This window comes from Massilia sp. UYP34, assembly GCF_056279385.1.
On record NZ_JBWBRF010000006.1, the window covers coordinates 115,344 to 170,566 of the forward strand.

52 protein-coding genes and 1 pseudogene (2 of these 53 cut by a window edge) are annotated in these 55,223 nt (G+C 66.9%); 26 read left to right on the forward strand and 27 right to left on the reverse strand.

Features of this window, described 5'->3' with window-relative positions; genetic code table 11:
- Positions 1–427 carry the beginning of a hypothetical protein gene (locus ACZ9AQ_RS12380; RefSeq protein WP_429205288.1) on the reverse strand. It extends 452 nt beyond the left edge of the window, so the window shows 427 of its 879 coding nt (coding positions 1–427); it begins with the start codon at positions 425–427; its stop codon lies beyond the left edge, outside the window.
- 127 nt (positions 428–554) lie between these two features.
- Between ACZ9AQ_RS12380 and ACZ9AQ_RS12385 the strand changes: the two genes are divergently transcribed.
- Entirely contained in the window at positions 555–1,412 is an 858-nt protein-coding gene (locus ACZ9AQ_RS12385; RefSeq protein ID WP_429205287.1) for a hypothetical protein, read from the forward strand.
- Between the two features lie 49 nt (positions 1,413–1,461).
- Here the strand turns inward: ACZ9AQ_RS12385 and ACZ9AQ_RS12390 are convergent, their stop codons facing one another.
- Both ACZ9AQ_RS12390 and ACZ9AQ_RS12395 read right to left on the reverse strand, forming a co-directional pair.
- Positions 1,462–3,063: a methyl-accepting chemotaxis protein gene (locus ACZ9AQ_RS12390; protein WP_429205286.1), complete on the reverse strand. Its 1,602-nt coding sequence runs from the start codon at positions 3,061–3,063 to the stop codon at positions 1,462–1,464.
- Between the two features lie 126 nt (positions 3,064–3,189).
- Positions 3,190–4,227, reverse strand: a complete 1,038-nt coding sequence (locus ACZ9AQ_RS12395; protein ID WP_429205285.1) for an asparaginase — start codon at positions 4,225–4,227, stop codon at positions 3,190–3,192.
- Positions 4,228–4,804: 577 nt separating this feature from the next.
- On the opposite strand from ACZ9AQ_RS12395, the gene ACZ9AQ_RS12400 reads away from it, so the two are divergent.
- A complete protein-coding gene (locus ACZ9AQ_RS12400; protein ID WP_429205283.1) occupies positions 4,805–5,203 on the forward strand; it encodes a hypothetical protein in 399 nt (132 codons plus the stop codon).
- A 35-nt stretch (positions 5,204–5,238) separates the two neighbouring features.
- On the forward strand, positions 5,239–5,634 hold the full coding sequence (locus ACZ9AQ_RS12405) for a hypothetical protein (protein ID WP_429205281.1): 396 nt from the start codon (positions 5,239–5,241) through the stop codon (positions 5,632–5,634).
- On the opposite strand, the gene ACZ9AQ_RS12410 is transcribed toward ACZ9AQ_RS12405, so the two are convergent.
- Positions 5,620–6,486, reverse strand: coding sequence for a pirin family protein (locus tag ACZ9AQ_RS12410; RefSeq protein ID WP_429205279.1), 867 nt, complete (start codon positions 6,484–6,486; stop codon positions 5,620–5,622). The two genes, ACZ9AQ_RS12405 and ACZ9AQ_RS12410, sit on opposite strands and share 15 nt — an antisense overlap.
- 128 nt (positions 6,487–6,614) lie before the next feature.
- Between ACZ9AQ_RS12410 and ACZ9AQ_RS12415 the strand changes: the two genes are divergently transcribed.
- The 6 genes from ACZ9AQ_RS12415 (at position 6,615) to ACZ9AQ_RS12440 (ending at position 16,136) form a co-directional block, all read left to right on the forward strand.
- Positions 6,615–8,198, forward strand: coding sequence for a dipeptidase (locus ACZ9AQ_RS12415; RefSeq protein ID WP_429205277.1), 1,584 nt, complete (start codon positions 6,615–6,617; stop codon positions 8,196–8,198).
- Positions 8,199–8,409: 211 nt separating this feature from the next.
- Complete coding sequence (locus ACZ9AQ_RS12420) at positions 8,410–10,671, forward strand: ATP-binding protein (RefSeq protein WP_429205276.1); 2,262 nt, start codon at positions 8,410–8,412, stop codon at positions 10,669–10,671.
- Between the two features lie 360 nt (positions 10,672–11,031).
- Complete coding sequence (gene galT / locus ACZ9AQ_RS12425; protein WP_429205275.1) at positions 11,032–12,126, forward strand: galactose-1-phosphate uridylyltransferase; 1,095 nt, start codon at positions 11,032–11,034, stop codon at positions 12,124–12,126.
- Complete coding sequence (locus tag ACZ9AQ_RS12430) at positions 12,123–13,226, forward strand: M24 family metallopeptidase (RefSeq protein WP_429205274.1); 1,104 nt, start codon at positions 12,123–12,125, stop codon at positions 13,224–13,226. Before galT ends, ACZ9AQ_RS12430 begins: the two co-directional genes overlap by 4 nt.
- Complete coding sequence (galK, locus tag ACZ9AQ_RS12435) at positions 13,223–14,338, forward strand: galactokinase (RefSeq protein WP_429205273.1); 1,116 nt, start codon at positions 13,223–13,225, stop codon at positions 14,336–14,338. The genes ACZ9AQ_RS12430 and galK overlap by 4 nt, the downstream gene beginning before the upstream one ends.
- On the forward strand, positions 14,325–16,136 hold the full coding sequence (locus ACZ9AQ_RS12440; protein ID WP_429205272.1) for a glycoside hydrolase family 2 protein: 1,812 nt from the start codon (positions 14,325–14,327) through the stop codon (positions 16,134–16,136). Before galK ends, ACZ9AQ_RS12440 begins: the two co-directional genes overlap by 14 nt.
- A 213-nt stretch (positions 16,137–16,349) precedes the next feature.
- Here the strand turns inward: ACZ9AQ_RS12440 and ACZ9AQ_RS12445 are convergent, their stop codons facing one another.
- From ACZ9AQ_RS12445 to ACZ9AQ_RS12475, 7 genes are all read right to left on the reverse strand, one after another.
- Positions 16,350–16,916 carry a hypothetical protein gene (locus ACZ9AQ_RS12445; RefSeq protein ID WP_429205271.1) on the reverse strand — a complete coding sequence of 189 codons (567 nt, stop codon included), beginning with the start codon at positions 16,914–16,916 and terminating at the stop codon, positions 16,350–16,352.
- Between the two features lie 160 nt (positions 16,917–17,076).
- The gene (locus tag ACZ9AQ_RS12450) at positions 17,077–17,490 is read right to left on the reverse strand and encodes a VanZ family protein (RefSeq protein WP_429205270.1); all 414 of its coding nucleotides are present in this window, start codon (positions 17,488–17,490) and stop codon (positions 17,077–17,079) included.
- A 92-nt stretch (positions 17,491–17,582) separates the two neighbouring features.
- Positions 17,583–17,885: a hypothetical protein gene (locus ACZ9AQ_RS12455; RefSeq protein ID WP_429205269.1), complete on the reverse strand. Its 303-nt coding sequence runs from the start codon at positions 17,883–17,885 to the stop codon at positions 17,583–17,585.
- Positions 17,886–18,501: 616 nt separating this feature from the next.
- Positions 18,502–19,269 carry an SDR family NAD(P)-dependent oxidoreductase gene (locus ACZ9AQ_RS12460; RefSeq protein WP_429205268.1) on the reverse strand — a complete coding sequence of 256 codons (768 nt, stop codon included), beginning with the start codon at positions 19,267–19,269 and terminating at the stop codon, positions 18,502–18,504.
- A gap of 180 nt (positions 19,270–19,449) precedes the next feature.
- Positions 19,450–19,962, reverse strand: coding sequence for a TPM domain-containing protein (locus ACZ9AQ_RS12465; RefSeq protein ID WP_429205266.1), 513 nt, complete (start codon positions 19,960–19,962; stop codon positions 19,450–19,452).
- Positions 19,962–20,798, reverse strand: a complete 837-nt coding sequence (locus tag ACZ9AQ_RS12470) for a TPM domain-containing protein (RefSeq protein ID WP_429205265.1) — start codon at positions 20,796–20,798, stop codon at positions 19,962–19,964. The genes ACZ9AQ_RS12465 and ACZ9AQ_RS12470 overlap by 1 nt, the downstream gene beginning before the upstream one ends.
- Positions 20,799–20,804: 6 nt before the next feature.
- Positions 20,805–21,416 (reverse strand): LemA family protein, encoded by a 612-nt coding sequence (locus ACZ9AQ_RS12475; protein ID WP_429205264.1) that lies wholly within the window; start codon positions 21,414–21,416, stop codon positions 20,805–20,807.
- Between the two features lie 149 nt (positions 21,417–21,565).
- On the opposite strand from ACZ9AQ_RS12475, the gene pyrF reads away from it, so the two are divergent.
- A complete protein-coding gene (gene pyrF / locus ACZ9AQ_RS12480) occupies positions 21,566–22,390 on the forward strand; it encodes an orotidine-5'-phosphate decarboxylase (RefSeq protein ID WP_429205262.1) in 825 nt (274 codons plus the stop codon).
- A gap of 151 nt (positions 22,391–22,541) precedes the next feature.
- Here pyrF and sbcB read toward each other — a convergent pair whose 3' ends face one another.
- Positions 22,542–23,987: an exodeoxyribonuclease I gene (gene sbcB / locus ACZ9AQ_RS12485; protein WP_429205261.1), complete on the reverse strand. Its 1,446-nt coding sequence runs from the start codon at positions 23,985–23,987 to the stop codon at positions 22,542–22,544.
- A 97-nt stretch (positions 23,988–24,084) separates the two neighbouring features.
- A complete protein-coding gene (locus ACZ9AQ_RS12490; RefSeq protein ID WP_429205259.1) occupies positions 24,085–25,047 on the reverse strand; it encodes a GGDEF domain-containing protein in 963 nt (320 codons plus the stop codon).
- A 113-nt stretch (positions 25,048–25,160) separates the two neighbouring features.
- On the opposite strand from ACZ9AQ_RS12490, the gene ACZ9AQ_RS12495 reads away from it, so the two are divergent.
- Positions 25,161–26,018, forward strand: a complete 858-nt coding sequence (locus tag ACZ9AQ_RS12495; protein ID WP_429205258.1) for a helical backbone metal receptor — start codon at positions 25,161–25,163, stop codon at positions 26,016–26,018.
- Positions 26,019–26,116: 98 nt separating this feature from the next.
- Here the strand turns inward: ACZ9AQ_RS12495 and ACZ9AQ_RS12500 are convergent, their stop codons facing one another.
- The 3 genes from ACZ9AQ_RS12500 to ACZ9AQ_RS12510 all read right to left on the reverse strand — a co-directional run bounded on the left by ACZ9AQ_RS12500 (position 26,117) and on the right by ACZ9AQ_RS12510 (position 29,300).
- Entirely contained in the window at positions 26,117–26,494 is a 378-nt protein-coding gene (locus ACZ9AQ_RS12500) for an HPF/RaiA family ribosome-associated protein (protein WP_429205257.1), read from the reverse strand.
- A 416-nt stretch (positions 26,495–26,910) separates the two neighbouring features.
- Positions 26,911–28,155 carry an MFS transporter gene (locus ACZ9AQ_RS12505; protein WP_429205256.1) on the reverse strand — a complete coding sequence of 415 codons (1,245 nt, stop codon included), beginning with the start codon at positions 28,153–28,155 and terminating at the stop codon, positions 26,911–26,913.
- A 116-nt stretch (positions 28,156–28,271) separates the two neighbouring features.
- Complete coding sequence (locus tag ACZ9AQ_RS12510; protein ID WP_429205254.1) at positions 28,272–29,300, reverse strand: CDP-6-deoxy-delta-3,4-glucoseen reductase; 1,029 nt, start codon at positions 29,298–29,300, stop codon at positions 28,272–28,274.
- Positions 29,301–29,472: 172 nt separating this feature from the next.
- Between ACZ9AQ_RS12510 and ACZ9AQ_RS12515 the strand changes: the two genes are divergently transcribed.
- Positions 29,473–30,360, forward strand: a complete 888-nt coding sequence (locus ACZ9AQ_RS12515) for an NAD-dependent epimerase/dehydratase family protein (RefSeq protein WP_429205253.1) — start codon at positions 29,473–29,475, stop codon at positions 30,358–30,360.
- 25 nt (positions 30,361–30,385) lie between these two features.
- Here ACZ9AQ_RS12515 and ACZ9AQ_RS12520 read toward each other — a convergent pair whose 3' ends face one another.
- Positions 30,386–31,201, reverse strand: a complete 816-nt coding sequence (locus ACZ9AQ_RS12520; protein WP_429205251.1) for a glycine-rich domain-containing protein — start codon at positions 31,199–31,201, stop codon at positions 30,386–30,388.
- A gap of 247 nt (positions 31,202–31,448) precedes the next feature.
- Entirely contained in the window at positions 31,449–32,051 is a 603-nt protein-coding gene (locus ACZ9AQ_RS12525; RefSeq protein WP_429205300.1) for a sensor histidine kinase, read from the reverse strand.
- Here ACZ9AQ_RS12525 and ACZ9AQ_RS12530 point away from each other — a divergent pair.
- Together ACZ9AQ_RS12530 and ACZ9AQ_RS12535 are read left to right on the forward strand one after the other, a co-directional pair.
- The gene (locus ACZ9AQ_RS12530) at positions 31,992–32,120 is read left to right on the forward strand and encodes a hypothetical protein (protein WP_429205305.1); all 129 of its coding nucleotides are present in this window, start codon (positions 31,992–31,994) and stop codon (positions 32,118–32,120) included. The genes ACZ9AQ_RS12525 and ACZ9AQ_RS12530 overlap by 60 nt on opposite strands.
- Positions 32,095–32,718 (forward strand): hypothetical protein, encoded by a 624-nt coding sequence (locus ACZ9AQ_RS12535; protein ID WP_429205303.1) that lies wholly within the window; start codon positions 32,095–32,097, stop codon positions 32,716–32,718. The genes ACZ9AQ_RS12530 and ACZ9AQ_RS12535 overlap by 26 nt, the downstream gene beginning before the upstream one ends.
- Here ACZ9AQ_RS12535 and ACZ9AQ_RS12540 read toward each other — a convergent pair.
- Positions 32,620–33,018: pseudogene (locus ACZ9AQ_RS12540) on the reverse strand (CHASE domain-containing protein); the annotation flags it as partial. The gene ACZ9AQ_RS12535 and the pseudogene ACZ9AQ_RS12540 sit on opposite strands and share 99 nt — an antisense overlap.
- Between ACZ9AQ_RS12540 and ACZ9AQ_RS12545 the strand changes: the two are divergent.
- On the forward strand, positions 32,902–33,291 hold the full coding sequence (locus ACZ9AQ_RS12545) for a hypothetical protein (RefSeq protein WP_429205302.1): 390 nt from the start codon (positions 32,902–32,904) through the stop codon (positions 33,289–33,291). The pseudogene ACZ9AQ_RS12540 and the gene ACZ9AQ_RS12545 sit on opposite strands and share 117 nt — an antisense overlap.
- A 655-nt stretch (positions 33,292–33,946) precedes the next feature.
- On the opposite strand, the gene ACZ9AQ_RS12550 is transcribed toward ACZ9AQ_RS12545, so the two are convergent.
- Together ACZ9AQ_RS12550 and ACZ9AQ_RS12555 are read right to left on the reverse strand one after the other, a co-directional pair.
- Positions 33,947–36,010 (reverse strand): PKD domain-containing protein, encoded by a 2,064-nt coding sequence (locus tag ACZ9AQ_RS12550; RefSeq protein WP_429205250.1) that lies wholly within the window; start codon positions 36,008–36,010, stop codon positions 33,947–33,949.
- Between the two features lie 402 nt (positions 36,011–36,412).
- Positions 36,413–38,167: a glutamine--tRNA ligase/YqeY domain fusion protein gene (locus ACZ9AQ_RS12555; RefSeq protein ID WP_429205248.1), complete on the reverse strand. Its 1,755-nt coding sequence runs from the start codon at positions 38,165–38,167 to the stop codon at positions 36,413–36,415.
- 165 nt (positions 38,168–38,332) lie between these two features.
- Between ACZ9AQ_RS12555 and ACZ9AQ_RS12560 the strand changes: the two genes are divergently transcribed.
- From ACZ9AQ_RS12560 to ACZ9AQ_RS12580, 5 genes are all read left to right on the forward strand, one after another.
- Positions 38,333–38,626, forward strand: coding sequence for a DnaJ domain-containing protein (locus ACZ9AQ_RS12560; protein ID WP_429205247.1), 294 nt, complete (start codon positions 38,333–38,335; stop codon positions 38,624–38,626).
- 73 nt (positions 38,627–38,699) lie between these two features.
- Positions 38,700–39,212 (forward strand): hypothetical protein, encoded by a 513-nt coding sequence (locus ACZ9AQ_RS12565; RefSeq protein ID WP_429205245.1) that lies wholly within the window; start codon positions 38,700–38,702, stop codon positions 39,210–39,212.
- Complete coding sequence (locus ACZ9AQ_RS12570; protein WP_429205244.1) at positions 39,202–39,987, forward strand: hypothetical protein; 786 nt, start codon at positions 39,202–39,204, stop codon at positions 39,985–39,987. The genes ACZ9AQ_RS12565 and ACZ9AQ_RS12570 overlap by 11 nt, the downstream gene beginning before the upstream one ends.
- A gap of 17 nt (positions 39,988–40,004) precedes the next feature.
- Positions 40,005–40,883 (forward strand): hypothetical protein, encoded by an 879-nt coding sequence (locus tag ACZ9AQ_RS12575; RefSeq protein WP_429205242.1) that lies wholly within the window; start codon positions 40,005–40,007, stop codon positions 40,881–40,883.
- 16 nt (positions 40,884–40,899) lie between these two features.
- Positions 40,900–42,114: an MFS transporter gene (locus ACZ9AQ_RS12580; RefSeq protein ID WP_429205240.1), complete on the forward strand. Its 1,215-nt coding sequence runs from the start codon at positions 40,900–40,902 to the stop codon at positions 42,112–42,114.
- Positions 42,115–42,161: 47 nt separating this feature from the next.
- Here ACZ9AQ_RS12580 and ACZ9AQ_RS12585 read toward each other — a convergent pair whose 3' ends face one another.
- Both ACZ9AQ_RS12585 and infA read right to left on the reverse strand, forming a co-directional pair.
- Positions 42,162–42,395, reverse strand: a complete 234-nt coding sequence (locus ACZ9AQ_RS12585; RefSeq protein WP_429205239.1) for a hypothetical protein — start codon at positions 42,393–42,395, stop codon at positions 42,162–42,164.
- 178 nt (positions 42,396–42,573) lie between these two features.
- Positions 42,574–42,843: a translation initiation factor IF-1 gene (gene infA / locus ACZ9AQ_RS12590; RefSeq protein WP_429205238.1), complete on the reverse strand. Its 270-nt coding sequence runs from the start codon at positions 42,841–42,843 to the stop codon at positions 42,574–42,576.
- Positions 42,844–43,433: 590 nt separating this feature from the next.
- Here infA and ACZ9AQ_RS12595 point away from each other — a divergent pair.
- Together ACZ9AQ_RS12595 and ACZ9AQ_RS12600 are read left to right on the forward strand one after the other, a co-directional pair.
- Complete coding sequence (locus tag ACZ9AQ_RS12595; RefSeq protein WP_429205236.1) at positions 43,434–44,027, forward strand: sigma-70 family RNA polymerase sigma factor; 594 nt, start codon at positions 43,434–43,436, stop codon at positions 44,025–44,027.
- Positions 44,024–44,716, forward strand: a complete 693-nt coding sequence (locus ACZ9AQ_RS12600; RefSeq protein ID WP_429205234.1) for an anti-sigma factor — start codon at positions 44,024–44,026, stop codon at positions 44,714–44,716. Before ACZ9AQ_RS12595 ends, ACZ9AQ_RS12600 begins: the two co-directional genes overlap by 4 nt.
- Before the next feature lie 57 nt (positions 44,717–44,773).
- Here ACZ9AQ_RS12600 and ACZ9AQ_RS12605 read toward each other — a convergent pair whose 3' ends face one another.
- Entirely contained in the window at positions 44,774–46,420 is a 1,647-nt protein-coding gene (locus ACZ9AQ_RS12605) for a DUF4394 domain-containing protein (RefSeq protein WP_429205233.1), read from the reverse strand.
- Between the two features lie 225 nt (positions 46,421–46,645).
- On the opposite strand from ACZ9AQ_RS12605, the gene ACZ9AQ_RS12610 reads away from it, so the two are divergent.
- Entirely contained in the window at positions 46,646–48,076 is a 1,431-nt protein-coding gene (locus tag ACZ9AQ_RS12610; RefSeq protein ID WP_429205232.1) for an alpha/beta fold hydrolase, read from the forward strand.
- 230 nt (positions 48,077–48,306) lie between these two features.
- A complete protein-coding gene (locus tag ACZ9AQ_RS12615) occupies positions 48,307–48,630 on the forward strand; it encodes a hypothetical protein (protein ID WP_429205231.1) in 324 nt (107 codons plus the stop codon).
- A 1-nt stretch (position 48,631) separates the two neighbouring features.
- Here ACZ9AQ_RS12615 and ACZ9AQ_RS12620 read toward each other — a convergent pair whose 3' ends face one another.
- The 3 genes from ACZ9AQ_RS12620 to ACZ9AQ_RS12630 all read right to left on the reverse strand — a co-directional run bounded on the left by ACZ9AQ_RS12620 (position 48,632) and on the right by ACZ9AQ_RS12630 (position 53,239).
- On the reverse strand, positions 48,632–49,885 hold the full coding sequence (locus ACZ9AQ_RS12620; protein ID WP_429205229.1) for a CaiB/BaiF CoA transferase family protein: 1,254 nt from the start codon (positions 49,883–49,885) through the stop codon (positions 48,632–48,634).
- 333 nt (positions 49,886–50,218) lie between these two features.
- Positions 50,219–50,782, reverse strand: coding sequence for a hypothetical protein (locus ACZ9AQ_RS12625; RefSeq protein WP_429205228.1), 564 nt, complete (start codon positions 50,780–50,782; stop codon positions 50,219–50,221).
- A gap of 138 nt (positions 50,783–50,920) precedes the next feature.
- A complete protein-coding gene (locus ACZ9AQ_RS12630; protein ID WP_429205227.1) occupies positions 50,921–53,239 on the reverse strand; it encodes a sugar nucleotide-binding protein in 2,319 nt (772 codons plus the stop codon).
- A gap of 302 nt (positions 53,240–53,541) precedes the next feature.
- Between ACZ9AQ_RS12630 and trpS the strand changes: the two genes are divergently transcribed.
- Positions 53,542–54,573 carry a tryptophan--tRNA ligase gene (gene trpS / locus ACZ9AQ_RS12635; RefSeq protein WP_429205226.1) on the forward strand — a complete coding sequence of 344 codons (1,032 nt, stop codon included), beginning with the start codon at positions 53,542–53,544 and terminating at the stop codon, positions 54,571–54,573.
- A 118-nt stretch (positions 54,574–54,691) separates the two neighbouring features.
- Positions 54,692–55,223 carry the 5' portion of a serine endopeptidase gene (locus ACZ9AQ_RS12640; protein WP_429205224.1) on the forward strand. Its footprint extends 518 nt past the window's final position, so the window shows 532 of its 1,050 coding nt (coding positions 1–532); it begins with the start codon at positions 54,692–54,694; its stop codon lies off the right edge, out of view.

The window sequence follows — 55,223 nt, forward strand, 5'->3', positions numbered from 1 at the left end:
CCGGGTGGCGCAGGATGGCGCCGATCTGGACCACCCCGGCGTCAGGGCCGAACAGGGTGGCGCAGCTGGCGATGCCGAGCCAACGTTGCACCCCGATCGCATCGAGCAGGGCCACGAAGTTGGGCCGGATCGCGCCGCTGAAGGCGCCGGCCCGGCGCGCCGCCACCAGCACGTCGTCGGTGGAAGCGCCCGCGGCCATCCGGCGCTGCGCCTCGCGCATCGCATTCTTCCACTGCACGAAGCCGGGCGAGATGCCGACCACCGCCACGCGCGCGGCGCGGTTCACCGACTCGAACGGCACGTAATAGCTGCGGTAACGCCCATCATTTGCCAACAGGAAATTCTCCGGGATGTCGGCCGGTGCGGCGATGCCGGACAGATCCAGCGCGCGGATCGCCTCCGCATAACGGTCGAAAAGAATATCCATGGAATTGGGAGGCAAAGGTCGACAAGCTCGACATTCTGCCAGCGTTTTGTGTCGCATCAATGTACGCGAAGTTTGATACGCTAGTGACATCGACGCACATTGCGCCAGATCCAATAGGAGAAGGGCCATGACTCAAGTCGCATTGATTGCCGTGCATGGCATGGGGGAAACGCTGCCCGCGTATGCGGACGGCCTGGTGGCGCGGCTGCGCGCCCGCCTGGGCGGCCTGGCGGGCCACGTGACGATGCGCTCGGTCTATTATCAGGGCATTCTGCACGACAACCAGCGCCAGGTCTGGGAGCGCACCGCCGCCGCCGGCAAGCGGCGCTACGACGCCCTGCGCAAATTCGTGCTGTACGGCCTGGGCGACGCCGCCGGACTGGAAAACCGCAAGGAAATCCCCGGTTCGGTCTATGAGCTGGCCCAGGGAGAGATCGCGGCCGCCTTGCTGTCGGCCCATGCGGCGCGTCCCGCGATGCCGGTGGTGTTCGTCGCCCAGTCGCTGGGCGGGCAGGTGCTGTCGAGCTATCTGTACGACGCCCAGAAGGCGGCCGCCGGCCGTCCGGTCGGCGCCGGCATCTGGCGCAATATCGACGCCTGGGCGTCCGGCGTGCTGGGCCGGTCATTGACCGCGAGCGAGCGCCTGTTCCTGGGCGGCGGTACCTGCGCCGGCCTGGTCACCACCGGCTGCAATATCCCGATCTTCGTTGCCGCGCACAAGGAGATGGACATCATCCCGATCGCGCCGCCCACCTCGCTGTTCAAGTGGATCAATTTCTACGATCCGGACGACGTGCTCGGCTGGCCGCTGCAGCCGTTGTCGCAGGGCTACCGCATGCTGGTGGAGGACCGCGCGATCAATGCCAGCGGCGGCGTGGCGAGCCTGCTGGCGCGCAGCTGGAATCCGCTGTCGCACGAGAGCTACTGGGAGGACGCCGCGGTGCTCGATGCAATCGCCGCCATGCTGCGTCGGCTGGCGGCCTGATTGCCCAGGCCGCCTACATCGCCTACATCGCCTACATCGCCTACATCGCCTACATCGCCAGCGCCGGCGTCTTGCGCAGCGCCAGGCGCGACTGGGCAGGCGCGTCGCCATTGCCCAGGCTGAAGCCGGCCGCCACGGTGGCCAGGCGCGTCGCCTGTTCCTGCATGCTGGCTGCCGCCGCGGCGGCCTGTTCCACCAGCGCCGCGTTCTGCTGCGTCACCTGGTCCATCTGCGTGATCGCCTCGTTCACCTGATGGATGCCGGCGCGCTGTTCCTGGGTGGCCGACGTGATTTCGGACATCATGTCGGTCACGCGCGCCACGCTGGTCACCACGTCGTGCATGGTGGTGCCAGCCTGCTGCACCAGGGTGGTGCCGGCATTCACCTGGGTCATCGAGTCGCCGATCAGGCCCTTGATTTCCTTGGCCGCGCTGGCCGAGCGCTGCGCCAGGTTGCGCACCTCGCTCGCCACCACGGCGAAGCCGCGGCCCTGTTCGCCGGCGCGCGCCGCTTCGACCGCCGCATTCAGGGCCAGGATATTGGTCTGGAAGGCAATGCCGTCGATCACGCCGATGATGTCGACGATCTTGCGCGCCGAGGCGTCGATGGAACCCATCGTGTCGACCACCTGGCCGACAATGGCGCCGCCGCGTACCGCCACCTCGGACGCCGCCTGCGCCAGGCCATTGGCCTGCACCGCATTGTCGGCGTTCTGGCGCACGGTCGCCGTCAGTTCTTCCATCGAGGCCGCCGTCTCTTCGAGCGAGCTGGCCTGCTGCTCGGTGCGGCTCGACAGGTCGAGGTTGCCGGCCGCGATCTCGCTCGACGCGGTGGAGATGGCGGTGGTGCCATGCTGGACCTCGGCCACGACCCGGTGCAGGGCGCCGTTCATGGTTTCCAGCGCCCGCATCAGGTCGCCCACTTCGTCTTTCGAGTAGGTGGCGAAGGTATTGCCGAGGTTGCCCGCGGCCACGGTTTGCGCGACCTCGAGGGCCGAACCCAGGGGCCTGGTGATGCTGCGCGTGATCATGATCGCGGCGACCGAGCCCAGCGCCGTTGCCAGCACGGCCAGCAGGACGACCAGGCGCGTGCTGCGCTCGTTGGCGGCCGCGATCTCGACCGCGGTCTGGTCGATCGCCTGGCGCTGCATGTGGAGCAGGCCCTGCAACTTGGTGCCGTAGGCAGCGGCTGCAGGCGAGAAAACTTCTCCATACGCGCGCTCGGCGCCATCGGCGTCGCCCGTGGTCCGCGCGTTCATCACCAGTTCCTTGGCATTCTGGTAGGTCTTGCGCAGCGCGACGATCTCGCCCAGCGCCTGCTTTTCTTCCGGCGAGTCGAGCAGCGCCTCGACCTTCTTGAGGATGCCGGTGCTTTCGGCCACGCTGTCCTTGATCTGCTTGGCGAACACGTCCGACAAGGTGCTGTCGGCGCTGCGCGCGATCAGCGAGGTGCGGACGATCGCCGAATGCACCAGGAGATACCAGTCCGCTACCAGGCGTTCCTTGGTCAAGGGCTTTTGCATCATCTGGCGGGTGGCTTCGGCACTGCTGTGCGTGGTGTACACCGCAAATGCGGTGCCGGCCAGGGAGAGAACGAGAATCGTGGCGAACGCGAGCGTCAGGCGCGGGCCGATGCGAAGATTTTTAAACACAATGTCAATAACCCGTAGAAACGGAAGATTCCGTAGGGAAAGTATCACCTGTTTAAGTCTGAAATGATATCTCCGGTATGCCAGCTGTTGTAAGTACGCATCGCGCCTTGCCCGGCGAATGCAGGCCTATATGCCCCGCATCCCCGCCGCCTCCAGCGTGAACAGGGGACGAATGTCGCCCGCGACCATGCCGCGCGCATTCTTGATGGCGGGCTGGCGGTAGCGCTCGAGCGCGGCCTTGCGCTTCGCGTCGAGCAGGCCAAGCTGGTCGAGCACGGCGTACACGGCCGGATGCAGCGCGCGGCTGTTGCCGTCCGCAATCTTGATCGCGATACCGATCCCGGCCGAGCGCACGCCGATCGCCTGCACCGCGTCAGCGCCGATCTTGGCCACCCAGTCGCCGCCGCCGGCCGTCATCCAGTGCAGGTCGGTACGCTCCTGGCCCGAGACCATGTCGGGCCGCGCCGTCATGGCCTCGCCCAGGATGCCCATTGCGCCGCCCAGCTGCGGATCGTTGTTTCCATGCGCCAGGCGCGCATACAGGTGCGCCAGGCGTGACAGCGGCAGCGCATAGTTCGGCGCCGAGCAGCCATCGATCACGGTCGGCATGGCGTCAACAGGCACGCCGGCGGTGTCGGCCAACGCGGCGCGGATCGCCTGCTGCAGCGGGTGGCCGCGCTCGACGTAGCCGGCGCTCGGCACGTCGTACAGGCGGCACCAGGCCAAAAAGCCGCTGTGCTTGCCGGAACAGTTGTGGTGCAGCGGCGTCCACTGCGCATCCTGCGGCGGCTGCGTTCCCGTGAACTCGTAGTGCAGCGGCTGCGCGCAGCCGCATTCGAGGTGGCCGGGTTCGAGGCCGATCTTGTCCAGGATCGCGCGCACGCCCGCGAGGTGGATGTCCTCGCCCGAATGGCTGGCGCACAGCAGCGCCACTTCGTCCTGCGTGAGACCAAAGCGCGCCGGGCCGTCGGACAGGATGAAGGGCAGGGCCTGGAAGGGTTTGAGCGCGGAACGGGTGAAGGTCGGATAGTCCGGGTCGCCCGCCGACCACAACAGCCGGCCGCGGGTGTCGACCACGGCGACCGAACCCCAGTGGACGTTCTCGATCACATTGCCGGAGTCGGGATAGCCGCGCGTGGTCGCGACAAGAGGAATCGCTTGCATGGGTTGGGTCTGGTTGGTTGTCGATGGCCCTAATGTACGGCATCTGCACGCAATCCAGACACACGCTTGACACGCTCGTCGCCGAAGCCGGCATCCGGTCGGGGGCGATGACCGGCTCGGATCGACGCGCGTTTCCTGCATCGAATTCAGGCTGAACGTCCCCCTTGTCTGCACCGGAAATTTTGCCGTGTTCGCCGCCATGTCGGCCGCCGTGTTCGCCGGCCCGGCGGCTGCGCCGGGCCACGCCATCGGCCTTGAAAACGGCCGCGAAAATGGCATCGACAGCGGCCCGAAAACAGGCATGCAGACGGGGTGCAGACGGGGTGCAGACGTGCCCGATCCGGGGGGCATATGCACCTCCCGTTCACTTCGCGTTTTGAGCATTTCGTCGCGCGTTTCGGCGCTTCGTCCCACTGCCGCTTGAGCGTGCGCGAAGTCTGGCTAGACTGGTCCCATCGCCAGACGAACAGCAGCCCTGGCGACGACGAAACACGTGGACCACGCGGCCTCTTCATGAGCGATCGAGCGCTTGCCGCGCAGGCCCTTCTCTCGCATTCCACCTGAAAGGAAAGACATCATGCGCATCAAGCACATCGCCATGTTCGCCATCACCGCCGCCACCGCTTCCCTGTCGCTGTCCAGCCTTGCCGCCCCGCAGGGCGCCGGCAAGGAAGTGGTGGAAGTGCGCAGCTCCTATCAACAAGTGCGCATGCCGCCGTTCGCCTACGACCGCGTGCAGGGCGAATATGCGCTTGAGGACGGCCGCGTCCTGCAGGTCAGCGGCAAGGTCGAGGGCGGCAAGCGCACGCTGTACGCCGACCTGGGCGAGGGTCCGGTCGAACTCATCCACGTCGGCAAGAAGCGCTTCGTCGCGGTGGGCAAGGACCTGAACATGCGCTTCGAGGGCGAGCGCGCGGCGCACACCGTCTACGTACGCGAAGCCGGCAACCGCGCGCTGGCCGCGACCCAGCGCTGATCCGCGTGCGCACCCAACCTGACAGGAGGAGCACCATGCGCATCCGGCATATCGCCCTGTTGGCCGCGGCAGCCCTGGCGGCGATTCCCGCGTTCGCCGCCGCGCTCGCCGCCGCGCCGGCCGCTGCCGAAGGCGCCGCCGCTGGCACCCAGGCAGTCCAGGAGAAGAAGGCCTGGCTCGATCCATTGATGAGCAAGCGCATGCAGGGCGTCTACCGGCTCGACGATGGCCGCACCCTGCATGTGAGCGAACGCCGCCGCAAGCTGTATGCGGACCTCGGCGCCGGGCCGGTCGAGATCGTCCACACCGGCGGCGACCGCTTCGAAGCGGTGGGCGGCGACCTGAGACTGAACTTCGAAGGCGGCCCGTTCCCCTACGCCGTGGTGCTCGAGACCGGCCCCGACCGCCGGGTGGCCTCAAGCGGGCGTTGAACCGAAGCGCCCGGCCTGGTAATCGGCGATCGCCTGCACGATCTCTTCGCGGGTGGTCATGACGAAGGGGCCGTGCGCCACCACCGGTTCGCGGATCGGTTCGGCATGGCCGAACAGCAGCAGCGAATCGGCTTCGGCCCGGATGTGCAGGGCGTCGCCGTCGTCATCGAGTTCCACGAGCTGGCAAGCGTCGACGGGATCGCCGTGCTCGCCCACGCCGATGCGTCCACGCACCACGTACAGCAGCACGTTGCGTCCCTGCAGACCGGCTACCCTCAATCGTCCTCCGGCCTGCATCGCGACCGTGCTCATGAACACGCCGGTCAGCGACTGCACCGGACCGGTGCTGCCGTCCCACTGGCCGGCGACCAGGTGCAGCGTCACCTTGCCGCCGTCGAGCGACAGGGCGGGGATCTGGTCGCGCTGCAGGCCGGTATAGGCGGGCGCGCTCATCTTCAGGCGCGACGGAAGGTTCACCCACAGCTGCAGGATCTCGAGCGGGCCGCCGTGTTCCATGAAGTCGCGCGGCGACACCTCGGCGTGCACGATGCCGCTGCCGGCCGTCATCCACTGGACGCCGCCGGCGTGGATCACGCTCTCATGGCCGGCGCTGTCGCGGTGCGCGAGCATGCCGTCGACGATGAACGTGACCGTCTCGAAGCCGCGGTGCGGATGCGGCCCGAACGGCAGGCCGCGGTTGTGCGGGCCGTAGACCTGCGGGCCGTGGTGGTTCAGGAACAGGAAAGGATCGATCTGATCGAGCCGGTCCGAGGGCACGGGACGCTGCGTCAGCAGGTCGCCGATGTCGTCGCGCAGGGCGGGGTGCAGGCGGCGGATGGTCTTGTCGGTCATGGTGCGTTTTCTCTTGGTGCGGAGCGTGTAACGATACGCGCAAAACCGGGATCGGGCGCGCACATGCCTGTGCTAGACTCCTCGCGCCTTTGCAATCCTGCGCCGTATTCCCGGAGACCCTGCGCCGTATGTACAAGAAAGCCTTGATCGTCAGCCTGGTGCTGGCGTGGACCACCGCCACCGCCACCGCCACCGCCACCGCCACTGCCGCCGCACTCGCGGCGCCTCCCGCGTCCTCCGCGCCTGTCGCATCCTCCGCGTCGGCGACGACGCCGAGCGACATTGCCGTCAGCGCTGCCAAGTATGCGGTCCAGACCTACCGCAACGACGTGGTCGACACCCTGGCCAGGCTGGTGAGCTTCAATACGGTGGCCGATGCGCGCTACCCGTCCGACCAGAACCCGGTCCACATCGCGTTCAAGGCCGCCTTGAAAGAAGAGGCCGAGCGCCTCGGGCTCGATGTCCAGGACCATGGCTGGACCGTCATCATCGGTCTCGGCGAGGGCAGCGAGCGCCTCGGCATCGTGACCCATGGCGACGTGCAGCCGGTCGACCCGGCCAAATGGAAGAAGTCGCCCTTCGTGCTCGACCGCACCAGCGAGCCGGGCAAGCTGATCGCGCGCGGCGCCGAGGACGACAAGGGACCGATCGCCACCGCGCTGTATGCGATGAAGACGATCCGCGACCGCCAGATCCCCTTGAGCAAGCGCATCGAGCTGTACGTGTACATGGGCGAGGAATCGGACTGGGGACCCTTGACCGAATTCCTCAAGACCCACGTGCCGCCGCAAATGAGCATCACGCTCGACGCCGAATATCCGGTGGTGACGGCGGAGAAGGGCGGCGGCACCGTGGCCGTGACGATCCCGAAGGCCGGCGCCGCGGTTCCTGCGCTTGGCGAAGCCCACATTGCCGACTTCATGGGCGGCTCCTTCAATACCCAGATTCCCGAAGACGCCGAGGCGCTGGTGGCCAACGCCACGCCGGAGGTCGAGCGGCAGATCCGCGCGCGCGCCGCCGCCCAGGACGACATGCGCTACACCTTCGAGCGCCAGGGCGCGAACCTGAAGGTGGTCGCGAAAGGCGTGTCGGCCCACTCGTCCAAGCCGCAGGAAGGCGTGAACGCGGTCAGCATGCTGGCCGACGCGCTCGCGGTGCGCGGCTGGCCGAACACGGTGGCCGGCGGCGTGGTGAACTACCTGAACGACCTGGTGGGCACCGGTTATTACGGCGAGAAGTTCGGCAAGATCGCCTACCGCGACGGCTTCATGGGGCCGATGACCTTCAAGCCGACCGTGATCCGCCAGCTGGACGAGGGCATCGAGGTCGCGATCAATGTGCGCCGGCCGCGCGGCAAGACGAACGAGCAGCTCACCTCCGAGATCAACGCCGCCCTGGCCGACTGGCAGGCGCGCCGGCTGCCGCTGGCGAACATCAAGGTCGGCGTGCGCGAGCCGTGGGTTCTCGAGCATGCGCCGCAGGTGCCGACCCTGCTGTCAACCTTTTCCTATTTCACCGGCATGAAGGATGCCGGGCCGGTGGCGATCGGCGGCGGCACCAATTCGCGCCTGTTCCCGAACGCGGTCAGCTTCGGCCCGTCGATGCCGGGCCAGAAGTACACCGGGCACTCGGAACACGAGTTCATCACCACCAGGCAGCTGCTGCTCAACCTGCAGATGTACACGGCGGCGCTGGTCGACCTGGCCAGGTAAACAGCACAACGCGGTGATGTCAATGGCAAAGACTTGCCCTTGCGGCTTGGAAAAATTGCCCATCGTCTAAAATTTCTGTGGCGTAAAAATTCGGTTCGATGGCGCGATAGAATGCGGCATCGTGCCTGACTTTCGACTTCTCGTATCCGACCGTGTGGCTTGAGTATCGAGTGGAAGCGGGGTTCCGCAACATCTCGAATAGTTGATACACATGAGCCAGATGATTTCGCAAGCCACCCTGGCCCAGTGCGAGAACGAACCGATCCACATCCCGGGTGCGATTCAGCCGTTCGGCGTCCTGGTCAGCATCGACGTTCCCACGCTGAAGGTCACCAACGCCAGCGTCAACTGCGCCGGGGTCTTCGGCATCGACGCCCCTGCGCTGGTCAACCGTTCGCTGGCGGAGCATCTGTCGGCGCCCGGGCTGGCCGCGCTGCTGGCATACATCAGCGCCGACGATCTGGTCGAAGCGGCCCCGCTCGATATTGCGATTCTCGACCTCGCCACGCAACGCGAGCGGGAATGGGAACTGACTGCCCACCTGCGGCATGGCGTGCTGATTCTCGAGATCGAGGCGCTGGCGCCGCTGGAGACGCTGTCGCCTTCGCTGCAACGTTCGATCCGCAGCGCCGTCCACGTGGTGTTCGCGGCGAGCAGTCTGCTCGACCTGTGCCGGCGCACCGCCGACCAGGTGCGAATGATCACCGGCTTCGATCGCGTGATGATCTACCGCTTCACGGAGGACTGGCACGGTGACGTCGTGGCCGAAGCCAGGTCCGAACAGGCGCAATCGTATCTGAACCAGTATTTTCCGGCCTCGGACATTCCGGCGCAGGCAAGGCGGATCTTCCTCGAAAACTGGCTGCGCATGATTCCGGATGTCGGCTATGCGCCGGTGCCCATCTACCCCGGCCGCGATCCGGCCACGGGCGACGCCCTCGATCTCGGCCTGGCGGCGCTGCGCAGCGTGTCCCCGTTGCACCTCGAGTACCTGCGCAATATGGGTGTCGGCGCCACGCTCACGCTGCCGCTGATCGATGGCGGCAAGCTGTGGGGCCTGATCGCCTGCCACCATCCCACCCCCAACAACCTGGGCTCCGACCGCCGCCTGGGCGCCAAGATGATCGCGCAGATCGTGTCGTCGCAACTGGTGCTGAAAGAGTCGATGGAAGACCAGCGCTACCGGGGCGAGCTGAAACGCATCCATGCGAAGCTGATCGCGCGTACTGAGGAAGAGGACGATCTCGTCCTGGGGCTGGTCAAGCGCAGCCAGGACATGCTGGACCTGGCCGGCGGCAGCAGCGCCGCGATCTATTACGACGGCAGCTGGACCACGATCGGGCAGACACCGGATGTCGTGCAGCTCGAACTGCTCGTCGAATGGGTGTCGACCGAGCATGCCAATGAGCAGATCTACGCGACCAATCAGCTGGGCAATCTCTTCGCACCGGCACGGCAATACAAGGACATCGCCAGCGGCCTGCTGGCGATGTCGATCCTGAAGGCCGACCAGAACTACATATTCTGGTTCCGTCCCGAAGTCGTCACGACCGTGGTGTGGGCCGGCGCGCCGGACAAGCGCGTGCAGGTCGAGGACGGCGTCGTCCGGCTGCATCCGCGTCTTTCCTTCGATGCGTGGAAGCAGGTGGTCGATGGCGTGGCCACGCCCTGGAAACGCGCCGAGGTCGAGGCGGTGTCGGACTTCCGGGTCAGCGTGCTCGCCTACGGCCTGCGGCGCGCCTTCCGGCAGGAACAGGCGGCCAGGGAGCTGGCCGAACGCGCCAGCATCGAAAAGGAAAGCATGGTCCACATGGTGTCGCACGACATCCGCAACCCGCTGAGCGTGCTGAAGATGACCTTGCAGATCATGCAGATGGACCAGGCGCTTTCGCCGGCCATGCTGGGGCAACTGGTCGCGCGTGGCTTGCGCGCGACCGACTCGATCGAGCGCCTGGTGACATCGGTCCTGGATTTCGCCAAGAAAGGGCACGCCGCGATGGCCCCTGGCCTGCAGGTGGAAAACGTGAACGCGCTGATCCGCGAAGCGATCGACCTGGTGCTGCCGCTGGCGAGGAAGGCCGAGGTCGGCGTCGCCGCGGCGGTCGAACCCGGCAAACTCATGATCGCCTGCAAGCGGGCGCGCGTGGAGCAGGTGCTGGGTAACCTGATCAGCAATTCGCTCAAGTTCACGCCGGCGGGAGGGCGCATCGCCGTCTCCGCCCGCCACGGCGACGGCGAGGTGGTCATCTCGGTCGCCGACACCGGCATCGGCATCGCACCGGCGCTGTTGCCCCGCATTTTCAATCGCTTCACCCAAGGCCGCGTCGATTCGGAAAAGGGGGCGGGCCTGGGCCTGTCGATCGTCAAGGGCATCGTCGAACAGGAAGGTGGTCGCCTCTGGGTCGACAGCACCGTCGGCGTCGGGTCGACCTTCTACTTCACACTGCCTCTGCGCCAAGAGGAATATGCCTGACAGCAAAATACGCTGAGTTCGCCCTGGCAGGGTATGTCAGCGTTTTTCTTGGCATCTGGTGTAATTACTTCCAATTTTGGTGTAGGTATGCGCCTACAAGACTCTGCGATGAGCGCGCCAGCTCATGCGCTGTCCCTTATGAATCCGCGTCTTAGCCGTTGGCTGTCTCACCCCTGGGACAGCGCCGTATTGTTTCCCGGAAACTGAGTTTGTACGGCTTCGAAAGTGTGGCGAAATCAGCATGTTAGGATCGCCTTCTCGTGCCGCGAGCACGCCGATGCATTGGCATCCGGCGTGAACGCTTGCGCCCGGGGTGACCCAATGCTTGACCGAACGCTTGACCGAACCTGAACCGTTGCCATGCATAGTAGAGAACTCAAGAAACCGGACGGACGTAACCTCACCCTGTACAGCAATGTGCCGATCCCGGACGGCATCGTTGCGCCCAGCCCGTTCCCGGAGCCGCAGCACGCCAATCCGCATCTGCGCTGGCATCCGCTGCGCGGCGAATGGGTGACCTATGCCGCTTTCCGCCAGAACCGCACCTACCAGCCGCCACCGCAATACAACCCGCTGGCGCCGACCGTGGACCAGGAACATCCGACCGAAATGCCGGCCGGCGACTATGAGATCGCCGTGTTCGACAACCGCTTTCCCTCGCTGGCGCTGGAGTCGCACGATCCGCCATTGGTGACGGTGCCGACCGCGCCCGCCAACGGCCATTGCGAGGTGGTGGTGTTCACGCAGGATCCGCATGCGGCGCTGGCCCGCCTGCCGCTGTCGCGCATCGAGCTGCTGCTGAAGGTCTGGGGCGACCGCACCACGCGCATTGGCCACGAGCCGGCGATCCATTACGTGCTGCCGTTCGAGAACCGCGGCGCCGAGGTCGGCGTGACCCTGCACCATCCGCATGGCCAGATCTATGCCTATCCCTTCGTGCCGGCGGTGCCGGCGCGCATGCTGGCGCAGGAGCGCGAATACTATCTGCAGCACGGCGCCAGCCTGCTGTGCGACATGGCGCGCGACGAGGCCGCCGACGGCCGGCGCGTGCTGTACCAGGACGAGTACGCGATCGCCTTCGTGCCGGCCTGCGCGCGCTATCCCTACGAGGTGTGGGTGATGCCGACCGCGCCATGCAAGGATTTCGCCGCGCTCACGCCGCCGCAACGCGAAGGACTGGCGCGCGCGCTCAAGACCGTGCTGCTCAAGTACGAGACGCTGTGGAACCGGCCTTTCCCTTACCTGATGGCTTGGTACCAGGCTCCGACCGACGGCGCCGAGCACCCGGAGACACAGCTGCACGCCCAGTTCTATCCGCCTTACCGCACCCGCGACCGACTGAAATACCTGGCCGGCACCGAGCTGGCGGCCGGCATGTTCGCGATGGACGTGCTGCCAGAAACCACGGCCTATGAGTTGCAGCAGGTCGACATCAGCCTGGAGGACGCCGCATGACGGGACTGGATATGCGGGCCACGGAGGTGGCCGACAAACTGGCGCTGCTGCGCGCGACGCTGGCGCAGGAAGGGGCCGGCGCGGTGCGCCTGCGCGGCACCGACTGGTTCGCCTGGGTCACGGCCGGCGGATCGAGCGCGGTGCTGCTGACGACCGACATCGGCGTCGCCGAGGTGCTCGTCACGCAGGACGACGCTTGCGTGCTGACCGACGAGATCGAGGGCGAGCGCCTGCGCGCCGAAGAAGTCCCGGCCGGTTTCACCTTTCACATCGAACCATGGGCCGAGCCGGAGCTGCGCGAGCGCTTCGTCGTCAATGCGGCCCAGGGCCGCCCCGTGCTGTCCGACCGTCTCATCGGCGAGGAACGACCCTTGCCGCTGGCGCTGCGGCAACGAAAACTGGTGCTGGGCGACGCCGAACACGCGCGCTACCGCCTGCTGGGCCGCGAGGCGGCCGAAGCGATGACGGAAGTGCTGCACCGTGCGCGTCCCGACTGGACCGAGCAGCAGCTGGCCGGCGCCGGCGCCGAAGCGCTGTGGCGGCGCGGCATCCATCCGGCCCTGGTGCTGGCGGCCGGCGCGCGCCGCCTGCCCCTGTACCGCCATGCGACGCCGTCGCACGAGCCGCTGGGCGAGCGCGCCATGCTGGTGTTCTGCGCGCGCCGGCATGGCCTGTATGCGAACCTGACCCGCTTCGTGAGCTTCGGCGGCGCGGGCTCGGCGCCGGAAGCGCAACGCGCGCTGATGGACGTCGAGGCCACGGGGCTCGCCGCGGTGGCGCCCGGCAAATCGCTGTCGAGCGTGTACCATGCGCTGGCCCAGGCCTACCGCCACGCCGACGTCGAAGACGCGATCCGCGAACATCACCAGGGCGGCATCACCGGCTACCTGGCGCGCGAGATCGTGGCCACCGCCAGCACCGCGACCCAGCTCGAAGAAGGCATGGCATTCGCCTTCAATCCCAGCTTCGGCGGCATGAAGATCGAAGACACTTTCCTGCTCGGCCCGCAGGGACTCGAGAACCTGACGTTCGATCCCGGCTGGCCGGCGCTGGACGTCCATGGCCGCAAGCGGCCGCTCTGGCTGGAGGCGCAAGCATGACCTTGAACCCCGATACTTTCTTTGGCGGCGCGCCCGAAGTGAACGCCTCGGCTCCCGGCCGCGTCAACCTGCTGGGCGAGCACACCGACTACAACGACGGCTTCATGCTGCCGGTGGCGACGCCCCAGCGCACCACGGTGGCGATGAGCCGCAGCGGCGACGACCATTTCCACTTCTATTCGCCGAACCTCGATGCGACCGTGACCTTCGCCCGGGACGGCAGCGCGCCGCAGGGTTTCGGCAGCTATATCGAGGGCTGCATCCGGCTGGTGCAGGCGGAAGGAATCGAGGTGCCGCCGCTGCGCGTGTATGTCGAGACCGACCTGCCGGTCGGCTCGGGCCTGTCGTCCTCGGCCGCGCTCGAGGTGGCGACCCTGCGCGCCATGCGCGCGCTGCTGGATATCGGGCTCGATGCGCTGGACGACGTCAAGCTGGCCCGCATCGCCCAGCGCGCCGAGATCGAGTACGCGCACGTGAACTGCGGCATCATGGACCAGATGGCGTCCAGCCTGGCTGACGAGCGCAATATGCTGTTCATCGACGCCCGCACGCTGGAACATAGCCTGGTGCCGCTGCCGCCAGGCACCGAGTTGATCGTGGTCGACTCGGGTGTGGCGCGCAAGCTCGCGGCCAGCAAGTACAACGAGCGCCGCGCCGAGTGCGAGGAGGGCGCGAAGAAGCTCGGCGTGCAGGCGCTGCGCGACGTCACCGACCCCGCCTCCGTGGAGCGCCTGCCGTCGCCGCTGCGCGAACGGGCGCGCCATGTGGTGCATGAAAACCTGCGCGTGCTCGAAGCGGCGCAAGGCGTGAGCGCCGAGCGCTTCGGCGAATTGATGAATGCATCGCACTTCAGCCTGCGCGACGACTACGAGGTCTCGATCCCGGAACTCGACGCCCTGTGCGAGGCCTTGCGCGCCGCTCCCGGCGTGCTGGGCGCGCGCCTGACCGGCGCCGGTTTCGGCGGCGCCTGCGTGGCCCTGTGCCGCAAGGGCCAGGCCCGGCAGGCGGCCGCCAGCGCGCTGGCGGCGTATGACCAAGATGGACGCCAAGGCCGGATCCTGGTGCCGGTGCCGGCGCCGACTCACAGAAAGGACCACGATGAACCAGTTTGAATATCCCCGTCCACAGCTGGTGCGCGACCAGTGGCTGAACCTGAACGGCAAGTGGCGGTTCTGCTTCGACGACGAGGGCAGGTATTTCATGCCGTCCGACGTCAAGGAGTGGACGCACGTGATCACCGTGCCGTTCGCCCCCGAGACCGAGATGAGCGGCATCCAGGACACGGGTTTCCACCGTGTGGTCTGGTATCAGCGCGATTTCCACCTGAACCCCAACGACGGGCGCACGATACTGCACTTCGGCGCGGTCGACTACAGCGCCAAGGTGTGGGTCAACGGCCAGCTGGTGGCCGAGCACGAGGGCGGCCACACGCCGTTCGCGGCCGACATCACCTGCGCCATGCAGGCCGACGGCAAGCAGACGGTGACGGTGTGGGTCGAAGACGATCCGGCCGACCTGGCCAAGCCGCGCGGCAAGCAGGACTGGCTGCTCGAAGCCCACTCGATCTGGTATCCGCGCACGACCGGCATCTGGCAGACCGTCTGGGTCGAGCAGGTGGCGCCGACCTATATCCAGAAGCTGCGCTGGACGCCGGTGTTCGAGACCTACGAGATCGGCTGCGAAGTGTTCGCGACCGGCGACATCCAGCAGGAGCTGTTTGTCGAGGTCAAGATCTGGCACGGCGACCAGCTGCTGGCGGACGATTACTACAAGCTGCTGGCCGGCGAAGCCAACCGCAAGATCGCGCTGTCCGACCCCGGTATCGACGATTCGCGCAACGAGATCCTGTGGAGTCCGGAACGGCCGACGCTGCTCGACGCCGAAGTGACCCTGCGCTGCGGCGACGTGGTGCTCGACCGCATCCGTTCGTACACGGCGCTGCGTTCGGTATCGATCAACCGCGACCGCTTCATGCTCAATGGCCGCCCCTACCAGCTGCGCCTGGTGCTGGATCAGGGGTACTGGCCGGAATCGTTCATGACGGCGCCGTCGGACCAGCACCTGAAGCGCGACGTCGAGCTGGCCAAATTGATGGGCTTTAATGGCGTGCGCAAGCACCAGAAAATCGAGGACCCGCGTTTTCTGTACTGGGCCGACAAGCTGGGCCTGCTGGTGTGGGAAGAGATGCCGTCGGCCTACCGCTTCAGCCCGCGTGCAATCACGCGCATGGTCAAGGAATGGACCGAGGCGATCGAACGCGACTACAGCCATCCCTGCATCATCGTGTGGGTGGCCTTCAATGAGTCGTGGGGCGTGCCCAACCTGACGCTGACCCAGGCGCATCGCAATGCGGTGGAGGCGCTGTACCACCTGACGCGCACGCTCGATTCGACCCGTCCGGTGATCGGCAACGACGGCTGGGAAGCCTCGGCCACCGACATCCTCGGGATCCACGACTACGACAGCGACCCGGAAAAGATCCAGGCGCGCTACGCCGTCACCGATCCGGTGCGCACCCTGTTCGACCAGCGGCGTCCCGGCGGGCGCATCCTGACCCTGGATGGTTTCCCGCACCGCGGCCAGCCGATCGTGCTGACGGAGTTCGGCGGTATCGCCTACGATCCGAAACAGACCCCGAACCCGGACGAGACCACCTGGGGCTACAGCCGGGCGCACACGGCCGAGAGTTACCTCAAGCAATACCGGCGCCTGTTACAGGTGGTCAACGAGACCTTCATGTTCAGCGGCTTCTGCTATACCCAGTTCGCCGACACCTTCCAGGAAGCCAATGGCTTGCTGAATGCCGACCGTACGCCCAAGCTTCCGCTGGAAGTCATCAGTAATGCGACGCGCAACATCCCGATGTTTCAGCGCGAGGTGGAGGACGGCAAGGACCCGGGCAAGCCCTAGGAGCCTATCCCGGTAGATGGGAGTCGCCCCTGCCGCGCCTGGCAAGCGTGCGCTGCGTTGCTCGTCGTTGCATGGCTCGCCATGCGGCCTCCTCGCGCCTTGCTCACGCCCGCCATGCATCGGCATGAGCTTCCCCCCACCTACCGGGATAGGCTCGAAGCCCGGCAATCTCTCCGTGACGGGTGGACGGCCGTCCACCCGGCGGCGGCCCGCCTAGCGCTGGATGCTGCCACCCGTCACGTTGACGCGGTCGCCGCTGCGGAAATCGGGCGTGGTGCCGTGGGTGATCACCTGCGTGCTGCCGTCGTCCATGCGCACCGTGACGCGATAGGACTGGCTGCCGGTGGCGCCGGCCGCGCCGGTGGTGCCCATCGACGCATCGCCCTCGGTGATGCCGCTCGACGCCGGCATGATCTCGATCGCCAGCACGGTGCTGTTGGGCGCCGCGCTGGCCGCGGCGGCGCCCGCGGTCGAGGCGCTGCCGCCGCGGTCGTCGTGCATGCTGGAGGTGCCGGAACCGCTGGTGCCGGAGGCGCCCGAGCTGCCCGACGTATCCGAACTGCCCGAGACGCCGGCGCCGTCGTGGATGGTCTCGGTGCTCGTGCCGCTGGTGCCCGAGGCGCCGGAGCTGCCGCTGGAGCCCTCGCCGTAGTCGCTGGTTCCGGTGCTGCCGCTGGCGCCACTCGACGACGATTCGTCACGCATGGAGGTGCACCCGGAAATGGCGAGCGCGACCGCCAGCAGGCCCGCGATGGCCACGCTCTGGTGTGTTTTCTTCATGATCAACTCCTCGTTTGGATGTTTAGTGGGGGGATGTGACGATGCCGCGCGCCACGAGGATAAGAGGCGGGAAGTGCGCCAGCGTTCCAGCTGACTTCCTTTGCAGGTCGGTTGGATCAAGCTGGAGGGTTCTTTGCGGAACCCGAACCGTGGATGATGGTCAGCGCCGACGCGCCGCCGGCGCCGGCCGCCGCGCGCGGGTGGCCAGCACCGCCAGCACGGTGGAGGCGAGGGTGGCCGCCGTGACGTCGACCAGCCAGTCGCGCACGTCGCCCGAGCGATACGGGAAGAAACTCTGCACCCATTCGTCGACCGCACCCATGAGCGCGATGGCCAGCATCGCCTTCAGGGCGCGCTGCAACGGCGTGCCGGTGGCGCCCAGGAACCACAAGGCGGACAGGAAAGCATAGGTCATGCCGTGCAACACCACACCGGATGCATAAGCGCCGACCTCGGCGCGGGCACCGGGAATCGAGCCGGCCACCAGGATGGCCAGCAGCCCGAGCAGGGCGACGCCATGCAGGGCGCGGCGGACGTTGGTTGGGGGCTGGAGCAGGGACGACAGGGCGGGCATTGACGAACGTGGAAGGTGGATGCGTGAGGCAGATGCGTATGGCGTCAACCATACCACGTCACGCAGCCAATTGCCCACACGCCAATGCTGGTTCAGATCGTCAGGGCCGGCGCGCCGTCGGCGTAATGGGCGTCGAAACAGCTTTCGCAATCGGCGCAGAACAGGTGGGCGACGCGCACGCTGGTCTGGCGCAGGACCAGCTTCAGGTGGGTCTGCTGGCACTTGGGGCAGACTTCGCGGACGCTGCCGAAGGTGAGCAGGTTGAGTGGCGTGCTGCCGTTGTCGAGCGCATCGACGACAGTGCACGGATTGAGTTCGCTCAGGACGAGGTTGCCGTTTTCATGGCGACGGCGGCAACTGTCGGGCGCGGCGCTGGCTGGTACACGTAAGTTCATAGGACAGGTTCCTTTGGACGTTTCGTTGTACGTGGTCTTCCGACCGGTGGCCGAATCGGAAGCGCGAACTTTATGATAGCCAAATCAGCGACGCCTTCAAGCGCTATGACAATTTTTTTACCGCGAGTTGCGCCGGGGCAGAGAATGAGACCGGTCTGTGCCAGCGCCAGCCTGCGCTGCGCTCAAAAAAGTGCCCGCTGGTGGCGGGCACAACCCAAGATCGGGCCAAGAGATGCGAAATCGGTTGGTGTGTAGCACCCTGGGCGCCGCACACCTGCTGTCATCAGGCATATCGGTTGCGTGTATGACAGGTGATTCTTAGTATAGGCAGTGTTAGTGACACGATTGTGACCCAGCGCAAAGTTCTGGCGGTATTAAATTACTGCTGCGCGTCCCCGAGTCATCAGGCTACGTTATACGTAAAACTACGTAGCGACGGTCTTTTTTGTCCGTCCGGGCAAAAAAAAAGCCCGCTCTTGTGCGGGCTTAAAACTATTTTCTTGGAGGAGAATAGTGGAGACAGGTGTAATTATCGGGGGCTGGCCTGTGGGTGTCCAATTGCGAGTTCAGATACCAGACATACATTAAAGTAATATCTTGTTGATCAGCCGTGTTTTCAGTCGCGTACCGGCACCGTGTAGTTCAGCGCCATGCGGCCGCCGTCGGCGTACAGCGTCTGGCCGGTTATGTACGAGGCGTCGTCGCTGGCCAGGAAGGCGGCGATCGAGGCGACTTCTTCCGGCTCGCCGCAGCGGCCCAGCGGCGTGCGCGACAGGATGGTGTGGCGCGCCTCGGGACTGCCCAGCACGGCCTGCCTGGCCAGTTCGGTCAGGATGGTGCCGGGGCCGATCGCGTTGACGCGGATGCCATACTGGGCCAGGGCGATCGACGCCACCCGGGTCAGCTGGTTGACGCCGCCTTTCGACACCACATAGGGCACCTGGTTCGGGATGGTCAGCTCGGCGTTGACGCTCGACATATTGATGATGCAGCCGCCCTGGCCGCGTTTGACCATGTCGCGCGCCGCCGCCTGGCTGCACAGGAACATCGATTTCAGGTTGACCCGCAGCACGCGGTCGAAATCGTCTTCTTCCAGGTCGAGGAAATCGGCCGCGTGGGTCACGCCCGCGTTGTTGACCAGGATGTCGACGCGCCCGAAAGCGTCGAGCGTGGCCTGGATCATCGCATCGACCTCCTGTTTGATGCCGACGTCGGCGCGAAAGAAGCGGGCGGCTGCGCCCAGGCTGGCGGCGGCCTGCTCGACGTCGGGCTTGAGGTCGACGAGCATCACGCGCGCGCCTTCGCGCGCCAGGCGCTGGGCGCAGGCCAGGCCGATGCCCTGGCTGGCGCCGGTGACGATGGCGATCTTCTGGTTCAGTTTCATGGCGGGGCTTTCAGAGAGGGGCAAGGAAGTCCGCCATTCTAACCACTCGTCGCGGCTACCCGGCCCGCATGATCGGCGCTGCGCGTGTGAGTTTTCGGCGCGGCGCGCGAAGGCGGAAATCGCGAAGGTCGATGCGCTGGCGCAGGAATGGCCGGGCGACGCTCGCCCGGCCTGGCGCCCCTACAGCATGACCGGCCGGTCGGGCAGCTCGTTGGGCCGCTCGCCGCTGGCCGGAAAGTGCTGGCGCAGCAGCGCATTGACCTGATCGACCGCGGCCAGGGTGGCGTCATGGAACCGCCCCTGCCTGAAACCCTCGGTCATGGTGCGGCACACGGCCTGCCAGGTGGCGGCGTCGATCCTGCGGTCGATGCCGCGGTCGGCCACGATGTCGACCTTGTGCTCGGCCAGGTTCACGTAGATCAACACGCCGCAATTGTCTTCGGTGTCCCACACGCCGTAGTCGGCGAACAGAGCGATCGCGCGCTGGCGGTTGGTCACGCCTTCCCAGGCCGCCTCGAACGGCAGCGATTTTTCGACGATCAGGCGCACCTCGCCGCGGTGGGCCCGTTCACCGCGGTCGATCGCCTCGGCGATCGCGTCCAGCGTCGCGTCCGGGAAAGCCTGTTTCGCCTCGCTCGCGCTGCTCTTCCAGTGGCGCCAGGCGCGGCGCATCTTGTGTGTCATCGATCCCATTACCAGTCTCCCGAGGCGCCGCCGCCGTCGAAGCTGCCGCCGCCGCCCGAAAAGCCGCCGCCAAATCCACCGCCGCCGCCGAAGCCGCCGCCACCGCCGCGGCTCATATTGCCGATCACGTTGCCGAGGACGAAGCCGGTAGTGGCGCTGCCCCAGTGCGACTGCCCGCGCCGGGTGGCGGTCGTGCGGCCGCGGCGCGGCCGGAACACCGAGCGCAGCATGGAGGCGCCGATGATGATCAGGAAGATCGCCCACAAGGGGAAACCGCCGTCGCTCTCCGCCTGGCGCTGCGTTTGCTGCTGCTGCGGCGGGGCCGGGAAGGCTTCCTGGTTGAGCAGGGTGGCGATGGCGCCGACGCCGGCGACCAGGCCTTCGTAATAGTGTTCTTGCCGGAAGTGCGGCGCGATCACGTCCTGCAGGATGCGCTTGGACTGGGCGTCGGTCAGCACGCCCTGCACACCGCGCCCGGCCTCGATGCGCAGGCGGCGCAGCGACGATGGATTGTCGCGCGCCACCAGCAGCAGCACGCCGTCGTCGACGCCCTTGCGGCCCAGCTGCCAGGCATCGGTGACGCGGATGCTGTACTGCTCGATCGCCTCGGGCTCGGTCGACTTCACCAGCAGCACGGCGATCTGGCTGCCGGTCCTGGCCTCGTAGTCGGCCAGCACCGCTTCCAGGCGCTGGCGCTGGGCAGCGTCCAGCATGCCGGCCTGGTCGGTGACGCGTGCGGCCAGCTTTGGCACCGGCTGCAGCTGCGCGAGGGCCGGCGACGTCGTGGCAAACCCGGTCACCAGCGTGAGCAGCAGGATAAAGAAGAAACGCGACAGTGCGGTCATGCCGGCTTACTTGCCGAAGTCGACCGTCGGGGCGGTCGAAATCGCCTTTTCGTTCTCGACGGTGAACGACGGCTTGGTTTCATAGCCGAACACCATCGCCGTCAAGTTCTTGGGGAACTGACGCACGGTCACGTTGTAATCCTGGACCGAGGCGATGTAGCGCTGGCGCGCCACGGTGATGCGGTTTTCCGTGCCTTCCAGCTGCGACTGCAGGTCGCGGAAGCTCGCATCGGCCTTCAGGTCGGGGTATTTTTCCGAGACCATCATCAGGCGCGACAGGGCGCCCGACAGCTCGCCCTGCACCTGCTGGAATTTCTGGAAGGCCTGGGGGTCGTTCAGCACCTCGGGCGTGATCTGGAAGCTGGTGGCCTGGGCGCGGGCGCGGGTCACTGCTTCGAGCGTCGCGCTTTCATGCGAGGCATAACCCTTGACGGTGTTGACCAGGTTCGGAATCAGGTCGGCGCGGCGCTGGTACTGGTTCACCACTTCGCTCCACGCCGCCTTGGTGGCCTCGTCCTTGGTCTGGAATTCGTTGTAGCCGCAGCCGGACAGCAGGGCGCCGGCCAGGACGGCGCCGCCAAGGAGACGCGCGCAACGGAAGAAGAAGGAATTGGTCATGATGTGGTTTGTGTTTACAAGTTGTCGAATGATCAAAATATACCTGAAACAAGCGCGTTGGGGCGTCCGGGCCGGCGCCGACTACCGGCGAGGGACGGCCGGCGGGTACAATAATGGGTTTGCATTTACAAAGATACAAGGGGCTAGAGGTGAATTTCATCAACAAACTTTCCGCCGCATGGGCCCGCAACGATTCGCTGCTGTGCGTCGGCCTCGACCCGGACCTGGCGCGCCTGCCTGCGAGTCTGCACGGCCAGCCGGACGCCATCGTCCAGTTCTGCAAGGCCATCATCGACGCGACCGCCGACCTGGCGTGCGCGTTCAAGCCGCAGATCGCCTACTTCGCCGCCCTGGGCGCGGAAGACCAGCTGGAAGAAATCTGCGCCTACCTGCGCGCCACCTACCCGCACATCCCGCTGGTGCTGGACGCCAAGCGCGGCGACATCGGCGCCACCGCCCACCAGTACGCGCGCGAAGCCTTCGAGCGCTATGGCGCCGACGCGGTGACGGTCAACCCCTACATGGGCTTCGATTCGGTCGAACCGTATATGGAATGGCCGGACCGCGGCGTGATCGTGCTGTGCCGCACCTCGAACGCGGGCGGTTCCGACCTGCAGTTCCTGGACGTGGGCGGTCGTCCGCTGTACCAGCACGTGGCCCAACTGGTGGCCGACAAATGGAACCGCAACGGCCAGTGCGCGCTGGTGGTGGGGGCGACCTTCCCGGAAGAGATCGCGCAGGTGCGCAAGCTGGTGGGCGACATGCCGCTCCTGATCCCGGGCGTGGGCGCCCAGGGCGGCGACGTCGAGGCGACCGTCAAGGCCGGCCGCACGGCAAGCGGCGCGGGCATGATGATCAACTCGTCGCGCGCGATCCTGTATGCGCCGCAGCAGGAGGGCGAGGACTTCGCCGCCGCCGGGCGGCGCGTGGCGCGCGAGACGCGCGATGCGATCAACGCGCATCGGCATGGATGATGGCTGGGAGGCTGTGCGCACTTAGGTTCCCGCCTTCGCGGGAACGACGTTGTCGGAGGTTGCGCCAGGCGTAGGCGCCAACTTCGGCCAGGTCCCTTGGCACGTCGTTCCCGCGCAGGCGGGAACCCAAGTCCTGGGAGCACCCCCAAGCTCAATACCGACTCGGCGCAATCGACTCCGCATAGTCGTACAGCGCCCCCAGAATCTCCTCGGCGCGCTCGTCCGCCGTCTCCGACAGCGCATCGATCTCTGTAAAAAGCTGGTCCACCGTGCGCGCCCCGTGCGCACCCTCGAACAGGCGCGCCGCCCGGTGCGCTTCCCACAGCTGCATCTCGTCTTCCGAGAGCGTATGGGGGAAGTTGCGCGCGCGGTAGCGGAACAATAGTTCGTTGAGACGCTCGTCCTCGAAGCTGACGCGCCGCGCCAGCGCCTCGGGCGTTTGCATGCGCAGCGACTCCAGCTGGCGGCGGTCGTCGCGGCTGACGAAGCCGCCGTACAGGTCTTCGTCGACGTCCACCGCCTCGCCCGCACCGGGTTTGGCCAGCACCTGGGCCCAGATTGCCCGCATGTCCGGCGCGCCGGCCGCCAGCGCGGCGTGCGCGCGGCCGCGCTCCAGGTCGATGTCCCAGCGCGTGGCCAGGTCAGGGCGCAGGGTCTTGAGGTTCCCGACCAGCATCGGCGATTTGTTCAGGTGCACGCTCTTGATCGGCAGCCGGGTCACGCCTTCGGGCAAGTCGCTGGCGCGCGTGAACATGCGGGTGCGGATGGTGTCGACGTCGAGCGCGAACAGTTCGGACGGATCGTGGCGGCAGTCCCAGACCAGCACCTCGTTCTTGTTGGTCGGATGCTGGGCCAGTGGATAGACCAGGCCCAGGCAGCCGTATTCGACCGGGAACATGCCGGACACGTGCAGGAAAGGCTGGCGCTGGCCAGGGTCGAGGTGCAGGCCGATCTCGGCCGCGACCCGGTCCTTGCGGCGCAGCTCGAGGCAGAAGTCGAACAGGCGCGGCTGCCTGTCGCGGATCAGGCGCGCCAGTGCGATGGTGGCGCGCACGTCGGACAGCGCATCGTGCGCCGCCTCGTGGGCCAGGCCGTTGGCGGCGCTCAGGTGTTCCAGCCTGAAGCTCGGCTTGCCGTCTTCGCGGGTCGGCCATTGGATGCCTTCCGGGCGCAGCGCGTACACCATGCGCACCACGTCGAGCAGGTCCCAGCGGCCGCAGTTGTGCTGCCATTCGCGCGCATACGGATCGATCAGGTTGCGCCAGAACAGGAAGCGGGTCACCTCGTCGTCGAAGCGGATCGTGTTGTAGCCGACGCCGATCGTGCCCGGCTCGCTGAAGGCGGCTTCGATGTGGCGCGCGAATTCGTGTTCGGGCACGCCGCGTTCGAGGCAGTGCTGCGGAGTGATGCCGGTGATCAGGCAGGAATGCGGGTCGGGCAGGAAGTCGTTGGCCGGCTGGCAGTACAGCATGATCGGCTCGCCGATCTCGTTGAGGTTGGCATCGGTGCGGATCGCGGCGAACTGGGCCGGGCGGTCGCGGCGCGGGATCGCGCCGAAGGTTTCATAGTCGTGCCAGAGGAAGGTATGCGTGCTCATGTGTTGTTATGGTGGTTGCCGTCACGGCGTCAACCGGCATGGTGGCACATCCGCGCGGATCAGTCACGGCCGGCGGCAAGCTTTGCCCCGCATTGTCTCAGGCGCAGACGCGGTCGCGCCCGGCCTGTTTGGCGCGGTACAGGGCGGCGTCGGCCGCCGCCAACAGGCTGCGCTCGTCGCCGTCGGGCGCCAGGCTGGCCACGCCGAAGGAGCCGGTCAGGTGCGGCAGCGGCAGGCGCATGTCGGGGAACACGACGGCCAGGCGCAGGCGCCGGCACAGGCGTTCGGCAACGCCGGCGGCCCGTTCCGGCGTGGTGTCGGGCAGCACGGCCAGCATCTCTTCGCCGCCATAGCGCACCGCGAAGTCGGACGGGCGCAGCGCGCCGCGGATCACGTGCGCCGCCGCGGCCAGCGCGGCGTCGCCGGCGATGTGGCCATGGGTGTCGTTGAAGCGCTTGAAGTGATCGAGGTCGATCATCACCAGCGACAGCGCGCTGCCGTCGGCGGTTGCGCGCGCGGCCAGCTTGGGCAGCATCTCGCCCAGCCAGGCGCGGTTGTACAGGCCCGTGAGCGGGTCGTTGAGCGAGAGCTGGCGGTAGAATTCGCCCAGCTTCTGGCGCCGGCGCAGCAGGGCGTTGGTGGCGCGGATGCGGAAGGACAGCAGGCGCAGCAGGTTACGCGCCAGCACGCCCGAACGGTCGATCAGCCGCCACACCATGTCGGACTCGATCACCAGGAGTGTGGTGTCTTCGAGCGCCGTCATCGCCGCCAGGTTCGGCGCGTCGTCCAGCACCGCCTGTTCGCCGACGCTCTCGCCCGGGACGATGCGGCTGGTGTTGCCCTCGTCGCCGGCATGGGCGTCGGGCGCGATCTCGAGCACGCCGGACAGGACGATGTACAGGCGCGCCTGGACGCCATCGTCGATGCGACGGCCACGCGCCACGCGCACCACGGCGCAGCCGGCCACCATCGCGGCGACGGCCGGGTCGGTCTCGTCGCGAAACAGGTGCAGGTCGCACAGCGTCGTGCGGGAAGCACCGAAGGTGCCGATGTGTTCCAAGTGGGTGCCTCGAGCGAATCGCGTCAGGTTGAATCCTTACAGGGGCGAAATGATAGCCTATCGGACCTGGAATGCGTATTCGACGCGACTTAAACAACAATGGTGACACGGCGATGACATATTCTGACAATTCGCGCCACGACGCGCTTACGGCCTCGCGCACGGACGCGCTCAAGGACGGGCTCACGGATGCGCTCGGGCACGTACACCGGCCGGCGCCCGGCGCGCGCATCGTGTCGCTGGTGCCGTCGATCACCGAGCTGCTGTGCGATCTCGGCCTGGCTTCGCGGCTGGTCGGCCGCACCGGCTTTTGCGTCCACCCGAAGGCAGTGGTGGCGGACATCCCCAAGGTGGGCGGCACCAAGGACGTCAACCTGGAGAAGATCCGCAAGCTGGCGCCGACCCATGTGGTGGTCAATATCGACGAGAACGAAAAGCCGACCGTCGACGCGCTGGCGCAGTTCGTGCCGCATGTGGTGGTCACGCATCCGCTGGTCCCGCAGGACAACCTGGCGCTGGCGCGGTTGATGGGTGGCATCTTTGGCGCCCGCGAACAAGCCGAGGCATGGTGCGCGGCTTTCGACGAAGAACTGGCGCGGCTACGCGCCTTGCCGGCCGGCCCCGCGCGCACGGTCTTGTACTGCATCTGGCAAGACCCGTGGATGAGCGTGTCGCAGGACACGTATATCGCCGCCATGCTGGCCGAACTGGGTTGGCGCGTGCCCGCGCTGGGAGCGGCGCGCTATCCCCGTTTCGACTGGTCCGAAGCGCTGGTGGACGGGCTCGACGCCGTGCTGCTGCCGACCGAGCCCTACCACTTCACCGAGGCGCACGCGGACGCGCTGGAAAAGCAGGTCGGGATTCCGGTGCTGCTGGTCGATGGCGAGATGATGTCGTGGTACGGCAGCCGCGCGCTGGCGGGCTTGGGTTATCTGCGCGAAGTGAGGACGATGCTGGAAGGCGGTGCTTGACGGTGGTGCTGGAAAGCGACGCTTGGAGGCGATGCCGGAGGGGAGCAGGGGCGGGCTGAAGGCAGGCCCTGACGGGCCTGCTTTTCATGCGGTCACGATCACATGTCCGTCAAGTGCTTGTCGGCGGTGGGATCTTCGGGGTGCGTGATCGCGGCGGCGCGCTGCTTGTCCTGCAGGCGACCGATCGCGCTGTCGAGGGCGCGCGCCAGCTTGCCGCCGGCGTTGTTGATGGCCTGGTGCAGGTCGGTGGCGTGCTCATGGATGACGATCGGCGCGACGCCCGCCAGGCGTGCTTCGAGCATGCACGAATTGCCGCCGTCCGCTTTCTTCTCCTTGTTCTCATTGCTCAGGTGAACGTCAACGCGGTTGACCTGGTCGCCGAAACGGCCGATGGAGGAGCGCACGACCTCCTGGACGTGCTCGTCCAGGCCTTGATGCTTGGTGATGGTGTTGTCGGTATTTACGTTGATCTGCATGGATGGCTCCTGTAGTCGTTACGGCTTCATCTTACACCCGCCGGGATTTTTACCGCGTCCATCTGGATTGACGTGATGGCAATGCCAGTCTGGTATCACTATTACTGAATTTTCATATCGAAATTATCTGTCGTTTTGTAGGGAAATTCTTCCTAGAATTCGCGCCGAGTTCGTGCCGGCGATGTGCGGCCGGACCGCGTCGATCGACAAGGTCATCGCCCTGCAGAGCCGGCGCAACGATGACCAGGAGCGCGGACGGACCGCCTAAGCAGGCGCGCACTGCGCTGTTCGGCATAGGCGGCGTCGCCCTGCTGGCCACGGTCGCGGTCGCGCGGGTGATCACGCGCTCGATCGCCTTTCCGCTGAACCACGCGGTGGAACCGGCGCGCACCGTCGCCGCAGGCAGCCTGACGTGCTTACCCGCGCTCCTTGTCGTGGTGCGGGAAGCGGTCCATCCTCGACAGCACCGGGAACAGCACCGCCCACAGCCCGGTGACCACCAACGTGGCCACGCCGCCCAGCAGGATGGCGCGGGTCAGGCCCAGCCAGCCGGCGGTGACGCCGGACTCGAATTCCCCCAGCTCGTTCGAGGCGCCGATGAACACCGAATTCACGGCGCTGACCCGGCCGCGGATCTCGTCCGGGGTCTCGTACTGCACCAGCAGGTGGCGGATGTAGACGCTGACCATGTCGCCTGCGCCGAGCAGGAACAGGGCGGCCAGGGCGACCGGGAAACTGTCGGTCAGGCCGAGCAGGATCACGCAAACGCCGTACAGCGCGACCCCGCCGAACATCCAGGCCCCGACCCGGCGCGTGATCGGGAACATCGCGAGCGTGATCGAGCACAGGGCGGCGCCGACGCCGGGCGCGGTGCGCAGGAAACCGAGGCCGGTGGGCCCGGTGGCCAGGATGTCGTGGGCGTAGGCCGGCAACAGGGCGGTGGCGCCGCCGAACAGCACCGCGAACAGGTCGAGCGAGATCGCGCCCAGCACGATCGGGCGCGAGCGCACGAAGCGCAGGCCCTCGAGCAGGGTGTGCCAGCTGACCGGCGCCCGGTTGATGATCTGCTGGATGCTGCGTGTGTTCGACATCAGGAGCACCGCCAGCGCCAGCAGGCTGGCGGACGTCATGTGCACGACCTGCGCGCCGAACACGTACAGCAGGCCGCCGACGATCGGCCCCAGGATCATCGCCACGTGCATGGTCGACGATCCGAGCGCCACCGCCTGGCCGAATTCGCGGTCGGGCACCAGGTTCTTGAGCACCGCCTGCGAGGCCGGCATCATGAAGGCGCGCGCGCTGCCGAACACCACCAGGATCGCAAAGACCGGCCATACGACCGTGCTGCCGCTGGCGGTGAAGGCGATCAGGAGCGCGCTGCACAGCAGTTGCACCGCCATGCAGGCCATGACGATCAGGCGCCGGTTGTAACGGTCGGCCACGTGGCCGGCCCACAGGATGAACAGCAGGAACGGCGCGAACTGCGCCAGGCCGATCAGGCCGAGGTCGAACAGGCTGCCGGTGATCTGGTACACCTGCCAGCCGATCGCCACGCTCTGCATCTGGACGGCGAAGGTGGCGAGAAAGCGCGCCGAGAGATAGAAGGCAAGATTGCGGTTGCGCAGGACGCCGAGGCGGCCGGAGGGGGAGATCAGAGACATGTGTAGGGTCGGCGGATTTCCGCCGACGCGGTGATGGTTGGCGGCGCCGATTGTCGGGCGCGATGATCTTGCCGCTACCGATCAACGCGTCGGCGGCAGAGCCGCCAACCCTACGGCTAACCGGCGGCGAGGTCCGCTTCGGTCGTGAACGAATCGGCAAAGAACTCGTCTTCGGGCAGGCCGCACAAGGCCGTGTAGTCGCGGCGCGCCGAATCGACCATGACCGGGGCGCCGCAGGCGTAGACCTGGTGCCCCGACAAGTCGATGATGTCCTGCATCACGGCCGAGTGCACGAAGCCGGTGCGGCCCGTCCAGCCATCCTCGGGCAGCGCGTCCGAGATCACCGGCACGTAGGTGAAGTCGGGCAGCGTGGTTTCCCAGGCGCGGCACAGCTCGTCCATGTACAGGTCTCGCGGACGGCGGCCGCCCCAGTACAGGCGCACGGGGCGGGTGGACTTCAGGTGCATCAGGTGCTCGACCAGGGCCTTGACCGGGGCGAAGCCGGTGCCCGAGGCCAGCAGCACGATCGGCTTGTCGGAGTCTTCGCGCAGGAAGAAGGTGCCGAGCGGGCCCTCGAAGCGCAGGATGTCGCGTTCCTTCATGGCGCTGAACACGTGGTCGGTGAACAGGCCGCCGGGCAGGTGCCGGATGTGCAGCTCGAGCGGGCCTTCGAACGACGGCGCGTTGGCGATCGAGTAGGCGCGGCGCTTGCCGTCCTTGAGCAGGAATTCGATGTACTGGCCGGCGCGGTAGGCCAGCAGCTCGTTGGCCGGCAGTTGCAGGTTGACGATCGCGACGTCGGGCGCGGCGCGGCGGATGGCGGCGATCCGGGTCGGCATCTTGCGCAGCGGATAGTCCGAGCTGCCGCCCACTTCGCGCGCCTCGATCACCAGGTCGCCGCTCGGCACGGCGCAGCAGAACAGCGACATGCCGGCGGTCTTCTCGATGTCGGACAGCGCGCGCTGCTGGTGCGGCTTGTGTTCCACCGCGCCATCGAGCACCTTGCCCTTGCACGAGCCGCAGGCGCCATTCTTGCAGCCGTAGGGCAGGCCGATGCCGGCGCGAATGGCCGCGGAAAGGACGGTTTCATCGGCTTCGCAGGTGAACTGGCTGCCGCTGGGCTGGACGGTGATCTGGAAGGTCATGCGATTCGGAGGTCGGCGCGCCAGGTAAGGCGCAAGTGGTTGATCCAATGGCGGTTTTGTCGCAACTGGGCGCTATTCTACACCGGCCCCGGTTTTGCCGGGCGCGGGCGACCCCGGCCCGGCGCTGCCGCTATGCTACAGTGCCGCGGTCCGCCTCCATCGCCCCCGAATCATGCCAGATCGTTCCTCCTTCGCCCGTCCCCGCCTGCTCATCGTCGGCTGCGGCGACGTCGGCACGCGCCTGCTGCCGCTGCTGGCCGCGAAATACCGGGTGTTCGCCCTGACCAGCCAGCCCGAGCGCCGCGCCGAGCTGCGCGCGCTGGGCGCGGTGCCGGTGGTGGCGGACCTGGACCGTCCCGCGACCCTGAAGCGCCTGCGGCGGCTGGCGCCGTGGGTGCTGCACCTGGCGCCGCCGCAGCCGGATGGCGAGCACGATCGGCGCACGCGCCACCTGGCGGCGGCGCTGGGCAAGGTGGAGCGCATGGTATATGTGAGCACGAGCGGCGTGTACGGCGATTGCGGCGGCGCGCTGGTTCATGAACACCGCCCGGTAGCGCCGCGCAACGCGCGCGCGCGGCGCCGCGTGGACGCCGAACGCATCCTGCGCGCCTGGGCCGTGGCCACCGGCGCGTCGCTGTCGATCCTGCGGGTGCCGGGCATCTATGCCGACGACCGCCTGCCGCTGCGCCGGCTGGAGCAGGGCACGCCGGCGCTGCGCCGTGAAGACGACGTCTACACCAGCCACGTGCACGCCGACGACCTGGCGCGCATCGTGCTGGCCAGCCTGCAGCGCGGACGGCCCGGGCGCGTGGTGCACGCGGTGGACCGCACGCGCATGAAGATGGCCGATTATTTCGATGCGGTAGCCGACGCCTTCGGCATGAACCGCCCGCCACGCCTGGCGCGCACCGAACTGCAAGGCGCGGTGTCGCCGATGCTGCTGTCCTTCATGTCCGAATCGCGGCAACTGGACGACACGCGCCTGAGTCGCGAACTGCGGGTGCGTCTGCGCCATCCCGACGTCGCCACGACGCTGGCGCGGCTGCGCCGGACCTCATGACGCCGTTGGGCTGAGTTGATTGAACTCAGGCGGCGTGCGCGGCCTTGCCTGGCGCTGCGCACCATGCGCTGTCGCCGGCCCGGGCGGCCTGCTTGCCCGGCGCTGCGCACCAGGCGCTGTCGCCAGCTTGGGCGGCCTGCTTGCCCGGCGCTGCGCACCAGGTGCTGACGCCAGCTTGGGCGGCCTGCTTGCCCGGCGCTGCGCACCAGGCGCTGTCGCCGGCTTGGGCGGCCTGCTTGCCTGGCGCTGCGCACCATGCGCTGTCGCCGACCCGGGCGGCCTGCTTGCCCGGCGCTGCGCACCATGCGCTGTCGCCGGCTTGGGCGGCCTGCTTGCCCGGAGCTGCGCACCATGCGCTGTCGCCGGCTTGGGCTACCTGCTTGCCCGGAGCTGCGCACCAGGCGCTGTCGCCGGCTTGGGCTACCTGCTTGCCCGGCGCTGCGCACCAGGCGGCATCGCCCTTGATGACCACGCCGAATTCGGCTTCGTAGATTTCACGCATGCGCTCGCCGGCGCGTTCGCGTTCGTCTTCATCTGCGCCGGCGCCCATGCCGACGTAAGGGTAATGATGGAGGAAGAAGCCAAACGTCGCTTCACAGTCGCGAGCGTACTTCATCGTGTCGAGAATGTGGTAGTGCCAGAACGTGTCGACGTCGACTGTGGGCGAGGCGCCGTCCTCCGGGTACTTTTTCATCAGGAACAAGAAGCGCCGGTATTCGGCCTCGACCGCGTTGGCACGGCGTTCGGACCAGCCTTCTCCCGATTCCGCATGCATCAGCTTCATTTTGATGGGTGTCAGGTCAAGAGCCTCGAACACTGAGAATTCGGTATTGGTCGACATCGTTATCACCTCGTTAATTTGTCATGGCGCTGCATGATTCTTGCCCGGCATGGGGGGCGTACGATGGAAGCTGGTCTTACCAGATCGCATCATGGCCCTCTGGCCGAAATTGCTTCTGTCACGTTGTATTGACGCATGACATCGATAAAAATTTTCATGCGGATACTCATTACAAACGTTGAGCTTGATCAAACTGCGGCGTAATCAGGGGATTTGTTGCAATGCGGCGTAATGACAGCGTGCCGCGTTATGCAGCCACCGCCACCGTTGACAGCGGCCGCCCATGCATCGCATCGTCGTCGCCGAACATGGGCGTGACCGGAATCGACACCACCACTGTGGTGCCGGCGTCCAGGCCGCTGCTGATCGAGAACGAGCCGCCGAGGATGCCGACCCGCTCCTCGATCCCGACCAGGCCGAACGAGCCGTGGCGGTTGCGGCTTCCCGGCTGCATGCCGACGCCGTTGTCGCGGATCGTCATGGTCAGCATGTCTGCCTGCTGCTGCAAGGCGATCCTGACTCTGGTCGCGCGCGCATGGCGCGCCACGTTGTTGAGGGATTCCTGCAGGATGCGGAAGAAGGCGGTGGCGCTGTGGTCGTCGATGCGGTGCTCGCCGTCGTCGTCGACCAGCTCGCACTCGATGCCGGTGCGGCGCGCGAAATCGGCCACCTGCCAGTCGACCGCCGCCGACAGGCCCAGGTCCAGCACGTTGGGACGCAGGTCGTTGATGATCTGGCGCACGCTGCGGATGGTGACGTCGATCTGGCGCACGGTAGCTTCGGCGCGTGCGTGCAGGCGCCGGTGGCCGCTGCGGGTTCGGTTGGCCAGCAGCTCGGCCTCGATCTTCAGCGCCAGCAGGTTTTGCGCCAGGTCGTCGTGGATCTCGCGCGCGATGCGCTTGCGCTCGCCTTCCTTTGATCTGCTCGGCGTGCGCCGCCAGCAGGCGCAGCTTTTCGTGGCTGGCCTGCAGCTTGGCCTGGCTCGCGCGCAGCTCGCGCGTCATTTCCTCGGCCATGCGCAGGGCGTTGCGGCGCGACGAGGCCAGGGTCTGGAACAGTGCGTAGAGCAGGGCGGTGCTGATGCCCGCGGCGAACGCGGCCAGCCACGGGTAGTACAGATCGAAGCGCGTGTACAGCACCGATTTCGGGATGCTGAAGTCGGCGCGCCAGATGCGTTGGTTGAATTCGATCGGCAGGCTGGTCGCGAACACGCTGTCGTCGTCCAACGGTGGCGCCGGGTTGGGGTGCGCGGTGCTGGCCAGGCTGTCGTACAGCAGGGCGCGTGGCGGCGTCTCTCCGGGCTCGGGCGTCACCGTGGTCAGCTCGGTCAGGATCAGGCGCGCGCCCCGGATCGGAAATTCGTCGAGTACCCCGCCCACCAGGCGCGCCACGCCGAAACCGATGCCGACCGAACCGATATAGGCCAGGCGCCGCCCCTCCACCGTGTCGATCGGCATGCCGCTGCGGTATACCGGCAGGCGCAGGGCCAAACCGTTCTGGTTGGGACCCGAAAATAGTTCGATGCGGGTGCCCGAGGCGCTCGGCAAACCGGAATCGCGCGCGCTGGCCAGCACGCGCCGGATCGTGCCGCGTGCTTCCAGGTCCATGCCCAGCTTGGTGAGCGAGAGCGGCAGCAGGGGTTCGATATAGACCAGCACCGTATAGGTATTGCGGTCGGGCTGGGCCGTCAGCGGCTCGTAGTGCACGCCGCGCCGCGCCAGGCGTGCGCGCAGCTCTTCGTTCAGCGCCGGCAGGGCTGGCGCGTGGACGGTGCGCGCGTAATTGATGACTTCGATACCCGGGAAGTTGCGCTTGATGTCCAGATGCTCCACGTACTGGCGAAACTGGTCGGCAGTGGTGTCGGGAGCTGCACGGAACAGTCCCGCAGCGCCGCGCAATACATCGCCATAACTCTTGATGCGGGCGTCGATCGTGTATTGAGAGGCGCGCGCCATGCTGCGAAAACGCGCGTGGGCATCGCTCTCGATCGCCTCGGACGTGGCAAAGTGGGCGGCGGCGCCGAACGCCAGCGACAGCAGCAACCCCCTCACAAGGGTTACCGGCGCGAACATCCCGGGAGATCGATCTGAAGGCATGCGGTGGTCTCGAAAATGCGGGGTGACGGGCATCCGCGCCTGGCGTCAACACCTACGATCAATACGCTAAGCAATGTCTGGTGACACAGTAGCTATCAGGTTTACTAGGTTTTTGCAAAAACACGACGTCTGGCGATGCAGGCCGCGGACGTGGGTCGCAGGTTGCAGGAGATCGCAGTTTCCCGGAAAAAAGCGCCGCGGCCATGGGCCGCAGCGCCTTCGGGCTGGCAAATAGACAGCGGTAATCAGTTGAAGCTCAGGCCATGATTGCTGGCGTTGCTGGCCGTCTTGCCTTTCAGATTTACCGTGAAATGGTCGCTCGGCTTGGCCGAACCCAGGTAGCCAGGTGCGAGGCTGCGGCCGTGGCGCCGCTCGTGGCGCCCGCCGCGGCGCAGTCAGTGGCGCCGGTCAGGCGCAAGCGCGTCAAGGGTAGGCAGGCGAGGGGTAGGCAGGCGAGGGGTAGGCAGGTCAGGCGGCAGGTGGGAGCAAGTGCATGTCGACATGCGAGTAGGCGACATGCGCGTAAGCGATGCATGGCGGGCGTGAGCACGGCGCGGGGAGGCCGCATGGCGCGCCATGCCACCACGAGCAACACAGCGCACGCTTGCCAGGCGCTCCCGGCCCGCCTCCCGCCTACCGGGAGAGCTGCTTAATACAGGGCAATGCTGCCCTCGGCCAGGACGCTGCCGCCATCGCCGGCGCCATTCCCGGAAACAGTATCGCGACCGGTCGTGCCGGCCGGGGCCGCGCGCACCTGTCCATTGCCGGCCCGGCTGTTATCGTAGGCGACGATTTCCTTGCCCGTCGCCGGGTCGAGACGCCAGATCTTGAGGCTGATACGGCCCGGTTGGCCGCCGGCGGCGTTCGATGCGGTGGTGGCCAGCGTGAACCGGTAGCCGCCCTTGCCATTGAGTGCGCCGCTGCCTTCGAACCGGCCCTGGGCGCCTTGTGCCGCGATCCGCCTGAGGTCCTTGCTCACGAAGTCCAGGTCGCCGGCATCGAAATGCAGCGCGCCCGGCGTCACTTGCTGGAAGGCGGCCGCGCTTGGCGGCTGGGCGTCGAGCGCCGGCGCGATGAAGCTGAAGCGCGCCTTGCCCGTGTGGCGCCGAGGCGCCTTGCTCGCCGCCAGCGGCGAGATGAAGGCGCCGGCGCCGGCCGCCATCCCCTTGCCGGGCTGGTAGGCGACGACCTGGCGGCTGACGTCAACGCTGGCGCCGGCGCCGTCGACGACCTTCGCCGTGATCGTGTAGATGCCGGGACGGGTATAGCTGTGGGTGGCGCTGGCGCCGGCGCCGTTCGCGGCCGGCATGCTCGCCGTGCGCGTGGCATTGCCGTCGCCCCAGTGCCAGTTGATGCCATAGCGCGCGGACGAACGTTCGTCGGCGACGCCGACCGATGCCGTCAACGGCGCGCCCACCGCCACCATGTCGCTCGCCACGATCGGGCCGACGCTATGCGGACAGCCGCAGGGCGACTTGCTCACTGGCTTGAGCAGCACCAGGCCGGTGTTGCCCACGGCGACGATGGAGCCGTTGTCGGAGATGCCCAGGGCGACTTCCAGCACGATGCCCGGTGGCGCGTGTTTCAGGCGCGTGTTCAGGTCGACCATGCCTTCCTTGGCGGTCCAGACATAGGCATGGACCGGCCCGGCGCCGGTCTGGGCGCTGCCGACCACTTGCCCCTTGTTGTTGGCGCCGCGCCCGGACGAGATGGTGCCGCCGAGCGTGCCCAGGTCGACCAGGCCGCCGGTCTGGGTCCAGGTCATGGCGCGCGACCCGATGATCGGGTCGCCGATCTGGCCGGTGATGCGCCCGCCGGAAGTCATGCCGAAGACCTCGGTGCGCACGGCGGGCGGGGCGATGTCCACCATGCCGGTGCCGAAGGTCCAGACGTAGCCGCGCCAGTCTTCGCCGTCGACGTGGTAGTTGCCGGCCACCTGGCCGAAGGCGCTGATCCCGACCGGGGTCGAATCGTTGCTGGCGTTGGTGTGGATGTCGATCATGCCGGTGCCGAAGGTCCAGAGGAAGGCATGGTAGTCGTTCCCGAACGCCCAGGAGTCGCCGACGATGATGCCGGCGTCGTTGATCGCCCGCGGGTAGGACGATTCGGCGGCTCCCGGCGCCAGCACGCCGAGGTCGGTGATGCCGCCCAGTGCGCTCCAGCGGAAGCCGCGGTTGAAGCCGGTGGCGGTATTGTGGGCGATCGCCGTAATCACGCCTTTGTTGTTGATGACCGGTTCGAGGGCTTCGTCGGCGCCGGGCAGGGTGCCGATGTCGGTGATGCCGCCCGAACTGCTCCAGATGAACGTGCGGGTGTCGCCGGCCGGGTTGGTCGAAACGCCGACGACCCTGCCCGAATTGGTGAGCCCGGTAGCGCGGGCGAAGTCGCCCGGCCCGTCGAGGCTGCCGACATTCTGCGAGCTGCTGCCATTGTAGAAATAGGCATTGATGGGGGCGCTGAAGATATCGGGCGTGAGCGAGTAGGCGACCTGGCCGCTGGCATTGATCGAGGCCGAAATGGCTTCGCCGGCGGCGAGGTTGATCACACGGTAGACGGTCTTGCCGGCGGCTGGGTGATGCGGCTTTTTGGCCGCTTCCGGGCCTGGCGGCTGTTGCGCCGAGGCCGTGCCGGCGAATACCAGCGAGCACAGCAGATAAGACAGGGTCCGGGGGGCAGCGCAGCGACCTGCGCCGGTGTGGTTGCGTACGTGCATGATGCCTCCGCTGGAAGAGATGGGCTCTGGTGATGAAGGCGTCGGCATCGCGCGCGGCGCATGTCGGACACCCGGCGCCATCCATCATCGGGGACGCTGCGGGGCGCAGCATGAGGACGGTCATGCGGACCTCCCGTGCACGGATGATGCAGGTCGAAACAGCCGTGCCGGAATTGATCGGGACGCAAAAAAAAATCCCGCCGCGGCGATGCCGGGACGGGATCTTCGTCAGGACACTGGAACTTAGAACCTATCCCGGTAGGTGAGAGTCGTTCCTGCCGCGCCTGACAAGCGTGCGCTGCGTTGCTCGTCGTTGCATGGCTCGCCATGCGGCCTCCTCGCGCCTTGCTCACGCTCGCCATGCATCGGCATGAACTTCCTCCCACCTACCGGGATAGGTTCTTACTTGCCCCAGCTATCCTTCAAGGTAGTCACGCGATTGAACACCGGCTTGCCCGGCTGCGAATCCACGCGGTCCGCCACGAAATAGCCATGACGCTCGAACTGGAAGCGCTGGTCGGCCACGGCGTCCTGCATGCCCGGCTCGAGGTAGGCGGTCACGGTTTCCAGGGCGTTCGGATTGAGCGCCGACTTGAAGTCCTTGCCGCCGGCGTCCGGCTGTGGGTCGAGGAACAGGCGGTCGTACAAGCGCACCTCTGCGGCCAGGGCGCTCGCCGCGCTGACCCAGGTGATATTGCCCTTGACCTTGTAGTTGTCGGCGCCCGGCGTGCCCGACTTCGAATCCTCGAAGTACTTCACGTGCACCGCGGTCACGTTACCGTCTGCATCCTTGTCGTAGCCGGTGCACTCGACGACGTAGCCGTATTTCAGGCGCACGCGGCTGCCCGGCTGGTCGCCGCTGGGCGGGGTGAAGCGGAAGTAACCCTTGGTCGGGTTTTCCATGAAGTCTTCCTGCTCGATCCACAGCTCGCGCGTGAACGGGAAGGTGCGCTTGCCCATTTCCGGGTGGTGCGGGTGGACCGGCGACGAGCATTCCACCGACTCGCCTTCCGGGAAGTTGTCGACGATCAGCTTCAATGGACGCAGCACGGCGATGGCGCGCGGCGCCTTCGGGTCCAGGTCGTCGCGCAGCGCGCCTTCCAGGATGCTCATGTCGATCCAGCCGTCGGCCTTCGACACGCCGATGCGCTCGCAGAACAGCTGGATCGATTCCGGCGTGTAGCCGCGGCGGCGCAGGCCGACGATGGTCGGCATGCGCGGGTCGTCCCAGCCGGTCACGGTGCCGTCGTCGACCAGCGCGCGCAGCTTGCGCTTGGAGGTGACGACATAGGTCAGGTTCAGGCGCGCGAATTCGTACTGGCGCGGCACCGGCTTCTTGAAGAAACCGCCTTCGGCCAGGGTTCCGACCAGCCAGTCGTAGAACGGGCGGTGGTCCTGGAATTCCAGGGTGCACAGCGAGTGCGTGATGTTCTCGATCGCATCCGAGATCGGGTGCGTGTAGTCGTACATCGGGTAGATGCACCAGGCGTCGCCCGTGCGGTGGTGGTGCGCATGGCGGATGCGGTACAGGGCCGGGTCGCGGTTGGTCATGACCGGGGACGACATCGCATCCTCGCTCATCTTGGCGCGCAGGATGTGTTCGCCATCCTTGTACTTGCCGGCACGCATGTCGCGGAACAGCTGCAGCGATTCGGCCGGCGGGCGGTCGCGGAACGGCGAATTGGTGCCCGGGGTACCGAAATTGCCGCGGTTCCTTGCCATGTCTTCGGCGCTCTGGCTGTCGACGTAGGCGTAGCCTTTCTCGATCAGGTACTCGGCCATCTTGTACAGCTGCTCGAAGTAGTCGCTGGCGTAGTACAGGTGTTCCTGGCCCTCGCGCTCCCACGAGAAGCCGAGCCACTTGACGCTGTCCATGATGGTGTCGACGTATTCCTGGTCTTCCTTCTCCGGATTGGTGTCGTCGAAGCGCAGGTGGCAGAGGCCCGCGTAGTCGCGCGCCAGGCCGAAGTTCAGGCAGATCGATTTCGCGTGGCCGATGTGCAGGTAGCCGTTCGGCTCCGGCGGGAAGCGGGTGATCACGGAGGGCAAACCATCGCGCCGATGGGTGCCTGCGGCCAGGTCCGATTCGACGATCGCACGGACGAAGTTCGACGACGGTGCATTGACCGGCGCCGGGGTATTCTTGTCGTTGCTCATGAAATAGTTCTGGAAGGGTAAGTTGGGGGGCATTTTACCGTACCCGGACGCGGCTGAGGTTGCCCGCGTCGCAAGGCGGACATCGGCTATCGCGCCACGTCGGGCCTTTTCTATAGGATAATCTCTATTTGCGCGTCTTTAAGATAGTTGCCGGGAGAGTTACTGTTGGAAAATTTATATGCGATCCTCGGTGTCGCGCCGAATGCCAGCGACGACGAGATCAAGAAAGTCTACCGTTCGCTGGCCATGCGCTACCACCCGGACCGTAACCAGGCGCCGGGCGCGGAAGCGCGTTTCAAGGCCGTTACCAAGGCCTACGAGATCCTCTCGGACCGCGCCAAGCGCGAGGAATACAACCAGAGCGTGAACCACCGCATCGTGCTGGACGCCGAGGCCGAGGCGTTCGAGCTGTGGCGCTCGCTGTTCGCGCTCAACGGCGTGAACCTGCCGGCGCACTGACCCGGCCCTGCGCTTCACCCGGCGGCAACGCACCGGACGCGGCCTTCGCCGCGCCCCATCAACAGGATAGAACATGAAGAACGTACATCCCGAATTCTCCTTCCAGTCGCGTGAGCTGGAAGGCCAGATCGAGGGCACCCTGGGCGACCCGCCCAACCGCAAGAACTACGACATGATGGTCAATGCGCTGGTGGCCGAATACGCCGACGGCGGCGGCATCGACGACGTCAACATGATGGCGTTCGCGCTGGTCGACAAGATCCGCTTCCTGGACCCGAAGGGCCTGTTGCGCGAAGCGGCCGACTATGCCGACGGCGATCCTGCGCGCGTGTTCGCGATGGCCGAGTGCAGCGGCGAGGACGGCCGCGCCATGTATGAAGGCATGACCGCCAGCTATCCGGAACTGGCGCGCCAGGCCATCATCACCGCCTTCCTGTTCAAGAACCAGAACCGCTGGGACGACGAAGACCAGTCGCTCGAGCAGCTCGGCCGCGACGACGACGGCGACGACGACGACGAGGAAGACAGCCCCGCCACCGACGACTTCACCCAGCTGTTCGACGAAGGAGAGCGCGATGAGCGATGACACCGACAAGACCAACCTGCCGGCCCTGGTCAGCCAGGTCGGCGAACTGGTGCTGGCCGGCTCGCTGGACCACGCCGAAGAGGTGTTCTCCAGGGCCGCCGACGAGCACGGCGACTATGCCGTGGCCCAGGTCCTGACCGAACTGCCGCCGCAAGTGACCGCGCTGCACCTGTCGGGCTTCGATGGCGCCAAGACCTCGCTGGCGACCATGCTGGTGCCGCCCAAGGCCTGGGCCGACAGCCTGGCCTTCATCGCCGCCACCTGGCCCGACAACCTGATCGAGGACGATCCCGAGCGCATCGCCGAGAACCTGTTCAACCACGTGCATGGCGTGGTCTATGCCCAGGACGACGAGGAGCGCCGCAACGAGCTGCTCGAGGCGGCGTCCGCCACCGACCATGGCGCGACCGTGTTCGCCATCCTGTGGTCGCTGGCGCCGAAGGAAATCCTGGAAGTGGCGGGCGAGATCCTGTCGAAAGGCCGCTACGTCAGCGGCCAGACCAGCGCCGACAGCGACATCGTGCCGCTGGCGGTCGACCTGGCCAAGGCCACCGAGGACGGCTGGGAGCGTTCGCTGCTCGAACTGTTCCCCGAATTCCGCCACAGCGCCGAGATGGCCGAGATCTCTCTGCCCGACGATCCGGACGAAGAGTCCGAGTTCATGCAGCGCTCGACCCGCGACCTGCTGCTGCGCCTGCGCAAGCAGGTGCCGTCGGTGCGCAGCATGGCGCGCCGCAGCCCGCGCCGCAGCATGGGCACGGACATCTTCTCGTGACGGGAGCCGCCAGCCACATGTTGCCAGCCATCGTCATCGAACAACCGCCGCGCCTGATCCGCGCGATCAGGCTGCTGCCGGGCGAAGCCACGCCCGACGAGGCGGCAATCCTGGCCGACGAGCTGTCCGGGATCACCGCCATGGTGGCCGAGAAATTCACCAACGACCGTACCGCCGAAGGAATTCAGCGTGCGCTCCTGTTGAGCATCGGCTGTGTGTCGCTGGGTCTCGAACACCTGATCCAGAGCGAGGACGAGGGCGACCTGGACGCGCTCGACATCCTGGTGGCCGAGGGCGCCGAACACGCCTTCCAGGCGGGGTTCCGCATGATCCGCGAGCTGGCCGCGCTGCCCGAGGACAGCCTGGTGAGCGAGTACGACAACGATCCGGTCTACGCCCAGCGGCGCCTGAAGGAGTTGTTCGTCGACATCTGCACCGCCGATCCCGGCGAATCGTGGTCGGGCTACGAGCGCTTCCTGGGCCAGGTCCGGCAGCGCCAGCAGGTCCAGGCGACCGTCAAGGCCGCCGAGTGGCTGCGCAAGAACCACTACGAGGGCCCGGTCAAGGACCCGGACCTGAACTCGGAGGGCGTGATCGCGCTGGCCATCATCTTCGCGGTCGAGGGCGGCGCGCGCATCACGGCGCGCACCGGCCAGAGCGAGTTCGAGCGCTTCGTGAAGGCGGTGCGCAAGCATCGGCCGGACTTCGAACAGGGCTGGGCCGAGTTCCTGGCGCGCATCCCGGCGGCCCACCAGGCCATCGTGGCCGAGCGCATCGACATCTACCGCAAGCATTGCACGGTGCTGGAGCAGCTCGGGACGAGCGCGACCATCGGCCAGCTGATGACCGAGCTGGAGAACTACGCCGGCTCCGAAGTGGATCCGGAATACCCTTGAGCATGAGTAGCCCGGCATGAACAAGCCCGGCGCACGCATCGCCGCCGGCAGCCCCGCTTTCCGGCGCATCAACCGCGCGATGGCGTTCGGGGGCTTTTCCATCTTCGCCTTGCTGTACTGCGTGCAGCCGCTGATGCCGCTGCTGGGCCGCGACTTCCGGCTGTCGCCGGCCGAGAGCAGCCTGGTGCTGTCGGTGTCCACCGCCACCCTGGCGCTGGCGCTGCTGGGTTCTTCCAGCGTGGCCGAGCGCTTCGGCCGCAAGACGGTGATGGTGGCCTCGATGATCAGCGGTGCGGTGCTGACCCTGGCCTGCGCCTTCGCCACCAGCTACCCGCAACTGGTCGCCGTGCGCGGCCTGATGGGCCTGATGCTGGGCGGCTTGCCGGCCGTGGCCATGGCCTACCTGAGCGACGAGATCGAGCCGACCTCGCTCGGCCTGTCGATGGGCATGTACATCAGCGGCAGCGCCTTCGGCGGCATGAGCGGGCGGGTGATCTCGGCCTTCATCAGCGATGTCGCCTCCTGGCGCGTAGCGGTCGGGCTGCTCGGCGCGGCCGGACTGTACGCCGCCTGGGAATTCTCGCGCAGCCTGCCACCGTCGCGCCATGGCGGCGCGCGGCCGGCGCGCGGGCCCGGCTTCGTCGAGGGCCTGCGCATCCATCTGCGCGACCCGGGCCTGCCGTGGCTGTTCGCGCTGCCTTTCCTGCTGATGGGGACGTTCGTCAGCCTGTACAACTACATCGGCTACCGCCTCCTGGCGCCGCCGTTCGGGTTGCGCCAGAGCGCGGTCGGGCTGCTGTCGCTGCTCTACCTGCTGGGCATCTTCAGTTCGATGTGGGCCGGCAAGCTGGGCGACCGCCTGGGCCGGCGCAACGTGCTGTGGCTGCTGATGGGGGTGATGATCGCTGGCTTGCTGGTGACCCTGGTCGATTCGGTCGTCGCCGTGGTGCTGGGCGTGGGCGTGGCCACCTTCGGCTTCTTCGCCGCCCATTCGGTGACCAGCAGCTGGGTCGGCCGGCGCGCGCAGCCGCCGCAGGCGCTGGCCTCGGGCATCTACCTGTTCTTCTATTATCTCGGCTCGAGCGTGGTGGGGTGGTTCACCGGCTATGTGTACGAGCACTGGGCCTGGCCCGGGGTGGTGGCGCTATTGGGCGCGATCCTGGGCATCGGCCTCTTGATCGCGCTGCGCCTGCGCACGCTGGCGCCGGTACCCGTCCACCCTGCGCCATGATGTGGGCAACTCGGTGGGCAGCTCGGCGGGCGCCTCGGCGGCGCGGCTCAGTTCGGAAAGCGGTTGTTGCGCGGCAGCGGCAGGATCGCTTCGGACACCGCCTGTTCCGGCGTGATCCGCCGGCACAGCTCGGGCCGCTGTAACACGCGCTCGATCACGGCCGCGGGAACGCTCTTGTGTTCCATGTAACGCCGCGCCTGGGTGCCATCGCGCACTGCCAGGATGTTCAGGCCGCGCGCCACGGCGTTCGCGGTGGCTTCATCATTGCGTCGTTGCCGCACTTGCACCTCACCATGCCTTCGAATCATCGACTGTCGAGTACGCAGGCGCTCCTGGCATCGGCATGTCCCGGATGATACCCCGCCTGGCAGGCGATTCGCCAGCCTGGGCCGAAAAATGCGCGCCCATGTGACGACGCCACGCTAGGCGTGGCGTCGGCTGGCGCTGCGCTGGCGACGATCAGCGGCGCGCCGCGCGATTCACCGGGGGGCGCCCGGCGCCAGCGGTCTTGCCGAGATGACGGAAGGTGATGCGGCCCTTGCTCAGGTCGTAGGGCGACAGTTCCAGGCTGACCTGGTCGCCGGCGATGATGCGGATGTGGTTCTTGCGCATCTTGCCGGAAGTGTAGGCGATCAGCTTGTGGCCGTTGTCGCAATCGACGCGATAGCGCGAATCCGGCAGCACTTCAGAGACGACGCCATTCAGTTCGATCAGTTCTTCTTTTGCCATGATGGGCTCCTGTAGGTTGGAAATGCGAATATTGGGCCGGCCTGGCGCGAGGCGCCGGGGCTGGCGGGTAAGGCGGCCTGCAAGCAGGCGATGTCAGGATGAACGTGGCGGCGCAGCGCGGACGCTTCGCCGGGAATGACAAGGCCCGCGCGTGGCAGGCTTGATGTTCGGTGACTGGCAGGTACTGCGTTTGCGGATACTTCGTTCGGTGCGGCGCCTGTCATCCGCAAGCATGCCGCGTCATAGGCTGCGCCATGGGCGCAAGGTCGTCCGCATGCACACGATATGGGGACAGGGTCGTGAATTACCAAGGGCAATCTTCGTGTACGCCAATCGCGGATGCTGCCTGGCACGAGCGATTGAATGATGCCGCAAAACCGGTAGTGTAACATGATCGGCGCTGTGCCGTTCATGCTCCAGCGCAATACAAAGATGGTTCATTCACCATTCCGGCCCCGCTGCAGGGCGTTTTTTCCCGGTCGCTTGACGGCCCCGGCGCTGGCGACGGCGGGGCGGCGACTGGTCACGACCGTGCAAATGTGCAAGCCTGCGTCACCTGTCCAACTATAATTGCCGTTCAGCGAGGGCCCATGGGGCCCGGACCATCAACCCGCGAACGGCCCGTCGTGACGACTGCACCCGACCACTTCGACTATGAAGCGCACCTCGCCGCCTGCGCACGCGGCGACCGGCAGGCCTTGCGTCGCCTGTATGACCGCGAAAGTCCGCGCCTGCTGGGCGTGGCCCTGCGCATCGTGCGCGAGCGCCAGGCGGCCGAGGACGTGCTGCACGACGCTTTCGTGAGCATCTGGACCCGCGCCGCCGGCTTCGACGCCACGCGCGGCTCGGGGCGCGGCTGGATGTACACCGTGGTGCGCCACGCGGCGCTCGATGCGGTGCGCGACGGCGCGCGCGAGGTGCACGTCGACGAAGCGGCGCTCGACGCCCTCGGCGGCGAAGCCTTCGATCCCGGCATCCAGGAAGCCTTCGAGCTGCGCCAGGACATGGGCCGCCTGCACGACTGCCTAAACCGGCTCGATGTCGCCAAGCGCAACAGCATCCTGCATGCGTATGTCGATGGCTTCTCGCACAGCGAGATCGCCGAACGCCTCAAGTCGCCGCTGGGGACCGTGAAGGCCTGGATCAAGCGCGGCCTGAGCGCGCTGCGGGAGTGCATGGTATGAATCCGGTCCGCGACCCCTACGAGCTGGCCGGCGAATACGTGCTGGGCACGCTGTCGCGCGAACGGCGCCGCGAAGTCGATGCCATGCTGCCGCAGGACGCCACGCTGCGCGCCGCCGTCGCCTATTGGGAAGAGCGGCTGCTGCCCTTGAGCGCGCTGGTCGAGCCGGTGGCGCCACCTCCCGCCCTGTGGCCGCGCATCGAGCGCAGCCTGGCGCCGGTCGCCGCACCCGCGCCCGTTCGCGCGGGGTGGTGGGAGCGCCTGGGCCTGTGGCGCGCCCTGGCCGCCGGCGGCTTCGCGGCCGCCGCGATCATGGCGGCCGTGGTCGGCGTGCGCCAGTTCGAGGTGGCGCAGCCGCGCTATATGGTGGTGCTGGCCGCGCCGCAGAACGCGGGGCCGGGCTGGGTGCTGGAGCTGGTGGCCGACGACACGCTGCGCCTGCGACCGCTGGTCACGACCGCGGTCCCGGCCGACCGCGCGCTGCAGCTGTGGACCAAGGCCGACGACTGGTCAGGTCCGGTGTCGCTGGGCCTGGTCAAGCCGGGCGAGGCGGTCGAGGTCAAGCTCGCCAACCTGCCGAAGGTGGTGCCGAACCAGCTGTTCGAAATCACGCTGGAACCGGCCGCCGGATCACCGATCGGCCGTCCGACCGGGCCCATACTCTACATCGGGCGCGCGGTCAGGATATAAAAGAAGAAGGGCGGGTGGCGGCCAGGACAAGACCATGCGGCCGCCACCCGGCTTCCATCAGCGCAGCCAGATCGCGATATCGCGCACGCCTGGCCCGCCGCTGCCGATCACCGACGTCGCCGGCGTCGCCGCGCCATTGACCGGGGTGGCCGCGCCGCTCGTCAGATTGACCCGGTACAGCGTGCTCGGGCCACCGGCCGTGGTGCGCAGCGCCGCCAGCACCAGGCCGTTCGCGCCGCCGCCGATGTCCATCGCGCCAGCGCCCGCCACCGTCACGCCCAGGGGGCCGACGTCGACCAGCGTGCCGTCGTTCGGCGGATTCTGCAGCGCCAGCACCGAACTCGCGCCGTCGACGTCGAACAGCTGGGTCGAGGCCGCGTTCGGGATGCTGTTGGTGTAGGCGGCGGCCACGACGCGTGGCGCCACGCCGGCGCGGTTGATGTTGCCGTCGGTGGTGGTGGCGCCGGTGTCGACATTGATACGCAGGCTCTGGCCGCTGTCGCTGATCACGCGCAGGCGGTCGGCGGCCGGGTTGAAGTCGACCGCGAACGCGGCGCCCTGCATGGCGGTGTACGGCGCGGTCGTGTCGGCGGCGTCGGCGGCGAGCGTCGCCTTGACGGTGGCGGCGCCGGTGGCCGGGTCGATGGTGACCAGGCGCGCAGCGCTCGTCAGGCCGTACAGCATGCCGTCCTTCGGCCGCACGTCGATGCCGGCCAGGGTTTCGCCTCCCGCCAGGCCGCTGATGGCGACGCTGGTGTCGATGGTGCCGGGCGAACCGACCTTGAAGCCCAGCAGGCGATTGTCGTCCGCCAGGCCCAGGACCACCGGCGCCGCGGCGCCGCGCAGCGCGATCCCGCGGATGTCTTCGGTCACGCCGAGCGCGCCGATCAGGTTGGCCGGGGCGCTGGTGGCTGCCAGGTTCACGCCATACAGGTTGCGCGCGCCGCCAACGGTGGCGACCATGTATCCCATATTCGTGCGCGCATCGATGTCGAAGCCGTTCGCGGCGCCGATGGCGACGCCCAGCGGGACCGGCATGGCCAGGGCGCCGTCGTTCGGCGGGTTCTGGACGTACAAGGTCGCATTGGCGCTGTCGATGCCGTATAGCGTGGTCGATCCGGTGCCGGCGAACGAGTTGGTATAGGCCGAGGCCGAGATCGCGGTATTGGCCGCGCCGCCGTTGATGCTGCCGTCGGTGGTCGTGGCGCCGGTATCGACATTGATGCGCAGGCTCTGGCCGCTATCGCTGACGATGCGCAGGCGGTCGGCCATCGGGTTGAAATCGACGCCAAAACTCGCGCCGGCCAGTGCGGTGAACGGCGCGCTGGTATCGGCGGCGTCGGCGGCGAGGCGCGACTTGCTGGTGGCGGCGCCGGTGGCGGCGTCCAGCGTGTACAGGCGGCCGGTCGAGCCGACGCCATACAGCAGGCCGTCGGCCGGGCGCACGTCGATGCCGACCAGGTTTTCGCCGCTCTGCAGGCCGGTCACGAGCACGTTGCTGCGGATGGTGCCCGGCGTGGCGCGATCGAACGACACCAGGCGGTTGCTGGCGGTCAGGGCGACCACGTCGCCGACGGTGGCGGCGGGCGGCGGTGGGGTGGTGATCGGCGGCTTGGCGTGATCGTCGCTGCTGCTGCCGCAGGCGGCCAGGGCGAAGGCGATCGACGAAACGAGAACGAGCTTGGTGAAGTGCGGTTGGGTCATGATGTGTCCTCAGTAAGAATTGCTTGTTTGAATTCGTTGGGGGCGCATCGCGGCCTGGACGGCTGCAATGTTGGCGCTGGTACTACGCGCCAGATGCAGGAATGGATGCAGCTTGTGAAAAAATATTTTCATGATGTCCAAATGTGCATTTATGCAACGTAAATATCTAATGGACAATTGGCTGCAACCGTCATAGGCTGGCTTTCTTTCATTGCAGGAACAGAGATGAAGACCCTGAGTCGGACGATCGCTGGCGTCGCGCTATGTCTGGGCGCGAGCCTGGCGCAGGCGGCAGTTTTCAAGACTTGCGACGATGCCGCGAGCGATCCGGCCCTGGGCGGCAGCCTGTGCGCGCTCGAGCAAATGCCGGGCGATCCGTCCGGACTGGCTGGCGGCCCCGCGGCGTCGGTCTCGCCGCCGGTCTCGTTATTCGTGCGCAAGTTCCCGGCGCAGGGCGCATCGCGCGGTCAGGTCTGGTTGGTCGCCGGCGGCCCCGGCGAATCCGGCGCCTCGTTCTACGGCATGCTGCCGACCTTGCGCCGCGCCTTCCCCGGCTTCGATCTGGTGATGCCGGACCATCGCGGCACCGGTTTCTCGACCCGGATGTGCCCGGCCGAGGAAGCGCCGGGCTCGCCCGGCGGCGCCGCACTGGAGGGCGCCGAGTGGGGCGCCTGCTTCGGGTACCTGAACCGGCATCCCGCCTACACGCGACAGTTCTCGCTGACGAATGCCGCCCACGACCTCAAATTGCTGCTGGAGCGCACGCCGCGTCACGGCAAGACCTATCTGTATGGCGTTTCGTACGGCACCCAACTGGTGCTGCGCACGGTGGCGCTGGGCGCCGCGGTCGATGGCCTGGTGCTCGATTCGCTGGTGCCGCTGCAGGACGACCCCACGGCCGACCTGAGCCGCCGCTCGCTGGTGACCGATGCAGTCGGACGCGCATTGCTGGCCGACTGCGACCAGGGGCGATGCGGCCGCCGCATCGGCGAGCCGCTCGAGCCGCTCTACCGGCGGGTGCTGGCGCGCGCCGGGAGCGAGTCGACGCTCCTGGCCAATGTGCCAGGAAAGGACCTGAAGCGTTTCCTGGGCGGCCTGCTCGATTTTCCGGATGCCGCGAGCCGCATCCCGGACATCGTCAAGGAGCTCGACGCCGGCCAGGACGCGCAGTTGAAGGCGGCGCTGGCCGAGGTGCGGCGCAAGGCCGCGAGCCTCGGGACTTTTCCGCAACTGCCGCCGTCGATGCCTCTCGTGATCCTCATCAGCGGGTCTGAGAACAATCTGCAGCCAGGACGCACCATGGAGGCAGTAAAGCAGGAAGAAGCCGGCCTGTTGTTTTCGAGCGGCATCCCGGGCCACCTGGTCGGCGCTCCGATTCCTTTTTATGCACGCGACGCCTGGTTTGCGCGCCTGCCCGAGCGCCTGCCGCCGACGCTGGTGATCCACGGCCGCCGCGATGCGAAGACGCCGTATGGCGCCGCCGTGCGCCATATCGAGGCGCTGCGCAAGGCCGGGCCGGTTCAGCTATTTACCGACGAGCACGGCGGGCATTTCGTGCTCTGGGCCGACCGTACATGCGGCGCGGCCGAGGTCATGCAGTTTGTGCTGGGCGAGGATGCACCGACGCCCTGTGTGCCGGTCACCTCTAGCCCTTGACCCGCGCTGACGCGGTTATCTGCCGCGGCCGGCCGGGCGACGACGGCGGTAGCAGTCGGGACATGGCCGGGACCCTGTGCGCGGCGCTGGAATGAGACGGCTTGAATGCCGGCCGGAACGCACCGCCATTGTCCCGTGGAACAGATGAAATCGATGCTTGATAAACCACGAATGCATCCTAAGCTGAAAGGCTCCAGTGGTTTTTTTCACATCTTTTTCAGGAGGGCATCATGCTGCAAACCGCCGAAATCCAGCAACGCTTCAAGAACGTCCAGCAAGTGGTGAACCAGGCCGAACAGGTCTGCCAGAGCGACCAGAGCGTTCCCAGCGAAATCCGCGACTGCATCCACAAGATCGCCGAGGAAGCCGGGCGCGTGCAAAGCGTCATGCAGTCGAACGACCAGTCGAGCATGATCCAGGCCATCGACGATCTGGAAGCCATGGGCGACGAGGCCAAGCGCGTCTGCACCTCGACCCGTCCGTCACCACAAGTGCAATCCGTCATCGTGCGCGTGCACGACGAGCTGTCGAACCTGAAGCACCAGCTGCATTGATTCAGACGATGCCGCGCTCGCGCAAGGCGGCGATCTCTTCCTCGCTCCTGCCCAGCACCTCGCGCAAGACTTCGGCCGTGTGCTGGCCCAGCAGGGGCGGGGCGATTGCGCTCGTCGCGGGCAGGGCCGACATCCGGATCGGATTGCGCACCAGCTTCACCTGGCCCGCGCTGGGATGCGGCAGGTCGATCGCCATCGCGCGCGCCACCACCTGCTCGTTGGCGAACACCTCGCCGACGTCGTTGATCGGTCCGCAGGGTACACCCATTTCTTCGAGCAGGGCGATCCATTCGTCGCGCTTTTTGAGCTTGACCATCTCGGCCAGCAGCGGCACCAGGAGGTCGCGGTTCTCGACGCGCAGCGGGTTGGTGGCGAAGCGCGGATCGTCTCCCAGCTCCGGCCGGCCGCCAGCCTCGACGAACTTCCGGTACTGGCCGTCGTTGCCGGTGGCGACGATGATGTGGCCATCCAGGCAGGCGAAGGTCTGGTAGGGCACGATGTTGGCGTGGGCGTTGCCCCAGCGCCTGGGCGGCTTGCCGCTGTTGAGGTAATTGCTGCCGACATTGGCCAGCATCGCCACCTGCGTGTCGAGCAGCGCCATGTCGATGTGCTGGCCCTCGCCCGTGCGGTCGCGATGGGTGAGGGCGGCCAGCACGGCCACCGTGGCGTACATGCCGGTCATCAGGTCGGTCAGCGCGACGCCGGCCTTTTGCGGCCCCCCGCCGGGCAGGTCGTCGCGCTCGCCGGTGACCGACATCAGGCCGCCCATGCCCTGGATCAGGAAGTCGTAGCCGGCGCGGTGAGCATAGGGGCCGTCCTGGCCGAAGCCGGTGATCGAGCAGTACACCAGGTCGGGCTTGATCTGCCTGAGCGATGCATAGTCGAGGCCATAGCGCTTCAGGTGGCCCACCTTGAAGTTTTCGAGCACCACGTCGCAATGCAGCACCAGCTCGCGCAGCAGGGCCTGGCCCTCGCTGCTGGCGATATCGACCGTGAGCGAGCGCTTGCCGCGGTTGGCCGACAGGTAATAGGCCGCCTCCTGCGTGTCGTTGCCTTGCGCATCCCTGGCGTACGGCGGGCCCCAGGCGCGGGTGTCGTCGCCGGCGCCGGGGCGTTCGATCTTGATCACGTCGGCGCCGAGGTCGGCCAGGTTCTGCGAACACCATGGTCCCGCCAGCACGCGCGACAGGTCGAGCACGCGGAGGTGGCCGAGGGCTTTCGGCAGCGGGGAGAGAGACGGAGGTGTATGTGTCATGTCTCGTTGTCGTTATGCGGTCGGGAAGCGCCGATTATAGCCGTGCGCGATAGGCGGCAACCATCGCCCGAGACAGGACTGACAGGCGACGCCGCCTGCACCACAAGGCAATGACGGTGGAGAGCTTTACGATGAGCCTATCCCGGTCGATGTGAGTTGCGCCGGTCACGCCTGGCAAGCCTGGCCTGTGTTGCCCGCCCCTGCACCGGCATGCGCTTCTTCCAGCTTTCCGGACAGAATTCAAGAAACCGATAAATCAATGCGCGTTGGGCTGCCGGAACCGGCGTGCCGCAGCTTTGTTTGTCAGGATACGCCTATGTTCGGGTTGAGCAATCAGCGATGAACGTTCCTCGATGACTTTATCTTCTTTGCAGCGAAAAAAAAGCCGTCCCAGAAGATCACTGCCTCATCGGCCCTTTTGATGAACACCTGCGTGCAACCGATATCGACAACGGTAACCGGATTGGGTAGGCGTAATCTGGCGGCGTTGATTTGCGCTTCCTGGCGTACGTATGCATTTGGTTCGACACGTTTGCTCTCAAGGCTTGGGGGGCCGCAGCTTTCACTCCCAAACTTGGTTCCCTCGTTTTGGATGGTCATTACCCGTCCGAGTAATTGCTTGGCCTGATGCTCGTCAATCGAGGTGATCTTTACACCATCGAGCACAGATGTAAATTTCCACTGCCCGATGACTTCATGGCCTGGCTGCACCGCCTGCGCAGGTAGACTTGCCGCAATGGCGATGGCGAACACCGACGAGAGCGCTCGAAATGGCGCTGACTCTCTGCATCGATTAGCCATGTCGGTATTGCGCATCGCATTCAATGCTTGTGGACTCATTCGTAATGCGATGTTTGGACTGCTGCCCGATGTGGATTTCACGTTCGTGGTTGCCATTGCAAGCTCCGGCGGGAGGAGCAGCCAATTTAGCAAGCTGGAGGACAGGCAACTTACGGAGTATCAAACCGGCGATGCTCGCTCGAGCGGCCGGTGAGTCAAGATGTGGCGCCAGCAGCGCCGCATCTTGTATCCGCATCAGGTTCCAGACTGTACTGCCGCGACCGGATCGGCCTCGGCCTGGCTGTCGCCCCCGGGCACCTGTCGCCGTCCTTCGGCTTCCTGCTGCAGCGCGCAGCGTTCGGCCTTGTCGGCATTGCGCAGCTCGACGAAGCGGCGCAGCGCGTCGTCCAGCGCCGGCAGCAATGCGCCGCGCTCGCTGTGCAGCGAGGAATACGCCGGCCGCGCCGCCGTGAAGCCGAACTCGGCGGCCGGCTTGGCTTCCAGCGTCGCCGCATCGACACCGGCCAGCTCGGCCGCGCGCCGCGCCAGCGCGGCCCAGGTCAGCTCGCCCTGGTTGGCCAGGTGCCAGATGCCGGCCTCGCGGTCCACCGCCAGGTCCAGGCAGGCGTGCACCAGGTCGGGGACGTAGGTCGGCGAGACCGTCAGGTCGCTGGCGGCCACGAAGGCGTCGCCGCGCTCGAGCGCATCGAGCGCCAGGGTCACGAAGTTGTAGCCGTCCCAGGGGCCGAAGAAGGCGCTGGTGCGCACCACCAGTGCGCCCGGATGGTTCTCGAGCACCGCGCGTTCGGCATCGAGCTTGGTGCGGCCATAGACATTGAGCGGATTGGGCATGTCGGATTCGACATAGGGACGCTCGTTGCGGCCGTCGAACACCAGGTCGCTCGAGAAGGTGGTCAGGTGGATGCCGTGGCGCGCGCAGGCCGCGGCCAGGATGGCGGCGCCGTGCGTGTTCTCGCGCTGGCAGCGCTCCATCTCGTGCTCGGCGTCGTCCACCCGCACATAGCCGCAGGTATTGACCACGGCCCACGGCTTGTGCTGCGCCAGCGCACGCTCGACCGAGTCGGCGTCGGCGATGTCCATGTCCTGGCGCGACAGCAGGCGGTAGGCCAGGTTGCGCTTGTCGCAGATGCGGGCGAACGCCCGGCCCAGGGTGCCGGTGGCGCCCAGGATCAGGATCGGCGCGGCATCGGTGCCCACCAGGCGGTGGCCGTCGGCTGCGATCGAGGTGAGCGCGGCCGGCGTGGCCACCGGCTGCTGGCACAAGAAGCGGCCCGGGCGGCGCCACCAGCCCTGGGCGCGCAGCACCGGGTGCGACAGCGGCGCGCCGTCCGCCAGCTCGCGCATCATCCCGGCCAGCGCGGTCGGCCGCGGCAGCGGCGAGCGCACGTCGAGCGGGCCCGGCTCGTAGTAGCCGCGGTCGAGCGTCACCAGGCTGTTCCAGTCGAAGGAGCCGAGCAGCGCCCACACCGTGACGGAGCGCACATCGACGCCGTTGTCGCGCGACTGCTGGGCCGCTTCCCAGATCTCGAGCAGCCAGCGCATCTGGTCTTCGCGGTTGGCGTCGATGTGGGCTTCGGTGATGGCCAGCGGGATCCCGTAGCGTTCCCAGATTTCGGCCAGCAGCGGGGCGATGCCCGGCGTCGGCGTGGCCAGCACGCGCGAGGCTTCGATGTCGGCGCAGGGGATGCCGTCGGCCATGCCGCGGTGCTGGGCGGGAAAGCGTTCGGGGCGGTGATCCAGCCAGCGCTCGCTGGTCACGTAGTAATTGACGCCGATGATGTCGGGCGGGCAGGGATTGTCGCGGAACCACAGGATATCGTCGGCGCTGGCGCCGCTCTTGAGCAGGTAGTTCCACAGCGGGTGTTCGGGTCCGACCATGCCGCACAGCAGGTCCCAGCCCAGCCAGCGGCGCTCGTTGTAGAACTCGGCCACATGGCTGAGCTCCGGCGTGCCGTAGGTCTTGCCGAGGTCGTCGGTCTGCACCAGTTTCGCGTGCGGGTTGACGGCGCGGATGGCGCGCATCGACAGCACGGTGGCGCGGCACTGGTTGAGCAGGGCCTGGATGAAGGTGCGGTCGTCGCGGCCGTGCGGATACCAGATGCCGTACAGGCCGGCGAAGCGCGCCGTGGTGCAGATCTCGTTGACCGGGGTGTAGAACTCGAGCCAGGGGTAGCGCGCGGCGACGGCGCCGGCGTAGTCGGCCAACCCTTGCGCGAAACCCGGGTCGACCAGGCTCGTGTGGCGCGGGCCGCTGCCATGGTGGATCAGCCCGGCGATCGGGGTGATGCCGGCATCTTGCAGGGCGGCCAGGCGCTCGTCCGGCCAGCGCCAGTCGGCCCCGTCGATGCCGTCGGGAGCGGTGCGTTCCCACAGGATGGGGTAGCGGATGGCGCGGATGCCGAGCGCGGAGAAGCGCTCGATGTCGCAGGCGCGATCGCTGTGGCCGTTGCGGTCCAGCTGGCTGAAATAGGTGTCTTGCACGCGGTTGACCGTGCATTCGAGGCCGCCCCAGAGTTCGAGGGGGTGTGCTGGGCTGTTCGTGCTCTTGTTCATGATTGTTCTAATTCCTTAATTTTATTGCAACAAAATAGCGGCAATGCGGCGCTACCGACATTTCAACTGCGTGGGGAGAGCCTGCCTGCCGAGTCACGGTACCGGTAGCGGTTGACAGCGGCGCGTCAACCTGCAACCATGCGGTCCATGATCTTTCCGAAAGCACATCTCATTCTTGCCTGGTGGCGCCGCTCCTAGCGCGCGGCCCCGGAAATGATGTGCATTTCAGCTAACGCCGCCTCGATTCGGGTGGCGTTCATTCATTGACGCAGGACGATCGAGGCATCTACCAAGGAATCTCGATGACCCTGCAACAAACTTCCGCTCCTGCTCCGGCGAGCCAGATTATCCTGACCGGCGACCGTCCGACCGGTCCGCTGCACCTCGGCCACTTCGTGGGCAGCCTGCGCGATCGCGTGACCTACCAGCACCAGTACCGCCAATTCGTCATGCTGGCCGATTCGCAGGCGCTGACCGACAACATGGATGACTTGAGTAAGGTACACCGGAACGTGCTGGAAGTGGCGCTCGATTACCTTGCCGTAGGGATCGACCCGGTCAAGACCACGATCTTCATCCAGTCGCAGATCCCGGAACTGACCGAGCTGACCTTTTACTACCTGAACCTGGTGACCGTCGCGCGCCTCGAGCGCAACCCGACCGTGAAGGCGGAAATCGTCCTGCGCGGCTTCGAGCGCGACATTCCGGCCGGCTTCCTGACCTACCCGGCCAGCCAGGCTGCCGACATCACCGCCTTCAAGGCCGGCGTGGTGCCGGTGGGCGAAGACCAGATCCCGATGATCGAGCAGTGCAACGAGATCGTGCGCCGCTTCAACCGCATCGTCGGCCGCGACATCCTGGTCGAGGCCAAGGCCTTCGTGCCGGAAGTCGGCCGCCTGCCGGGCATCGACGGCAAGGCCAAGATGAGCAAGTCGCTCGGCAATACCATCAATCTGGGCGCGAGCGCCGACGAGATCCGCGCCGCGGTCAAGAACGTGTACACCGACCCGCTGCACCTGAAGGTGTCGGATCCCGGCCATATCGAGGGCAACGTCGCCTTCACCTACCTGGACGCGTTCGACACCGACAAGGAAGGCCTGGCCGAGATGAAGGCGCACTACCAGCGCGGCGGCCTGGGCGACAGCATCGTCAAGAAGCGCCTGGAAGGCATCCTGCAAGACCTGCTGGCGCCGATCCGCGCCCGCCGCGAGGAGTTCGCCAAGGATCCGGCCCAGGTGATGAAGATGCTGCAGGAAGGCACCCTCAAGGCGCGCGAAGTGGCGGCCGCGACCACCGACGAAGTGAAAAAGGCGCTGGGATTGTCCTACTTCTGACCCGGGTATCGCCGCCCGCTACCGGCGGTAGCGCAACCCGGGCCTCTGACAACTAGCGGTAGCACGGCGCCGTCGTCGATGGCAAGCTGCGGGCTTGTGCATCGCCGAGGAGCGCTCCATGAGCAAGGGCTTGCGCCTGACCGAACAATGGATGCAGCGGGCCTTGTGGCTCGTCGCCTTCGTCTTCGCCGGCTTCCTGATCGGCCTGGGCGGCCTGGTCGTGCAGCAGCTGCGCGACGTCGAAGAGCCGCTGACGGTCGAGCAGTTCATGAATCCGGCCCAGGTTGGCAAGCTGCGCGCCGAGATGGCCGCGCAGCGCGAGCGCATCGAGGGCGCGCGCACACGCCTCGAGCAGGCCAGCCACCAGCACGCGGTGGCGCAGTCGAATACGCGCTCGGCGCGCTCGACCTTCGACGACTGGCTCGCGACCCGGCAGGCGACCGCGCGACCCGAGCAAGACCCCGAACTGATCAAGCGTACCCAGGGCCTGGAGGCCCTGGAGCGCGCTGAACGCGCCGCCCTGGCGGCGGTGGAAGGCGAGCAGCAGACGATGCTGGACGCCACCCAGGCCCATGAGCGCGCCAAGCTGCGCTGGGACGCCCTGCAAGAACCGGCGCAGCAGGCCTTCGCCGACGAAGTCGAGGCGCGCG

What these genes read in the sequence shown, in the direction of transcription:
- ACZ9AQ_RS12505 (WP_429205256.1), bottom strand. Translation starts at nt 28,155, where the DNA reads ATGTCTCTGATCTCCCCCTCCGGCCGCCTCGGCGTCCTGCGCAACCGC.
- ACZ9AQ_RS12620 (WP_429205229.1), bottom strand. Translation starts at nt 49,885, where the DNA reads ATGACACATACACCTCCGTCTCTCTCCCCGCTGCCGAAAGCCCTCGGC.
- ACZ9AQ_RS12595 (WP_429205236.1), top strand. Translation starts at nt 43,434, where the DNA reads ATGGGGCCCGGACCATCAACCCGCGAACGGCCCGTCGTGACGACTGCA.
- ACZ9AQ_RS12565 (WP_429205245.1), top strand. Translation starts at nt 38,700, where the DNA reads ATGAAGAACGTACATCCCGAATTCTCCTTCCAGTCGCGTGAGCTGGAA.
- ACZ9AQ_RS12420 (WP_429205276.1), top strand. Translation starts at nt 8,410, where the DNA reads ATGAGCCAGATGATTTCGCAAGCCACCCTGGCCCAGTGCGAGAACGAA.
- ACZ9AQ_RS12405 (WP_429205281.1), top strand. Translation starts at nt 5,239, where the DNA reads ATGCGCATCCGGCATATCGCCCTGTTGGCCGCGGCAGCCCTGGCGGCG.
- trpS (WP_429205226.1), top strand. Translation starts at nt 53,542, where the DNA reads ATGACCCTGCAACAAACTTCCGCTCCTGCTCCGGCGAGCCAGATTATC.
- ACZ9AQ_RS12445 (WP_429205271.1), bottom strand. Translation starts at nt 16,916, where the DNA reads ATGAAGAAAACACACCAGAGCGTGGCCATCGCGGGCCTGCTGGCGGTC.
- ACZ9AQ_RS12555 (WP_429205248.1), bottom strand. Translation starts at nt 38,167, where the DNA reads ATGAGCAACGACAAGAATACCCCGGCGCCGGTCAATGCACCGTCGTCG.
- infA (WP_429205238.1), bottom strand. Translation starts at nt 42,843, where the DNA reads ATGGCAAAAGAAGAACTGATCGAACTGAATGGCGTCGTCTCTGAAGTG.
- ACZ9AQ_RS12410 (WP_429205279.1), bottom strand. Translation starts at nt 6,486, where the DNA reads ATGACCGACAAGACCATCCGCCGCCTGCACCCCGCCCTGCGCGACGAC.
- ACZ9AQ_RS12575 (WP_429205242.1), top strand. Translation starts at nt 40,005, where the DNA reads ATGTTGCCAGCCATCGTCATCGAACAACCGCCGCGCCTGATCCGCGCG.
- ACZ9AQ_RS12415 (WP_429205277.1), top strand. Translation starts at nt 6,615, where the DNA reads ATGTACAAGAAAGCCTTGATCGTCAGCCTGGTGCTGGCGTGGACCACC.
- ACZ9AQ_RS12600 (WP_429205234.1), top strand. Translation starts at nt 44,024, where the DNA reads ATGAATCCGGTCCGCGACCCCTACGAGCTGGCCGGCGAATACGTGCTG.
- ACZ9AQ_RS12605 (WP_429205233.1), bottom strand. Translation starts at nt 46,420, where the DNA reads ATGACCCAACCGCACTTCACCAAGCTCGTTCTCGTTTCGTCGATCGCC.
- ACZ9AQ_RS12580 (WP_429205240.1), top strand. Translation starts at nt 40,900, where the DNA reads ATGAACAAGCCCGGCGCACGCATCGCCGCCGGCAGCCCCGCTTTCCGG.
- ACZ9AQ_RS12535 (WP_429205303.1), top strand. Translation starts at nt 32,095, where the DNA reads ATGCGCTTGCGCTCGCCTTCCTTTGATCTGCTCGGCGTGCGCCGCCAG.
- ACZ9AQ_RS12450 (WP_429205270.1), bottom strand. Translation starts at nt 17,490, where the DNA reads ATGCCCGCCCTGTCGTCCCTGCTCCAGCCCCCAACCAACGTCCGCCGC.
- ACZ9AQ_RS12570 (WP_429205244.1), top strand. Translation starts at nt 39,202, where the DNA reads ATGAGCGATGACACCGACAAGACCAACCTGCCGGCCCTGGTCAGCCAG.
- ACZ9AQ_RS12395 (WP_429205285.1), bottom strand. Translation starts at nt 4,227, where the DNA reads ATGCAAGCGATTCCTCTTGTCGCGACCACGCGCGGCTATCCCGACTCC.
- ACZ9AQ_RS12615 (WP_429205231.1), top strand. Translation starts at nt 48,307, where the DNA reads ATGCTGCAAACCGCCGAAATCCAGCAACGCTTCAAGAACGTCCAGCAA.
- ACZ9AQ_RS12460 (WP_429205268.1), bottom strand. Translation starts at nt 19,269, where the DNA reads ATGAAACTGAACCAGAAGATCGCCATCGTCACCGGCGCCAGCCAGGGC.
- ACZ9AQ_RS12500 (WP_429205257.1), bottom strand. Translation starts at nt 26,494, where the DNA reads ATGCAGATCAACGTAAATACCGACAACACCATCACCAAGCATCAAGGC.
- galK (WP_429205273.1), top strand. Translation starts at nt 13,223, where the DNA reads ATGACCTTGAACCCCGATACTTTCTTTGGCGGCGCGCCCGAAGTGAAC.
- ACZ9AQ_RS12610 (WP_429205232.1), top strand. Translation starts at nt 46,646, where the DNA reads ATGAAGACCCTGAGTCGGACGATCGCTGGCGTCGCGCTATGTCTGGGC.
- ACZ9AQ_RS12465 (WP_429205266.1), bottom strand. Translation starts at nt 19,962, where the DNA reads ATGGGATCGATGACACACAAGATGCGCCGCGCCTGGCGCCACTGGAAG.
- ACZ9AQ_RS12385 (WP_429205287.1), top strand. Translation starts at nt 555, where the DNA reads ATGACTCAAGTCGCATTGATTGCCGTGCATGGCATGGGGGAAACGCTG.
- ACZ9AQ_RS12520 (WP_429205251.1), bottom strand. Translation starts at nt 31,201, where the DNA reads ATGTCGACCAATACCGAATTCTCAGTGTTCGAGGCTCTTGACCTGACA.
- ACZ9AQ_RS12475 (WP_429205264.1), bottom strand. Translation starts at nt 21,416, where the DNA reads ATGACCAATTCCTTCTTCTTCCGTTGCGCGCGTCTCCTTGGCGGCGCC.
- ACZ9AQ_RS12515 (WP_429205253.1), top strand. Translation starts at nt 29,473, where the DNA reads ATGCCAGATCGTTCCTCCTTCGCCCGTCCCCGCCTGCTCATCGTCGGC.
- ACZ9AQ_RS12510 (WP_429205254.1), bottom strand. Translation starts at nt 29,300, where the DNA reads ATGACCTTCCAGATCACCGTCCAGCCCAGCGGCAGCCAGTTCACCTGC.
- ACZ9AQ_RS12430 (WP_429205274.1), top strand. Translation starts at nt 12,123, where the DNA reads ATGACGGGACTGGATATGCGGGCCACGGAGGTGGCCGACAAACTGGCG.
- ACZ9AQ_RS12455 (WP_429205269.1), bottom strand. Translation starts at nt 17,885, where the DNA reads ATGAACTTACGTGTACCAGCCAGCGCCGCGCCCGACAGTTGCCGCCGT.
- ACZ9AQ_RS12400 (WP_429205283.1), top strand. Translation starts at nt 4,805, where the DNA reads ATGCGCATCAAGCACATCGCCATGTTCGCCATCACCGCCGCCACCGCT.
- sbcB (WP_429205261.1), bottom strand. Translation starts at nt 23,987, where the DNA reads ATGAGCACGCATACCTTCCTCTGGCACGACTATGAAACCTTCGGCGCG.
- ACZ9AQ_RS12625 (WP_429205228.1), bottom strand. Translation starts at nt 50,782, where the DNA reads ATGGCAACCACGAACGTGAAATCCACATCGGGCAGCAGTCCAAACATC.
- ACZ9AQ_RS12495 (WP_429205258.1), top strand. Translation starts at nt 25,161, where the DNA reads ATGACATATTCTGACAATTCGCGCCACGACGCGCTTACGGCCTCGCGC.
- ACZ9AQ_RS12470 (WP_429205265.1), bottom strand. Translation starts at nt 20,798, where the DNA reads ATGACCGCACTGTCGCGTTTCTTCTTTATCCTGCTGCTCACGCTGGTG.
- ACZ9AQ_RS12550 (WP_429205250.1), bottom strand. Translation starts at nt 36,010, where the DNA reads ATGCACGTACGCAACCACACCGGCGCAGGTCGCTGCGCTGCCCCCCGG.
- ACZ9AQ_RS12630 (WP_429205227.1), bottom strand. Translation starts at nt 53,239, where the DNA reads ATGAACAAGAGCACGAACAGCCCAGCACACCCCCTCGAACTCTGGGGC.
- ACZ9AQ_RS12440 (WP_429205272.1), top strand. Translation starts at nt 14,325, where the DNA reads ATGAACCAGTTTGAATATCCCCGTCCACAGCTGGTGCGCGACCAGTGG.
- galT (WP_429205275.1), top strand. Translation starts at nt 11,032, where the DNA reads ATGCATAGTAGAGAACTCAAGAAACCGGACGGACGTAACCTCACCCTG.